Here is a 52,310-nt window from a genome sequence, read left to right as displayed (position 1 = left end):
GCACCCGGGCCCAGCTGGCCCTGATCCGAGCCAGGCTCACCCTCGGCGAGCACGCCCAGCTCGAACCGGAACTGGAGCGGCTGGCCCTCGCGCGCCCGCTCGACGAGCAGGTGCACGCGCAGTTGATGCTCGCGCTGTACCGCACCGGCAGGCAGGCCGACGCGCTCGGCGTTTACCGCAGGCTGCGCGCGGCCTTGGCCGACAACCTCGGCATCGACCCCAACCAGCGGCTGCGTGACCTCGAGATCGCGATCCTGCGCCAGGACCCGGCCCTCGAGGAGTCCGCGCTCGCCGTCCGGCTGCTGGCCGGTTAGCCCTCGCGCGCGGCCCGATAGCCCGGCCCCAAGGTCTTGAATGACTCATTCAGGACCTCCGAAGACCTGGGCTTGCCCCGTTTGGGCAGACAGGGTCGATGAGTGAGATCAGGCTACCTGAGGTTCGGTAGCCGGGTGAGTGGTTGTTTCGTAGGCGCTGGGGCTGAGGTAGCCGAGGCTGGAGTGCCGGCGGCGGGTGTTGTACCAGCCTTCGATGTAGCTGAAGATCGCCTGGTGAGCGCGGGTTCTGGTCGGCCAAGGTTGCCGGTCGAGCAGTTCGGTTTTGATGGTCGCGAAGAACGACTCGGCCACCGCGTTGTCCCAGCACTGGCCTGTGCGACCGACCGAGAGCCGGACGCCGGCGTCGGTGGCGGTGCGGGCGAACTGGGCGGAGGTGTACTGGCAGCCGCGGTCGGAGTGGAAGATCACCCCGGGAGCGGGGCGGCGCTGGGTGAGCGCATCACGCAGGGCCTGGTCGATGAGGTCGGTGCGCAGGTGGTCGGCGGTGGCCCAGCCGATGACCTTGCGGGAGGCGAGGTCGATCACGGTGGCCAGGTAGAGCCAGCCTTCCCAGGTGGGGATGTAGGTGATGTCGCCGCACCACCGCGTGTTGATGTTCTCGGGGTGGCAGGTGAAGTCGCGGGTGATCAGGTCCGGGCGGGCCGGGGCGGCGGGGTCGGCGATGGTGGTGGTGCGCCATCGTTTCGGTGTCCGTCCGGCCAGGCCTGCTTGGCGCATCAGCCGGGCGACGCGTTTGCGGGCATGGCGGTGGCCTTGGGCCTGCAGTTCGGCGTGCACCCGCGGTGAACCGTAGGTGCCGCGGGACTCCTCGTGCACTTGCGCGATGTGGTCGGTCAGGGCGGTGTCGGTCAGTTCGCGGGCGGACGGGCCTGCGCGGTGGGTGTAGTAGGCGGCACGGGAGACCTTGAGCAGCGCGCAGGCACGCTTGACAGTGCCCTTGCCGCTGGCGTTCTCCGCCTCGATGAACGGGTAAACGTTCACCGGGTCTCCTTCGCGAAGAAAGCTGTCGCTCGTTTGAGGATTTCCACGTCTTCCCGCAGCCGTGTGTTCTCTTTCCGGAGGGCGGCGAGTTCGGTCTTGTCGTCGCTGGTCAGCCCGTCGGTGCGGGTCCCGGCGTCGCGTTCGGCCTGGACGATCCACTTGCGGACCACTGAGTCGGTCAGCTCGAAGTCCCGGACCACCTCCGGGACGGTTCGCTCGCCGCGCTGCACCAGCTCAACGATCTGCGCTTTGAACTCAGGTGTGAACACCCGCCGGGGTCGTTGACGGGCGCGGGGTTTCTTCTTGGCCACGGGTTCCATGATGAGGGACATCCGTTCTCAGGGGCTTGCGTCCCTGATGAGAGGTGTCCGCCAAACCGGGTCAAGCCCAGGACCTCCGAAGACCTGAATGAGTCATTCAGGACGTTCGCCCTCGCCGCCGCGCCGTCAACGAACCTCGGACGCGCGGCTCTAGCTGCCTCGGAGGCAGCGGCTGCTCTCCCGGACCACCAGCTCGGCCTCGACCGTCCCGCGCATCGGGGCCGGGACGCCGTCGATGCGGGCCTCGAGCACCGCCAGGGTCTGGCGGCCCGCCGCGATGAAGTCCTGGCGGACCGTGGACAGCGGGGGTGCGAAGTAGGCCGCCTCGGGGACGTCGTCGAAGCCGACCACGTGCGCGTCGCGGGGGACCCGCATCCCCGCTTCGGCGAAGGCCGCGAACAGGCCGAGTGCCATGTGGTCGTTGGCCGAGAACACCGCGCCGACGCCCGGTTCGACGGCCAGGGACTGCCCGGCCCGGTAGCCGGAGCGGGCGGACCAGTCGCCGCGGACCACCGGGGGGATCTCCGCGCCGTGGCGTTCGAGGGTTTCGCGCCAGCCGCGCTCGCGGGCGCGGGCGATCGTCCCCTCTTCGGGGCCGCCCAGGTGCCAGACCGTCGGGTGACCGAGCGCCAGGAGGTGCTCGGTGGCGCGGCGCGCGCCTTCGTACTGGCCGGTGGACGCGGCCGGGATGAGCGGGATGCCGGGGACCGGTGCCATCTCGGCGACGAGCCGGGCGTCGAGCACGATGATCCCCGCCACGCCCTGCAGCCTCAGTCCCGCCACGGCCGCCATCACCGCCGCGCCACTGTGGCCGGTCACGCTGAAGACGCTGACCTCGTACCCCTGCTCGCGGGCGGCCGCGCGGAGACCGTGCAGCACCGGCCCCGTCACGGTGGCCGCGGTGGCGATCACCCCCAGGGTGCCCCGCGGGTGGAGGACCGGCGCGCGGAGCGGGCCGTCGGGACCTGCGTCGTCCACGGACATGGGGTGATGTTAGCGATCACACCGGTGGACGTGAACTTTGTTCGCCTTCCATAAATAACGAACAGGTAACGGCAAGGTCGCGGCTTGAACCACCCCCCGGCGGCAGCCGTTCCCCCCAATGCCGGAACCAAGTGACACCGGGCGCGATCCCCCGATCCCGCGTGCCGATGCCGCTCCCCGGGTTCCGCGCGTTTCCCGACCGGGCACGCAGCTGTCTTCGGCGTGCCCGGAAAACCGAACGAGGTGAACATGGCCCGGAATACCACCCGCTCCCCCGCCACGGGCAGACATCGCATCACCCGCCGCACGAAGATCGCGACCGGCGGCCTCGCCCTCGCGATCGCGGTCGGGGGCATCGTCGTCGCGACCACGGCCGGGCGTACCGGCGAAGCGAGCGCCGACCCCGCCGACAAGTCCTTCTTCGTCGACATCACGAAGGTCCCCGCCGGCTCCAACGTGAACAAGGCGTTGCAGCAGAAGGGCGCGCGCGGCACGTTCACCGTGGACTGCGGCCGCAACGAAAACCAGCACTTCAACCCCGACAACTTCATCGCGCAGCCGGGGATCAAGAACGGCGCCCAGCACCTGCACGACTACGTCGGCAACCTGTCGGCGAACGCCGACTCGAACAACAAGAGCCTCGTCAAGTCCGGCACCACCTGCAAGAACGGCGACAAGTCCGCCTACTTCTGGCCCGTCGTCCGCATCGACACCGGCGACGCCGAGAAGAACCCGCCGGGCAAGGACCCGAAGAGCGACCGCGCGCAAAGCGCGAAGGACAAGGCCAGCGCCCAGGTCGACTGCCCGGACGTCGCGAGCAAGCTCCCCGACGTCCCGGACCAGGCGATGGACGAGGTGAACCGCAACCTCGACCTGCTCGACACGCAGATCGACGAGGCGAACAAGCGGATCGCGAACGGCGACCTGAAGACGCCGCAGGACATCCAGAACGCCGTCGTCGGCCCGCTCAAGGACAAGCGGGTCGCCACCATCGACCGGATCGCCATCGCCATCGGCCGCCGCGCCGCGAAGCCGACCAACCTGGGCGGGCTCGCCCCGTGCGTGCTCAAGCAGAACGGCAAGGGCGGGCTCGACAACGGCGGCGGCAACAGCAACGGCCAGCCCGCTGAGCTGCCCGGCGTGAACGACAAGAACGAAGTCGGCGACAACGACGGCGAGATCCAGCGCGTCCAGTCGGCGACGATCACGTTCACCAGCGGCGGCGCGGGCAAGGTCGTCGCGATGCCGCAGTTCCTCCGCATCCTCTACGGCGACGCCAAGCAGAGCACCAACGGCCCGGCCAACGCCCGGGCGAGCTGGACCTGCACCGGGTTCGAGGACCGGCTGACCGACAAGTACCCGATCTGCCCGGCGAACAGCAAGGTGGAGCGCATCCACGCCTTCCCGAACTGCTGGGACGGCAAGAACATCGACAGCACCAACCACCGCACGCACATCGTGTTCTCCGACCAGCAGGGCCGCTGCCCCCAGGGCTTCAAGAACGTGCCGCAGCTGGTGATCAAGCTGGTCTACAACATCCCGCGGGACATCCAGCTCAAGGGCCAGTACAAAGTGGACGCCTTCGCGCAGGAGAAGCACAACCCCCGCTCGGACCACGACGACTTCGCCAACGTCATGGGCCAGCGCCTGATGAACCAGGCCGTCAACTGCATCAACACCGGCAAGCGCTGTAACCAGTGACCGGCTGAAAGCTCGTGATGGCCACCTTGAGGAACTTGAAGTTCCTCAAGGTGGCCTTCACGAACATCAGGACTGCCGGAACCAGGTGACCGTGTCCGTGTGCAGGTGGCCGTTCTGGACGGCGGTCGCTTGGACGACGTTCGGGCCCGGGTTCAGGGCGACGGCGGACCAGACGGCGATGTGGTCACCCGGAAGCCGGGTGCCGAGCGGGACGCCGTTGACGCAAAGGCTCACCGGCGCGGTGCCGGCGTAGACCTTGACGTCGGTCGTGGCGGTGGTCCGGACCGTGTCGCGGGCGGAGGTGATGTGCAGCACCGGACGGGACGACCAGTTCGCCTGGTACCAGTAGAAGGCGTCCTTTGCGGTCAGCCGGTCGCCGGTCACCAGGCCCTTGTCGTTGATCCCCGGGCGGTCGCCCTCGTTCCGCCCGTCCGAAGCGAAGTCGAACATCACCCACACGAAGCTGCCCCAGAGGTACGGACGCGCCTCGATCGCGCGCCACGAGGTCTCGGCGACCTCCGCCTGGTACTCCTCGGGGTGCCAGTGCCCGCCGGGTACCGGCGGGGCCGGGTGCTGTTCGTGCTGCCGGACGCTCGCGCCCGCCCCGTATTCCGAGACGGCGATCCGCCGACCAGGGTCGGCCCGGTGCAGGTCGTCGGCCCACGTCCCCAGGTTCGCGGCGCCCGGGACGTACCAGCCGTAGTAGCGGTTGTAGCCGGTCAGGTCCGCGTGCCCGGCCAGGGCGTCGGTGTCGGACAGGCAGCAGTGGGCGTACGTCGTGAGGCGGTCCGGATCGTCGGCGCGGAACACGGCCCGGGCCGCGGCGAGCACGGCGTTGGCGGCCGGGCTGGAGACGTACTGCTCGTTGCCCAGGCCCCACATCGCCACCGACGGGTGGTTCGCGTTCTGGCGGACCAGCTCGTGCGCCTGCGTCTCGGCGTTCGCGGTGAAGGCCGGCGAATCGGTGACGAACCCGACCAGCGGCACCTCGGTCCACACCACCAGGCCGAGCCGGTCGGCGAGGTCGTACTCGCGCGGCGAGTGCTGGTAGTGGGCCATCCGGACGGCGTTCGCGCCCAGCTCGGCGATCAGCGCGTAGTCGGCGTCGATGTCGGCCGCCGGCACCGCGGTGCCGCGGTCCGGACGGCTGGGCAGCTGGGTGTTCACCCCGTGCAGCGGGTACGGGACGCCATTGAGCAGGAACCCGCGGACGGGGTCGGCGGCGAAGGTGCGCAGTCCCAGCGGGACGGTCACCGCGTCCCCGCCCACCTCCGCCGTGACCGAGTACAGGGAGGGGTCCCGCACGCCGTTCCACCGGTGCGGGTCGCGCACGCGCAGCGCGGAGGTCACCGGCACGGTCGAGCCTGCCCCGACGGTGACCGCGCCCGCCGAGACCGCCACGACGCGGCGCGCGGCGTCCCGGACGACGGTCCGGACCGGGATCCGCCGCGGCACGGCCGTGTCGTTGGTGACCCTGGTGGTCGCCTCGAGGTCGGCGGCCGCCGGCGTCAGCGCCCGCTGCCGCACCGAGACACCCGGGCCGCCGTAGTCGAGCGCGTCCACGTGCACCGGGTCGGTGACGACGAGTTTCACGTCACGGTAGAGGCCCCCGAACAGGGTGAAGTCGCCGTCGAGCGGGGCGACGCCGGCGTTCTTCCGGTTGTCGACCGCCACCGCGACGGACACCGTCCGCCCGGCGGGCGCGAGCGCGGTGACGTCGAAGCGGAACCCGGAATAGCCGCCCTCGTGCCGCCCGGCGCGCCGGCCGTCGACGTAGACGTCGGTGACCAGGTTCGCGCCGTCGAACTGGAGGAAGACCCGCCGGTCCCCGGCCGGGACGGCCAGCCGGGTCCGGTACCACCCGACGTCGCGCCGGTAGTTCCCGCCGCCGTCGGCGCCGTCCGCCGCGTTCCACGTGTGCGGCACCGTGACCGGCGCCCAGGAAGTGTCGTCGAAACCGGGGGCCGCGGCGCCGGTGACGTCGCCGAGGTGGAACCGCCAGCCACCGCCGAGCACCGTCTCGGTGCGGGGGTGACCCGGGGCCGCCGCCGCCACCACCGGGACACACCAGCAGCACAGCAGCGCGGTGACCACCGCGAGGACGAACCGGCGCACGCGACCCTCCACTCAGGAGCTGGTGACGGAATAGCTGTTCGTCGTGAAGTTCAGGCCACCCGGCGACGAGGTGATCTCGAAGCCGAACTGGACCTCGCCGAGCGTGACGTCCCCGAACCAGCCGCGCGCCTTGATCCAGTTCAGCACGGCCAGCACGTCGACCGTCCCGGCGTTCGTGTTCGACGTGCGGACGAACGAGAACACCGCGTTCGAGCCGTTCGATCCCTTGTAGACGTCCCAGGTGTGACCGCCGACGGTCGCGGTGACCTGCTTGCTGCCCAGCGGCCCGACCGCGCCCTGCTTGTCCATCCAGAGCATGGTTTCGTAGGCGTTGTTGTCCGCCCAGATGTCATACGCGGTCTCGTAGGCGCCGCTGCCGGGGCGGGTGACGTTGAAACTGCTCGAAACCTTCCCGAGCGCGCTGAGCTTCTTGCCGACGTTCTTCGCCGAGTGCGGGTAGGTCTTCACCCCGCCGGTGTTCGGCTGGTCCGACCAGACCCCGAAATTGCTGTACGAGTTCGCCCAGATGGTCTGCGGGCCGGCCCCGCTGCCCCAGACGTCGTTGCGGATCGTGTAGCCGCCGTTGGACCAGGTCGCCCATTTGTCCGAAGACGACCAGGTCGCCGCCGAAGCGACACCTGCCGAGGTGGCGACCGAAGCGGCCACGGCCAAGGAAACCACCAGGGAACGCACGACTTTGTGCATGGTCACGTCCTGTCGTCGGTGAGGGATTCACCAAGACTATGACCGCACCGTCAGCGCGTGGTCAAGCATTACCGAGCCCGTTCGAGAAGTTCGAAAATCACTTTCCGTCGAATTCATTGAACGACACGGAAAGGGGCTTTCCCCGCGAACGAGGAAAGCCCCTTTACGCCGGCCGGCACGCTCAGGAAGCCGCGCGGCGTTTCGTCCAGATGTCGTAGGCCACCGCCGCGAGCAGGACGACGCCCTTCACCAGCATGACCCGCTCGCTCGGCGCGCCGATCAGGGACATGCCGTTGTTGATCACGGCCATGATCAGGCCACCGGTGATCGCGCCGACCACCTTGCCGACGCCGCCCTGGACGGCCGCGCCGCCGATGAACGCCGCCGCGATCGCGTCCAGCTCGAAGTTGACACCGGCCGTCGGGCCCGCCTGGTTGAGCCGGCCGGCGAAGATGATGCCCGCCAGCGCGGCCAGCACGCCCATGTTGACGAAGATCCAGAACGTCACCTGCTTGACCTTGACGCCCGAGAGCGTCGCGGCCTGCAGGTTGCCGCCCACGGCGTAGATGTGCCGGCCGAACACCGACTTCCCGGCCACCAGCGAGTAGCCGAGCACCAGCACCGCGAGCAGGATGAGCACCCACGGCAGGTTCTTGAACCGCGCCAGCTGCACGACCAGCGCGAGCACCAGCACCGCGATCCCGGCGATCTTGAGCACGAAGACCGGGAAGGGATCGACTTCCTGGCCGTAGCCCAGCCGACCGGCCCGCTTGCGCCACTGCGTGAACACGATCCCGGCCACCGCGGCGACGCCGGCGAGCACCGACACCAGGTCGGCGCCGCCGAGCGGGCCGAGGGCGATGTTGCCCAGGTAGCCGTCGGTGAAGCCGTTCGACAGCGTCCGGATCGCGTCCGGGAACGGGCCGATGCCCTGGTTGCCCAGTACCGACAGGGTCAGTGCCCGGAACGCCAGCATGCCGGCGAGCGTCACGATGAACGCCGGGATGCCGAAGTAGGCGACCCAGTAGCCCTGCCACGCGCCGATCGCCGCGCCGACGACGAGGGTGATCAGCACCGCCACGAACCACGGCACGTGCGAGTTCACCATCAGCACCGCCGACACCGCGCCGGTCATCGCGACGACCGACCCGGCGGACAGGTCGATGTGCCCGGAGATGATCACCAGGATCATCCCGATCGCGAGGATCAGCACGTAGCTGTTCTGCACGATGATGTTGGAGATGTTCTGCGGCTCCAGCAGCGCGCCACCGGTGAGCACCTCGAACAGCACCACGATCAGCGCGAACGCGACGTAGATGCCGCTCTGGCGCGGGTTGATCGAGATCCTCCGCTTGGAGCGCTCAACCGGGGGCACGGCGGGCCGCGCTTCGGTCGTGGTCATTCCCGTTCCTTAGTCATGTACTGCATCAGCAGTTCCTGAGTGGCTTCTTCGCGCTCGGCCACGCCGGTGATCCGGCCCGCCGACAGCGCGTAGATCCGGTCGCAGAGCCCGAGCAGCTCCGGCAGCTCGGAGGAGATGACCAGCACGGCCTTCCCCTGCGCGGCCAGTTCGTTGATGATCGTGTAGATCTCGAACTTCGCGCCGACGTCGATGCCGCGGGTCGGCTCGTCGAGGATCAGCACGTCCGGGTCGGTGAAGATCCACTTGGCCAGCACGACCTTCTGCTGGTTGCCGCCGGAGAGCTTCCCGGTCACGCTCTGCACGCTCGGCGCCTTGATCCGCAGGTCGCGGTGGTACCGGTTGGCGGTGTCGTGCTCGGCGTGCTCGTTGACCCAGCCGCGCTTGGCCAGCTTGCCCAGCCCGGCCGCGGACACGTTGCGCTGGATGTCCTCGATCAGGTTGAGCCCGTAGCGCTTCCGGTCCTCGGTGGCGTAGGCGATGCCGTGGCGGACGGCCTCCCGCACCGACCGGACGTCGATCTCCTGGCCGTGCTTGAAGATCCGGCCGGAGATGTCCTTGCCCCACGACCGGCCGAACACGCTCATCGCGAGCTCGGTGCGGCCCGCGCCCATCAGCCCGGCCAGGCCGACGATCTCCCCGCGCCGCAGCGAAAGCGACGCGTGGTCGACGACGACCCGCCCGGCCTGGGTCGGGCTGTGCACGGTCCAGTCCTCGATCCGCAGCACCTCTTCGCCGATCTCCGGCTCCCGGGGCGGGAACCGGTGCTCGAGGTCACGGCCGACCATGCCGGTGATGATGCGCTCTTCAGTCAGCTCCGCCGCGTCGAGCGTTTCGATCGTCTTGCCGTCACGCAGGATCGTGACGGTGTCGGCGATCGCCGTCACCTCGCCGAGCTTGTGCGAGATGATCACGCACGTGACGCCCTCGTCCCGCAGCCCGCGCAGCAGCTCGAGCAGGTGGGCCGAGTCGTCGTCGTTGAGCGCCGCGGTGGGCTCGTCGAGGATCAGCAGCTTGACCTCTTTGGACAGCGCCTTGGCGATCTCGACGAGCTGCTGCTTGCCGACACCGAGTTCCTGCACCGCCCGCGTGGCGTTTTCGGCGAGGCCGACGCGCTTGAGCAGCGCGCCGGCCTCGTGATTGGTGCGATTCCAGTCGATCCAGCCGCGCTTGCCCTGTTCGTTGCCGAGGAAGATGTTCTCCGCGATCGACAACTGTCCGCACAGCGCGAGTTCCTGGTGGATGATCACGATCCCGCGCCGTTCGCTGTCGCGCACCGACCCGAACTCGCACCGCTGCCCGTCGAAGGTGATCTCGCCGTCGTACGACCCGTGGGGGTAGACGCCCGAGAGCACCTTCATCAGGGTGGACTTCCCGGCGCCGTTCTCCCCGCAGATCGCGTGGATTTCCCCGCGGCGCACGGAAAGAGTGACGTCCGACAGCGCCTTGACCCCGGGGAAGGTCTTGGTGATCCCGCGCATGCCGAGCAGTTCGGTCATTTCAGCTGACCTGCCGTGTAGTAGCCCGAGTCGACGAGTTCCTTCTGGTAGTTCGTCTTGTCCACGGTGACCGGCTGCAGCAGGTACGACGGGACGACCTTCTTGCCGTTGTCGTAGTCCTTCGTGTTGTTGACCTCGGGCTTGCCACCCTTGAGCACCGCGTCGGCCATCTTGACGGTGGTGTCGGCGAGGATGCGGGTGTCCTTGAAGATCGTCGAGTACTGCTCACCGGCGATGATGGACTTGACCGAGGCGACCTCGGCGTCCTGCCCGGTGACGATCGGGTACGCCTGGCCGCCGGTGCCGTAGCCGTTGCTCTTCAGCGCCGACAGGATGCCGATGGACAGGCCGTCGTACGGCGAGAGCACGCCCTGGACCTTCGCGCCACCGGTGTAGGTCTTGGTGAGCAGGTCCTCCATGCGGCGCTGCGCGGTGGCCGGGTCCCAGCGGAGGATGGCCGCGCGGGCGAAGTCGGTCTGGCCGCTCTTGACGACCAGCTTGCCGCTGTCCATCAGGGGCTTGAGGACGGACATCGCGCCGTTGAAGAAGAAGGTGGCGTTGTTGTCGTCCGGCGAACCGGCGAACAGCTCGATGTTGAACGGCCCCGCGCCCGTGCCCAGGCCCTTGACCAGCGAGTTCGCCTGCTCGACGCCGACCTTGAAGTTGTCGAAGGTGGCGTAGTAGTCGACGTTCGGTGAATTGCGGATCAGCCGGTCGTAGGCGATGACCGGGATCTTCTTGTCGGCCGCCTCCTGCAGCTGGGTGGTGATGGCGGTGCCGTCGATCGAGGCGACGACCAGGAGCTTGGCGCCCTTGGTGATCTGGTTCTCGATCTGGTTCACCTGGGTGGGGATGTCGTTCTCGGCGTACTGCAGGTCGACCTTGTAGCCGAGCTTCTCCAGCGCCGACTTGATGTTGTCGCCGTCGTGGATCCAGCGCTCCGACGACTTGGTCGGCATGGTGACGCCGACCAGGCCGCCCGCCGCGCCGGCGGCACCGGGCGCCGCCGTCTGGTCCGCGGTCTTCTGGCTCGAGCCGCACGCCGACAGCGTGAGCACGAGCCCCGCGGCGGCGACGGCCGCGATTCCTCTGCTGAACTTCATTGTTCCTTCTTCCTTTCTGAACAACCCGGCACTTTCACGTGAAAGTGCCGAGTCAGAAACCTTGGGCGAGCCGGTGATAAGCCTGGTTCCAGCGGATGCGATCGGCGAAGCCGTGCGGGGTCGTGTCCTGGTCGATGACCAGGAGCTCGACACCGAGCAGGTTCGCGAAATCGCGGAGGGTTTCCGTGCCGACGGCCTGGGTGAGCACGGTGTGGTGCGGGCCGCCCGCGGTGATCCACGACTCCGCGGACGTCGAGAGCGACGGCGCCGGCTCCCAGACCGCCCGCGCGACGGGCAGTTTCGGCAGCGGCTCGTCCGGCGCGACGACCTCGATCTCGTTGGCCACCAGCCGGAACCGGTCGCCGAGGTCGACCAGGCCGAGGACGACGCCGGGCCCGGGCGTGGCGTCGAACACCAGCCGGACCGGGTCCTCGCGGCCGCCGATGCCGAGCGCGTGGATCTCGCACGAGGGCTTCGCCGACGCGATGCTCGGGCAGACCTCCAGCATGTGCGCGCCGAGGATCTTCGGCGTGCCCGGCCCGAAGTGGTAGGTGTAGTCCTCCATGAACGACGTGCCGAGGCTCTTGCCGACGCCCATCGCCTTGACCGCGGCGAGCAGCGCCGAGGTCTTCCAGTCACCTTCGCCGCCGAAGCCGTAGCCGTCAGCCATCAGCCGCTGCACGGCGAGGCCGGGCAGCTGCCGCAGCCCGCCCAGGTCCTCGAAGTTCGTGGTGAACGCGCCGAAGCCGCCGTCGGTGAGGAACTTCCGCAGCCCGGCCTCGATCTTGGCCGCGTAGCGCAGCGACTCGTGCCGCGCTCCCCCGGCCGCCAGCTCCGGGACCACCGCGTACGCATCGGCGTAGGCCGCGACCAGGTCGTCCACATCAGACACACTATCGACCCGTTCGACCAGGTCGTTCACCCCGTAGGTGTTGACCGAGACGCCGAACCGCAGCTCGGCCTCGACCTTGTCGCCTTCGGTCACGGCGACGTCGCGCATGTTGTCGCCGAACCGGGCCAGCCGCAGGTTCCGCAGGTGGTCGGCACCGATCGCGGCCCGCGCCCACGCGTCGATCCGCGCGACGACGGCCGGGTCGGAGACGTGGCCGGCCACGGTCTTGCGTGGCACGCCGAGCCGGGTCTGGATGAACCCGAACTCACGGTCGCCGTGCGCGGCCTGGTTGAGGTTCATGAAGTCCATGTCGATGGTCGACCACGGCAGGGCTTCGTTGAGCTGGGTGTGCAGGTGCAGCAGCGGCTTGCGCAGGGCGTCCAGGCCGGTGATCCACATCTTCGCGGGCGAGAAGGTGTGCATCCACGCGATCACGCCGACGCAGTCGGCGTCGGTGTTCGCTTCCTGCAGCACCCGGCGGATGGCCGAGGCCTCGGTCAGCACCGGCTTGCCGACGATCTCGGCGGGCAGCCCGCCGGAGGCGGCCAGCAGCTGCTGGATGTGCAGGGACTGGCCGGCCACCTGCTCCAGGGTCTCCTCGCCGTAGAGTCCCTGGCTGCCGGTGAGGAACCAGACTTGGGGTTTCGACGCGCGGGTCATCGTTCTCCTCGAGAGAGTTCAGTGCTGGCCGTAGACGTTCTGGTACCGGGCGTAGAGCCGGTCGACGTCCTCGGGCGGCAGGGGTTCGGGCGTACCGAGCTCGAAGGCCTTGTGCACGGTGCGGGCGACGTCCTCGACCATCACCGCGGCCTTGACCGCGTCACGCGCGGTGCGGCCGACGGTGAACGGGCCGTGGTTGCGCATCAGTACCGCCGGCGACCGGCTGGAGCGAAGCGTTTCGACGATGCCGCGGCCGATGGAGTCGTCGCCGATCAGGGCGAACGGCCCGACCGGGATCTCCCCGCCGAACTCGTCGGCGATCATCGTGAGCACGCACGGGATCGGCTCGCCACGGGCCGCCCACGCCGTGGCGTAGGTCGAGTGCGTGTGGACGACCCCGCCGATCTCCGGCATGTGCCGGTAGACGTAGGCGTGCGCGGCGGTGTCGGACGACGGCGCGAGGTCGCCTTCGACGAGCTCGCCGTGCAGGTCGGTGACGACCATCGTGTCGGCGGACAGGTTGTCGTAGGACACGCCCGAGGGCTTGATGACCAGCAGGTCACGGCCGGGGACGCGCGCCGAGACGTTGCCCGCGGTCCAGATGACCAGCGCGTTGCGGGTCAGCTCGCCGTGCAGCTTCGCCACGGTCTCCCGCAGCTCGGCGACGGTGTCGAGGACTTCACCGGTCAGCGACATCAGGACTGTCCTTTCGCGACGACCTGGGAGACGGCCTGGGAAACGGCACGGCGGCGGGCGGCGAGACGGTGCATGACATCGTTGCCGCCACGGCCGAAGTAGTCGTGCAGTTCCGTGTATTCGGCGTACAGCTCGTCGTAGGCGGCGACGTGCGCGGCCACCGGCCGGTACACCGCGCGCTCGACCGAGCCCATCGCGGCGGCGGCCACGCGGATGTCGGCGTGGGCCCCGGCGGCGACGGCCGCGTGGATGGCCGACCCGAGCGCCGGTCCCTGCGCCGAGCCGATCACCGACAGCGGGAGGTTGGTGACGTCGGCGTAGATCTGCATCAGCAGCGCGTTCTTCGTCAGCCCGCCCGCGATGATCAGCTCGGTGACCGGGACGCCGGCGGCGTTGAACGTCTCGATGATCTTGCGGGTGCCGAAGGCGGTGGCCTCCAGCAGCGCGCGGTAGACGTCCTCGGCGCGGGTGGCGAGCGTCTGCCCGACGACCACGCCGGAGAGCTCGTGGTCGACCAGCACCGACCGGTTGCCGCTGTGCCAGTCCAGGGCGATCAGGCCGTGTTCGCCGATCTCCTGCTGGGCGGCGAGCCGGGTGAGGTGCTCGTGCACGCCGTCGGGGCTCGCGTACGACGCCGGGACGCCGTGCTCGACGAACCAGCCGAAGATGTCGCCGACGCCGCTCTGCCCGGCTTCGTACCCCCACAGCCCGGCGACGATGCCGCCTTCGACGACGCCGCACATGCCGGGGACCTCGCGCAGCTCGGCGCCGTTCATCACGTGGCACGTGGAGGTGCCCATGATCGCCACCATCTGCCCGGGCTCGACGGCCTGGGCGGCGGGCGCGGTGACGTGCGCGTCGACGTTGCCGACGGCGACCGCGATGCCCTCGGGCAGCCCGGTCCAGGCCGCGGCTTCCGCGGTCAGCGAACCGGCGCGGGACCCCAGCTGGCCCAGCGGGTGCTCGAGCTTGTCGGCGACGAAGGACTCGAAGCCGGGGGCGAGCTCGCGGAGGAAGTCACGGCTCGGGTACTGGCCGTCCTGCAGGATCCCCTTGTAGCCGGCCGTGCAGGCGTTGCGGACGTAGGTCCCGGTGAGCTGCCAGACGATCCAGTCGGCGGCCTCGACCCAGTGCCGCATCGCGGCGTAGACCTCCGGCGCCTCTTCGAACAGCTCGAGCGCCTTGGCGAACTCCCATTCCGACGAGATCAGCCCGCCGTAGCGCGGGAGCCACTTCTCGCCGCGGGTGCGGGCCAGCTCGTTGATGCGCACGGCCTGCGGCTGGGCCGAGTGGTGCTTCCACAGCTTCACGTACGCGTGCGGGTTGCCTTCGAACTCGGGCAGTTCGCACAGCGGCGTCCCGTCCGCGGTCGTCGGCACCATCGTGCACGCGGTGAAGTCGGTGGCGATGCCGACGACGTCGCCCGCGTCGACGCCGGCGTCCCGCAGCGCCGCCGGTACGGCGTTGCGGAGCACTCCGACGTAGTCCGCGGGCACCTGCAGCGCCCATTCCGGCGGCAGTGCGCGGCCGGTGCCGGGCAGCGTCTCGTCGAGCACCCCGTGCGGGTACTCGAAAACGCCGGAGCCGAGTTCGGCCCCGTCAGCCACGCGCACGACCACCGCGCGGCCCGACAGCGTGCCGAAGTCGACGCCGACGGTGAGTGGTTCTCCCACGGTGTCCTCCCTCCTGGTTGGTACCGGGACGCGGCGCGGGCGGCGGTAAACGCGCCGCGTCCCGGGGTTCTAGCGGCCGGTGAGGACCAGCGTCGTCACGGAGTTGGCCGGCAACGTCAGCTTCGACGTCGCGGCCAGGCCGGTGATCTCCCTGGTCTGCGGCACGATGGTGGCCGGCGCGGCGAGGCTGTTGCGTCCCGCCGGATCGCCGGTGAGTGTGGTGAGCGTGCCGGTGCCGTCGACGGCGGTGACGCCGGTGAGCGCCAGCCGTGCGGTCTGCACCTGCCCGGTCGGGTTGACGAGTTTGACCGTGAAGGTCTTCCTTCCGCTCTTCGTGGTCACGTTGACCACCTGCCGTAGGGGGCTGCCCTGGTTGAGGCGGCTGGTCACGATCTGCTTGCCGAGGGTGCTGGAGAACATCTGCTGCACCCAGTACGACGGCGAGCCGTAGCTGCTCCCGGCGTCGAGCCCGATCAGGTTGACCGGCCAGTTGGCCTGGTTCTCGTGCACCAGCACCGGCGCGTACATCGAGCCGATGACGACGTCGCTGTTGCGTTCGAGCCCGGTCAGGAACGCAGCCTCGCCGATGGCGGCGGCCAGGGTGCCGGTGGGCCGGCCGTCCTGGGCGCCGTACTCGCCGACGAGAATGTCCGGGCCGGACCGGTCGGCGGTGTCGTACCGGGTCGAGTTGTCGGTGAACCACTGCGGCGACTGGTAGTAGTGGTCGTCCGCGGCGTCCGGGCGCACCCCGGTCGACGTGCTCGACGCGGCCCCGCCCTGCAGGCCGCCGGTGGTGGCGATGACGGTCAGCTGCGGGTACTTCGCCTTGATGGCGTTGTTCATGTCGGTGAAGCGCCAGGCGTAGCTGCCCGAGCCGTCGAACCAGTCCTCGTTGCCGACCTCGACGTAGTGCAGGTCGAACGGCGCCGCATGCCCGTCGGCGATCCGCTTGGCGCCCCACGTCGTCGAGCTGTCGCCGATGGCGTACTCGATCTCGTCGAGGGCTTCCTGGACGTACTGCGGGTAGTCGGCCTGGTCGACGTGCTGGCCGTTGAGGGTGTAACCGGCGAACAGCGCGAGCAACGGCTGGGCGCCGATGTCCTCGGACAGCTTCAGGTAGTCGAGGATGCCGAAGCCGTCGGTGGACCAGTAGCCCCACGCGGTGTTCTGGTGGCCGGGCCGCTGTTCAAGCGCGCCGATGGTCTTCTTCCACTCGAAGCGCGTGTCGAGGGTATTGCCCTCGAGGTAGTTGCCGCCGGGGACGCGGAACAGGCCGAGCTTCATCGCCGCGAGCTTCTGCCCGAGGTCGGCGCGGACGCCGTTGGCGCGGTTCTTGAAGGTCGGCGGGAACAGCGACACCTGCTGGAACCAGGCGTCCCCGCTCAGTGCCTTCTTGCCCTTGTTGACCAGCGACACGACGATCCGGTTGTCGGTGGACGCGGTGATCGTCGACGGCGTCGTGAAGCTGAACGTCTGCTGCGCCCAGTTCGCGCCGACCGGCTGGACGTCCTTGCTCGCCAGCACCGTGCCGTCCGGCTTCTCCATGCTGACCCGGACGCCGCCGGTCCACGTGCCCTTGGCGAAGAAGCTGCCGGTGTACTTGGTCGACGGCTTCGCGGCGACGCCGTAGAAGCCGACGTTCGCGGCGGCCACCCGGCCCGCGGCCGGGACCACGTCGGCGTGCAGCTTCAGCGACCGGTCGAGCGCGGTGTTCAGCGGAGTGGCGGTGTCGACCGAGTAGGCACCGGTCGCGCCCGCCGAGGTGAGCAGCGACCAGTACGGCACCGGCGTGTTGCCCGCGCCGCTGCCGGGCTGGTAGCCCTCCTTGAACGTGCGGTTGCGGACGAGCTCGGCGTAGAGCCCGCCTTCGACGGAGTGGCTGATGTCCTCGAGGATCGAGCCGTAGGTCGTCGGCCGGGTGTTCGCGCGGACGACGTTGGCGTCCACAGCGAGCTGGTTGGCCCCGGCGAGGGTGCCGATCTGGGCCGCGGTGAGCGGGAAGCGGCGCAGTTCGACCTCGTCCACCGCGCCGGTGAACCCGGACCCGACGGTGAACGGCGCCGCCGCGGTACCCGAAGCCGGGCAAGCGGAGACGTCCAGGGTCGTGCCGGTCGGCGTCCCGCAGGTGCTGGTGACCGCGGACGCGTCGCCGTCGGCGTAGACGGTGAGCCGCTGCGAAGCGCGGTCCAGGACCAGGGCGGCGTGGTGCCAGTTCCCGTCGGCCAGGCCGCCGCCGGTGGTGGTCACCTGGATCGTGCCGACGCGGGCGGTGAGCTTGCCGCCGGTCACGCCGAGGGCGTAGCCGTTGCCGTGGTCCACCAAGGTGCCGGCCGCGGTGGTGCGGAACCAGCCGGCCAGCGACAGCGAGCCGGTGCCGGTGTCGAACGCGGGCGAGGTGCCCATGTCCACAGTGGACTTGCCGTCGAGCTGCACGGCCTTGCCCGCCGCCCCCGCGGTCCACGTGGCACCGCGCAGCGTGCCGTCGGCAGCGTTCGCCGAGGCGTCGCGGGCGACCGTGCCGGCGCCCTCGTCGAAGTGCCACGAGCCGCTCGCGGCCAGCGCGGCGACCGCGGACGCGGTCAGCGGCGCCGGGTAGGCGCGGACGTCGTCGACACCGCCGGCGAACCAGTCGGCGGGGTTGCCCGCCCACTTGCCGCGGCCGATCACCAAGTGCCCGGACGCGGTCCACGGCGTGGTGAACGGGACGGTCTGCTGCAGGGTCCCGTTGACGTACAAGGAAAGCGTCCCCGCGGCCCGGTTGTACACGCCGACCACGTGCTGCCACTGGTCGGCCTGTGCGGGCAACGTCGACACCGCGGAGGATGACGCGGTGTCGCCGTCGCCTGCGCGGCGCGTGAAGGCGAAGCGGCCGTCGGCGGCGCGCTGGAGGTAGAAGCCGCTGATCGTCGAACCGTCGATGCTGACGGCGGTCCGGAAGCCGGTGGCCGCGGTCGGCTTGACCCAGGCCGACACCGAGAAGCTCTGCGCGGTGTCCACGACCGGGGCCGGGACGTCGACCGCGGCGTCGGTGCCGTTCAGGACGGCACCGTGCGGACCGACGACGCCGTCACCCCAGGTCGCGCCGCCGGTGAGGGTGGCGGTGCGCGCGTCGAGGGAGTCGTCCGCCGTGGTGGTGCCGGTGCCCTCGTCGAGGCCCCAGTGCCCGGCGATGGCCAGGCGGGCCGCGCCGGCCGCGGTCACGGCGCCCGAGTAGGCGCGGACGTCGTCGATCGTGCCGTCGACGAAGTCCACCGGGTTGCCGCCGTACTTGCCGCGGCCGACAACCAGGTGGCCGGTGCCCGCCCAGGCGGCAGGCGCCGCGACGGTGGCCTGGCGGGTGCCGTCGACGTAGAGCGACAGCGTCGACGCCGCCGAGTCGTACACGCCGGTCAGCTGGTACCACTGGCCGGCGACGGGGTCGAAGTTCGCCGACGCGACGACGCCGTCGGTCGGGGCGTCCCCGGCCAGGCGGGTGAAGGCGAACCGGCGGGAGTCGTCGCGGAACTGCAGGAAGAAGTTGCTCACCTGGGTGCCGTCGACGCTGACGAACGTCTGGAAGCCGGACGTCTTGCCGAGCTTGACCCAGCTGCTCACGGAGAAGCTCTTGGTGGTGTCGAGCACGGGCGCGCCCGCGTCGGCGAAGCCGTTCACACCGTCGGTCGTCAACGCTCCGCCGCGGATGCCCGGACCCCAGCCCGCGCCGCCGTTCAGCGTCGCCGGGTGGCTGCCCGCGGTGTCGGCGGCCGTCGTCCCGCTGCCGTCGTCGAAGGCCCAGTGCCCGGCCAGCGCCGGATCGGTGTCGGCGAAGGCGGCCGGCACCACGGCGACCGGGACGGCGGAGCACAGCGCCAAGGCGGCGAGCACGGCCATGGGCCGCCGCAATCTGCGGAGCATTACTCTCCCTCGAGTGTGAGCGCCCACATGATCCACCGGGGCGGCGGAGCGGGGTTCAGCGGGTTCGGCGGGTGACGAGACGTTGCAGGACGATGAAGACGAACAGCAGGGCCCCGGTGATGATCGAGGTCCACCACGAGTTGAGGGTGCCGTCGAAGGTGATCAGCGTCTGGATGATGCCCAGCACCATGATCCCGAGCACGGTGCCCAGCACGTAGCCGGAGCCGCCGGTGAGGATGGTGCCGCCGATGACCACCGCGGCGATCGCGGTCAGTTCCAGGCCGACGCCGTTGAGCGGGTCGCCGGAGGACTTGTAGAGCACCAGCAGCAGGCCGCCGAGTGCCGAGCAGATTCCGCTGATCGTGTACACCGCGATCTTGGTGCGGCCGGTCTTGAGCCCCATCAGCATCGCCGACTGCGCGTTGCCGCCGATCGAGTACACCGTGCGGCCGAACCGCGTGAAGGCCAGGACGTAGGCCGCGGCCGCGACCACCAGCAGCGCCACGACCACGCTGATCGAGATGTGCAGCTCGCCGCCGAGCGGGATCTGCGTCTGGGCCAGGGTGGCGATCGTCGCGTTGTCGATCGAGTAGGCCTCCGTGGTGATCGTGTAGCAGAGGCCGCGCGCGAAGAACATCCCGATCAGCGTCGCGATGAACGGCTGGATCTCGAAGAAGTGGATCAGCGCGCCCATCCCGGCCCCGAGCAGGGCCCCGATGACCAGCACCACCGCGACCGCGGCGTAGGCCGGCCAGCCGTGCTTCTGCAGCAGGTCACCGGAGACCACTGTGGACAGTGCGACCACCGAGCCGACGGACAGGTCGATGCCGCCGGTGAGGATCACGAACGTCATCCCGACCGCGACCACGAGCAGGAAGGCGTTGTTGATGAACAGGTCGAGGATGACCTGCCCGGAGCCGAACGCGTCGTAGCTCGACGCGCCGAAGATGTACGCCCCGACGAGCAGCGCCATCGTCGCGAGGATCGGCAGGTGCCGCTGCTGCGGCCGGTAGCCCTTGACGCGGGCGAGGGTGGTCATGCGGTGACCTCGACCTTCTCCGGAGCGGTGGTGGGCGCCGGGGTGACCGGATGGGCTCCGTGGCGCCGCCGGAACTTGCGGCGGAACGCGGGCGACTGCAGCAGGCACACCGCGAGCACGACCAGGGCCTTGAACAGCATGATCGCCTCGGGCGGGATGCCGAGGGCGTAGACGGTGGTGGTGAGCGTCTGGATGAGCAGCGCGCCGATCACCGAGCCGCCGAGGGAGAACCGGCCGCCGGTCAGCTGCGTGCCGCCGACGACGACGGCGAGGATCGCGTCGAGCTCGATGAACAGGCCGGCGTGGTTGCCGTCGGCGCTGTGCACGTTCGCGCTGATCATCAGCCCGGCGATGCCCGCGCAGAGGGCGCAGAAGACGTAGACGAGCCAGGTCAGCCGCGCCGAGCGGAGGCCGGCCAGCCGGCTGGCCTCGGGGTTGCCGCCGACGGCCTCGACCAGCAGGCCGAGCGCGGACCGGCGGACGAGCACCGACGCCAGCACGAACACCGCCAGCGCGATGAGGATCGCGCCGGGCAGCGTGAGCAGGAACCCGCTGCCGATCCACTCGAAGGAGTGGGAGTTGACGGTGATGATCTGCCCGTCGGTGATCAGCTGGGCGATACCCCGGCCGGCGACCATGAGGATCAGCGTGGCGATGATCGGCTGGATGCCCAGTGCCGCGACGAGCCAGCCGTTCCACACCCCGAGCAGCAGGGACAGGCCGAGCGCCAGCCCGAACGCGATCAGCGTGGTGCCGACGCCGTCCGGGTTGTCGCTGACCCAGAGGCAGGCGAGCGCGCCGCTGATCGCCACGACCGCGCCGACCGAGAGGTCGATGCCGCGCGTCGCGATGACGAGCGTCATGCCGATCGCGATGAGGATCAGCGGGGCGCCGTTCTTGAGGATGTCGACGAGGTTCCCGTAGAGGTGCCCGTCGCGCAGCTCGATCTTGAAGAACGACGGGCTCGCGATCAGGTCGCCCAGCAGCAGCACCAGCAGAGCCACCACGGGCCAGAAGAGCCGTTGTTTCGTCAAGCCTTTCACGCCTGCACCCCCTCGGCCATCGTGGCCATGATGTCGTCCGCGGTGAGCGCCTGGTTGTCCCGGACCGCCACGACCTTCCGGTCGCGCAGCACCACGACGCGGTGGCTCAGCCGCAGGACTTCTTCCAGCTCGGCGGAGATGTACACGACGGCCATGCCGTCGCCCGAGAGCTGGGTGACCAGCCGCTGGATCTCCGTCTTGGCGCCGATGTCGATGCCGCGCGTGGGCTCGTCGAGGATCAGCAGCCGCGGTTCGGTGATGAGCCAGCGGCCCAGCAGCACCTTCTGCTGGTTGCCGCCGGACAGGTTGCCCACCAGCGCTTCGGGGTTGGCGGGCCGGATGTCGAGTGCTTTGATGTACTTCTCGGCGATTTCGTCCTGGCGGCGGCGCGAAAGCGGCCGCGCCCAGCCGCGGGAGGCCTGTAGCGCGAGGACGATGTTCTCGCGGACGGTGAGCTCTTCGACGAGCCCCTCGGCCTTGCGGTTCTCCGAGAGGAACGCGATCTTGTGGTCCAGACCGGCCCGCGGGGTGCGCAGCGAAGTGGTCTCGCCGTCGACCTGGACCGTTCCGCTGTCGGCGTGGTCGGCGCCGAAGAGCAGCCGGGCGAGCTCGGTGCGGCCGGAGCCGAGGAGGCCGGCCAGCCCGACCACCTCGCCGGCGTGGATGGCGAGGTCGAAGGGCGCGACGCCGCCCTTGCGGGCGAGGCCTTCGGCGGCCAGCAGCACCGGCGCGCCGGCGACCTCGGCCCGGCTGGGGCCGGAGTCCTCCAGGTCCTCGAGGACCTGGAGCTCCTTGCCGATCATCTTGGTGACCAGCTCGACCGGCGTGATGTCCGCGGTGCGGTACTCGCCGATCAGCTTTCCGTTGCGCAGCACGGTCATCCGGTCGGCGATGGCGAAGACCTGGTCGATGAAGTGGGACACGAACAGGATCGCCATGCCCTGGTCGCGCAGCGACCGGACGACCTTGAGCAGCTGCTCGACCTCGCCGGCGTCCAAACTGGACGTCGGTTCGTCGAGGACGAGGACCCGCGCGTCGACGTCGAGCGCGCGGGCGATCGCGACCAGCTGCTGCACCGCGATGGAGCAGGTGGACAGCTCGGCCGTGACGTCCACGTGGACGTCCAGCCGGGCCAGCAGCTCCTCGGCCCGCCGCCGCATCGGGCCCCACTGGATGCGGCCGAAGCGGCGGGGTTCCCGGCCGAGGCAGACGTTTTCCGCCACCGACAGGTTCGGGCAGAGGTTGACTTCCTGGTAGACCGTGCTGATGCCGGCCTGCTGGGCCGAACCCGGTCCGTTGAAGGCGACCTCGTCGCCGTCGAGTCCGATCGTGCCCGCGTCCACCCCGTACACCCCGGTGAGCACCTTGATGAGGGTGGACTTGCCGGCGCCGTTCTCGCCCATCAGGGCGTGGACTTCGCCGGGGTACATCCGGAAGTCGACCCCGTCCAGGGCGAGGACGCCGGGGAACTCCTTGCGGATACCGCTCATCCGCACCATGGGTTGCGGTTCAGGCATTTGGTGTGCTCCGGGGTGGGCGCGGGGGTCGTGAGTGCGTAACAGTGTTCTGACACTGTTACGCACTCACGACCCGCAGGCGGTTGTCAGTACTGACGCTGCGGCAGCGCGGCCTTGGCCGACGCCTGGTCGAACTCGGTCTCCTGGGTCTCGATGCGCGCGGGCACCGACTCACCGGCGGCGACCTTCTTCACCAGGTCCATCAGCTGCGGGCCGAGCAGCGGGTTGCATTCGACGATGTGGTTGATCTTGCCGTCGGACAGCGCCTGCATCCCGTCCTTCACGGCGTCCACCGAGATGATCTTGATGTCCTTGCCCGGGACCTTGCCCGCGGCCTCGATGGCCTCGATGGCGCCGAGGGCCATGTCGTCGTTGTGCGCGTAGAGCACGTCGATCTTGGGCTGGGACTTCAGGAAGGCCTCCATGACCTCCTTGCCCTTGGCGCGGGTGAACTCACCGGTCTGCGACGCGACGATCTTGTACTTCGGGTCCGCGGCGATGACGTCGCCGAAGCCCTTCTTGCGGTCGTTCGCCGGGGCCGAACCGGTGGTGCCCTGCAGTTCGACGATGTTCACCTGGCCGGTGGCGCTGCCGTACTCCTTGGTCAGCCACTCCCCCGCCTTCTTGCCCTCGGCGACGAAGTCCGAGCCCAGGAAGGTCTTGTAGAGCGACTTGTCCGGCGAGTCGATCGCGCGGTCGGTCAGGATGACCGGGATGTTGGCCGTCTTGGCTTCCTTGAGGACGGTGTCCCAGCCGGACTCGACGACCGGCGAGAAGGCGATGACCTTGACCTTCTGCTGGATGTACGAGCGGATCGCGGAGATCTGGTTCTCCTGCTTCTGCTGCGCGTCCGAGAACTTCAGCTCGATCCCGGCAGCCTTCGCCGAGTCCTGGATCGACTTGGTGTTCGCCGTCCGCCAGCCGCTCTCGGCGCCCACCTGGGCGAACCCGAGCGTGGTCGCGCCGCCCGAACTGCCGGACGAACCGCCAGTCCCGCAGGCGGTGAGCAGCACGAGTCCGGCCGCCGCGGCCGCCGCGGCGGCCCATCGCTTCTTCAGCACGTTCACTCCTCGATCGACGATGATCTGTGGGAAAACCTGGGTGTCGGGAAACTGCGTTGGGGAAAAACTGGGTATTCGGGAACCGCTTGTCCGTAACCGGTGGCGCGGAGCGCTTGTTAGCGCTAACAAGCGCTGGGTGGCCACCGGTCCGCACCGGGCCGCCGCGCTACCTCGGTCCGGTACTCTCGCGCACGATCAACTCGGGGACGACCAGGGCGCGCGCGTGCCGGTCGCCTCCGTCCATCCGTCCGGCCAGCAGGCCGAACGTACGCCGTCCGACTTCGATGAAGTCCTGGCGCACCGTCGTCAGCGGCGGCGTGAAGTACGCCGCCTCGGGGACGTCGTCGAAGCCCGCCACGCGCACGTCCCGCGGCACCGAGATACCCGCTTCGGCGAACGCCCGCAGCAGGCCCAGTGCCATCTGGTCGTTGCCGGCGAAGACGGCGTCCAGATCGCGTTCCTTGGCGAGGGATCGCCCCGCCTCGTAACCCGAGCGCGAACTCCAGTCGCCTTGGATCACCCGCGGGACGCCGACACCGTGGCGTTCCAGGGTTTCCCGCCAGCCGAGCTCGCGGTCACGGGCCTCCAGCCAGTCCTCCGGCCCGGCGATGTGCCACACGGTGCGGTGGCCCAGCGCCAGGAGGTGTTCGGTGGCCCGGCGGGCGCCGTCGCGCTGGTCGACGGAGATCACCGGGACCGGCGCGGTCTCGCCACCGCCGACCGCGACGACCGGGAAGTCCGCGGGCGCGGCTTCCAGCGCCCGGCCGGCGCTGACGTGCGGGGCGATGACGATGACGCCCTCGACCGCCTGGCGGCGCAGGTTCTCCACCGCGTCGGCGATCGACGACCGGCCCGGACGGCTGACGCTGGAGATCGTGATCGCGTACCCGGCTTCCCGGGCGGCGTTCTCGATGCCGTACAGCGTGCTGGCCGGACCGTACAGATTGGACTCGAGCGCCACGACCCCGAGCGTGCCGGTCCGCCCGGTGACCAGCGCGCGGGCCGCGGAGTTGGGGCGGTAGCCCAGTTCCTCGATCGCGGCGAGCACCCGGGCCCGGGTCTCGGGGCGCACCGGGCCGGTCCCGTTGATCACCCGGGACACGGTCATGTGGGACACGCCCGCGACGCCCGCGACGTCGGTCAGGCTCGGCTGCCGCGTGCCGGCCGCGGTCACCTTCACGGGTCCGCCGGAGCGGGGTCGTTCGGCCACCGGCGTCCCCTTCCTGTCCGCTCCGACATGGTCTGCGTCACCTGTTCCGGTGGCGACGCGGAGTTAGTGTTAGCGATAACACCTGTGGGGTCAAGACCGGGCCGCGTAACGGTCTAGTCACGTGGCCTTCACACGACCCGACGACGAATTCGACGGCGCGACCTGCGCGGAGGGTCGTTTGAAATTCACCGGCAGCCCGATGACCACGGTGTTCAAGCGCATGTTCACCCCTCCGCGGAGCGGATGACCTGCGTAGTCCGTTCACTCGGACGGCGGATCCGCCACGGCTCGGATCACCACCCCGCGTGTCGTCCCGCGGGGTACGGGGTCAGAGCGCCAGGGTGGCCGCGACGGGCAGGTGGTCGCTGCCGGTCGCGGGCAGTGTCCAGGCCGCCACCGGCCGCACTCCGGAGACGAAGATCTGGTCGATCCGGGCCAGCGGCAGCGAGGCGGGCCAGCTGAAGCCGAAGCCGTCGCCGGCGTCGTCCTGGGCCGCACGCAGGCGCGCGGTGATCGAGGCCAGCGCGCGGTCGTCGGCGGTGCCGTTGAAGTCGCCGACCAGCACGGTGCGCGGCGCGGGTTCGGCGTCCAGGGCGTCGACGAGGAGGCCGGCCGCGGCGTCGCGGCCGTTCGCGGTGAACCCCGCGTCGATCCGCACCCGCACCGACGGCAGGTGCGCCACGAAGACCGCCACCGGCCCCGCCGGAGTGTCCACTGTGGTCCGCAGCGCGCGGGTCCACGGCATGATCGCCACCGGCCGGGTGTCGTGCAGCGGGAACGTGCTCCAGACGCCGACGGTGCCCTGCACGGAGTGGTGCGGGTAGCCGGCGGCGAGCGCGTCCTCGTACTTCGGGACCTCGGACTTCTTCAGCTCCTCGAGCGCGATCACCTGCGCGCCCGAGGCGGCCAGGGCCCGCGCGGTGCCCACCGGGTCCGGGTTCTCGTCGTTCACGTTGTGCGACACGATCGTGAAGTCGCCGCCGGCCGCCCGCTTGTCGAAGAGCCTGCCGCCGAAGAACCCGCCCCAGACCAGGGCCGGCAGCAGGAGGGAGACGAGCGCGAGCGCCGAACGCCGCATCAGGGCCGCGGCGAGCAGCGGGAGCAGGAGCAGGCCGGTCCAGGGCAGGAACGTCTCCAGCAGGCTGCCGAGGTTGCCCGCCCAGTTGGGCACCAGGGGGTGCGCGAGCAGCAGCAACGCCGTCAGCACGGCGAACGCGGCGACGACTCGGCCGCGGCGCCAGGTCCCGGCCCGGCGGTCCGGGAGGGGCGGGACGACGAGCGGCTCGGTGATCGCGGTCACCGGGTGGCCGCCGGCAGTTCGCGCCGGATCGCGGCGATGAGGCGCTCACTGTTCTCCAGCGCGGCCCGCAGGCCGGCCGCCGGGGTCCCGCCCGGGTTCTGCTGCAGGACCACGCCCAGGATGAGCGCGCCGTCACGCGCTTTCGCCGCCCACATCAGGGCGCCGCCGCCGGCGGTCGACGAGCCGGTCTTGAGGCCGATCACGCCGTTGCGGCCGAGCAGGGTGTTCGTGTTGACGATCGTCCCGGGCACGCCGTCGACCCGCAGGTTCGCGGTGCCGGTGACCGCCCGGATCACCGGGTTCTTCATCACCTCGCGGGCCAGCCGGAGCTGGTCGGCGGCGGTGCTCGTGGTCGAGTCCTCGACGCCGCTGGCCCCGGTGTAGGTGGTGCCGGCCATGCCGAGCGCCGCGGCCTCGTGGTTCATCTTCCCGGTGAACGCTTCCTGGCTCCCGGCGTCCCAGCGGGCCAGCAGCCGGGCGATGTTGTTGCCGGACGGGACGAGCATCAGGGCCAGCAGGTCCCGTTCGCCGATCCGGCTGCCCGCGCGGACCGGCACGCTCGACTCCCCGGTCGAGGAGGCTTCGGCTTCGGCCTGCCCGTCGACGGTGATCTCCGGGCCGGCGTCGTCCGGGCCCAGCGGGTGGTCCTTCAGGACGACGTAGGCGGTCATCACCTTCGTGACGCTGGCGATCGGCACCGGCCGCTGCACACCGTGGTCGCCGAGCGAGCCCAGCCCCTGGACCTCGGCGCTCGCCTGGCCCCCGGGCCACGGCACGGACAGCCGGACGTCCGGGCGGGCGGCGATCGCCCGGCCGGCGACCTCGGGCGGGAACGCGACCCAGCAGGCCGCCGCGAGCGCCACCGCCACCGCGGCGGCGAGCCCGCCGGCGACCGGCGGGATTCGGGTACGGGCCATGGTTCTCCTCCGGGTGCGAGTGCGCGCTCGCCAGAAGCGCGCACTCGTCACCTTGTCCGGAGAAGATCGCCGGTTCGCCCGCGTTGTTCGACAGGTTTGACCCGGAACTGTCTCAAGTCTGTACCAAAGGCGCGGCCGTCACGCCGAACGCTGGATGCAGTCGAGGCCCAGGCCGAGCGGCGTGGCGAGGTACTGGCAGATGTGCGACGAATGCGCCTTGTCGGTCTCCGCGCAGGCAATCGGCACCCCGAGCAGGTCCACCGAACAGTAGGCGTAGAACTGCGTCGAGCTGCCCGGGACCGGGTCGGCCGACGCCGGAGCCGCCGCGGCGACCACCGCGGAAACCGTGAGCGCCACACCCGCCGCCAAGGAAGCGATCCGGATCTTCATCGTGCTCTCCTTCCGCTGACTTTCCCTGTGTGTCAGGGGTTTGTGTCAGGGAAGTTCCCCGTGCTGATCATGTTCACGCCGCGCGTCACCGGAAAGTGTCACGCCCGCAACCCGTCAGGGCAAGATCGAGTCGACGTACCCGCCGTCCACCCGCACCGCCGCGCCCGTCGTCGCCGAGGCGAACGGGGAGCTCAGGTACACCACCAGGTGCGCGATCTCCTCGGGCTCGATCAGCCGCTGCAGCAACGACTGCGGGCGGTACCGCTTCATGAACTCGCGCTGGGCTTCGTCCCACGGCAGGTTCGTGCCCACCAGTTCGCGGACGAAGTCCTCGACGCCGCCAGTGTGGGTCGGCCCGGCGATCACCGCGTTGACCGTGACGCCGGTGCCGGCCGCGTGCTTGGCGAACCCGCGCGACACGCCGAGCAACGCCGTCTTCGACACTCCATAGTGGATCATTTCGGCCGGGATGACGATCGCGGAGTCGCTGGCGATGTACTGGATCCGGCCCCAGCCGCGCTCGGTCATCCCGGGCAGGTAGGCGCGGGTGAGGCGCACCGCGGCCAGGACGTTGACCTCGAAGTAGTGCCGCCAGTCCGCGTCGGTGATGTCGAGGGGCTCCTGGACACCGAAGATGCCGAGGTTGTTGACGAGGATGTCGGCGTCCGGCACCTCTTCGACGACCTGGGCCGCCCCGGCCTCTTCCGAGACGTCGCCCGGTGCCGGGACGAAGTCCGCGTCCGGCAGGTCCTCGCGGAGCCGGGCGATGGCCTTGAGGACGCCGGTTTCGCTCCGGCCGTTGACCGCGACCCGCGCGCCCGCGGCCGCGAGCCCGGTGGCGATCGCCGCGCCGATGCCCTGGGTGGATCCGGTGACCAGGGCCGTCTTCCCGCTCAGGTCGACCCGCATCGTGAAAACCCTCTCGCTCCGGTGTCTCCCTCCGGCCGATTCAAGCACAGCTCACCGGAGCCCACCGGCTGGAAATCCGGTTGCCCGCGCGGTCATCCCGGCGACACCATCTGCGCATGACCCCGCACCGCACGCCGTTCCTGCCGACCGCCGCCGCGACCATCGCGCCGGTCCGGCAGCAGCCGTGCCGTCCGCGGAGGCCACGCCTGTCCGCGCCGTGACCGCCGCGCTGGTCTCCGGCCTGCTGGCCGGCTACGGCATCGCGATCCCGGTCGGTGCCGTCGGGACGTACCTCGTCGCGCTCACCGCCCGCACCTCGCTCCGGGCCGGTCTCGCCGCGGCCTTCGGCGTCGCGACCGCCGACGGGGTGTACGCGCTGGTCGCCGTGCTCGGCGGCGCCGCGATCGCGGGGGTCGTCGCCCCGTTCGCCGGGCCGCTGCGGCTGGTCTCGGCGGCGGTCCTGATCGTCCTCGCGGCTCACGGCGCCCTGCGCGCGGTGCGCTCCCACCGCACCACCACCGTGCGGCCGGTGACACCGCTCGCGCCCGGGCGCGCCTACCTCAGCCTGCTCGGGATCACGCTGGTCAACCCGGCCACGGTCGTCTACTTCACCGCGCTCGTCGTCGGCGACCGCGCGGGCACCGCCGGGTCGGTGCCCGGGCAAACCGTGTTCGTGCTCGCCGCGTTCGCCGCCTCGGCGAGCTGGCAAGCCCTGCTCGCCGGCGGCGGGGCCCTGCTCGGGCGGGTCCTCACCGGGCGGCGGGGCCGGCTGGTGACGGCACTCGCGGCGAGCGCGGTGATCACCGCGCTCGCCGTCCGGCTTGTCCTCACCTGAGCCGGAAAACCCCTGTCCTGTACCGGTTACCGGGCGGGCGGCGTGCCGCAGGTCAGCGTCGGCACCGCCCAGTCCGCGTGGTCCTGCCCGTTGCCGTCGCCGCCGTCGGTCACCAGCAGGTCGAGGACCTGCGCGCCGGTGACGTCGACGTCGATCGGGACGGCCGCCTGACCGCCCCTGACCACCGGCGTCGTGACCTTCGTGGTGCCGTCCACCGCGACGGCGAAGCTGACGCTCCCGCCGTTGCCCATTTCGCCGTCGACGCCCACCGAAGCCGTCAGCCGGGTGCACGCGCCCGCCAGGTAGAGCTGGACGTCGCTCGCCGCGTGGACGCCGAGGCCCTTGGCGTAGGCCACCCCGCCGATGGTCATCGGCTTTCCGTCACCGGCGCTCGCTTCGCCGTTGCTCGTGTCGCGTTCGACCGGGCCCCAGCCGTTCGTCGCGGTCAGGAACGGCAGCGAGCTGACGGCGACCTGCCCGGCGGGCGGCGCCGGGGGCACCGCGCCGATGATGCGTTCCCCGGTCACCGAACCCGGCCGGCCCAGTTGCCGGTAGGCCACCGCCACCTTCAGCGCGGCGGTGTCCACTGTGGAGGGAGGGGTGACGGCCCACGAGAACGTCGCCGAGCCGCCGCCGTCGATCCGCGGGACCGAAGCCGGTGACGGCGCGCCGACCGTCCACCCGGCCGGGGCGGTGAGCACGGGCTTGACGTCGAACGCCGGCGGCGCGCCCGCCGCGACCCGGACCGTCGCCGAGGCGGTGAACTGCTGCCCGCCCGAGGCCGTATCCGGCGCGGTGAGCGAGACGGCCGCGGACGGCGCCGGCGGCATCGCGTACCGCGCCGGGTCGTAACCGGGCGAAGCGTTCTGCCGGACCGTCAGCGGCGAGCGGTAGCTGCCGTAGTTCGTCCACTCGATCTTGCCGAGCCCGCCCGTGCTGCCGTCGAGGTTCCACACCGCGACGGCGATCGTGTTGTGGCCGTTCGGGTTCAGGATGCCGTTGGGGATCGGGAAGCTGTGCTGCGGCCCCAGGTAGTTGACGTACTGGCCGAGCTGCCAGCCGTTGACGAAGAGCAGCGCGCGGTACTGCCGCGCCGGGTCGTCGGTGATCGTCAGGCCGAGCGAGGTGTCCTGGCCGCGCGGCAAATCCAGATCCGCTGTCGTCCGGTACCACGAGACGCCGGGAGTGGTGTCCTTCGCCGGCAGCGTCGCCGGCGTCCAGCGATGGTCCGGGAAGCCGGGCAGCGACCAGCCCGCGCGCTCGCCGTACAGCCCGCCGGTGTTGAGCGGGCCGCGAACCGGGTCGAGCCCGGTCTCGCCGCCGCGGACACCCTGCAGCCGCCAGGTCACCGACGTCAGCGGAGTGCCGGTGAGCCGGGCGGCGGTGAGGCCGCGAGCGGCCTTGTTGCCGTTGGCGGCACCGTAGTCCTCTTCGTGGCCCATGTTCACCGTCAGCACGGAAATCTCGTTGTCCCCCGGCTTCAGCGCGCCGGCCGGGAAGCCGAAGGTGTGCTGCGGGCTGGTCGAACTGCCGAGGAAGACGCCGTTGAGCCACGCCGAGAACGCACCGGCCGGTCCCCCGCTCTGGCTGGACAGGGTGATCCCGGTCTGCTTCCCGTCACCGGTGAAGTGGCCGCGGTACCAGGTGTTGCCGGTGTGGAAGCCGTAGTCGTCGGCGAAGAGCACCGGTTTCGTGCCGAGCGCCGTCGAGCTGTTGCTGGTTTCCTTGTCCGCCACCGGCCACGCCGAGTCGTCGAAGGCCGGCTGGCTCTCCGGCGACTCCTGCTGGTGCTTCCAGCCGGTCAGCGGGGGCAGCGTCACGGCTTTCGCGGTCGGGGCGGTGCCGGTGACACTGCCACTGGAAGTCGGCTTCGTCGGTACCCAGGAACCGTTCCACAGCACCAGCTTCGCCGTGCTGAAGACCTCGAACGCGCCGTCGGCGCCGGTGTCGCCGGTCAGCGAGAGGATGCCGTACTGGTCGGCAGCGGTGCGCACGAGGTGGGTGCCGCGGACCAGGACCGGGCCGGCCGCGGTGTCCTGGCGCCAGAACGTCGCCGCCGTGGCCTTGTCGGCGAGCAGCAGGAGCAGTGGCCGCGCGCCAGGAGCGGTGACGAGCACGCGGGTCAGGCCGTCGTGGGTGTAGTTCAGCCGCAGGTCGCCGCGGGCGGCGTCCCACGTGCTGGTCGCGGCCCCGTCGAGGACCCGCACCGACGGCTGCTTCGCGAACCGCAGGACGGTTTCGCCGGGGCCGCCCTTGTCGCCGTAGAGAACGGCGACGTCGCGGTCGCCGATGGCCGCGGTCGTCAGGATCTCCGAGGTCGAGTACTGCATCCGCGTGGCGCCGAGGTCGTAGCCGGCGACGAGGATCTTCGACTGGCGGCCGTTGAGCGTGATGCCGGTGCCGGGCTGCTGCGGCACGATCGGGTAGTAGTCGGTGCTGCCGGACAGCAGGTCGACGGCGTCCACGACGACGTAGGGGCCGGACGCCTGCGCGTTCTTCTGCCCGGTGACGACGATCTTCAGCGTGTGCGCGCCGGCCGGCAGGTCGCGCACCTCGTAGCCGGTGGCCTGGTTCTGCTTGCTGCCCGCGTAGAGGTCGACCGTGCTGACCTTCGCGTCGTCGAGGTAGACGTCGGCGATGCCGTGGCTCGGGTCCTTCGAGGTCACCCACCGGATCCCGGTGCCGGTGAACGGGATGCTGACGCTGTCGCCGGTCACGTTCGAGAACGACTCGGTGTGCTGGTAGTCGCCGCCGGTGTAGTTGACCTCGGGCCCGACGTGGCTCCAGGTGCCGGTGTAGGCCACCTCGCCGGCGCGGTCGTCGTAGGTGTAGCCGGCGTGCGCGGCCAGGTCGAGCGCGACGCCGGTGGTGTTCGTGGCGGTCGACGTCGAGTCGCTGTGCCGCAGGGTGTGGAACTGGGTGCGGGTGTCGGGGTTGATCCGGGCGGTGTCGGTGAGGGCCGGGTCGGTCAGCGGCGCGGAGCCGAGGCCGTCGGTCTTGGTCAGCGGGGCGACGGACTGGGTGAAGTAGCCGATCAGCTTGTCCTCGGCGTACTTCGGGTCGAACTGGCGGGCCTCGGTGATCGCCGCGCCGTAGTCGTAGGAGGTGTAGTTCTGCGGGATCGCGCTCCAGCCCCAGGAGGTGCCGCCGTGCAGCATGTAGAAGCTCTGGCCGGTGGCGCCGACCGCGATGTTCTGCTTGTAGAACACGTTCGCGAACTGGTCGTTGATCAGCTGCGCGCACTTTTCGTAGCCCGGGCCGCCCCACGGGTCGAAGGCGCCGCCCTGGAACTCGGCGGTGATCAGCGGCTTGCCGGGGACGTGGTCGTAGCTGATGTCCGGCACGCCGTTCCACTTCGCCGGGTTCGAGCAGTCGAAGCCCTGCGGGTAGGAGTCGGCGGCGTCGACGTCGAGCGCGGCATCGCCGGCGTTGAAGGTGCCGTTGTTGTTGCCCACCAACGGGACGGTGATGCCGTCGGCGCGGGCCTTGTCCTCCAGGTGCTTCATGTAAGCGCGGCCGTCGGCGTTGCCGTTGTAGTACTCGTTCTCGACCTGGTAGGCGAGCACGCTGCCGGTGCCGTCGGTCAGCTGGTGACGCGCGATGATGCGGTCGATCTGCGTCTGCCACTCGTCGGAGTACTTCAGGTAGACCGGGTCGGCGCTGCGGGTGTGGCCCGGCGTGGTGGACAGCCAGGTCGGGAACCCGCCGCCGTCGACCTCGGCGTTGATGTACGGGCCGGGCCGCGCGATGACGTAGAGCCCGGCCTGCTGCGCCATGTCGAGGAGCTTGTCGAGGTCCCGGATGCCGGTGAAGTCGTAGACGCCCTGCCGCGGCGAGTGGTAGCCCCAGTCGAAGTACAGCGACGTCGCGTTGAAGCCGGCCGCCTTCATCTTCTGGAAGATGTCGAGCCACAGGTCGGGGCTGGGCAGCCGGTAGGAGTGGAACTCGCCCGACCACAGGTAGGTCCGGTTCCCGTCGACCAGGAACGAGTAGCCGTCGTAGGTGACGGTGTGCGCGGGCCGGGGTTTCGGGGCCGGTGCCGCGGCGGCGGCCTGCGGGACGACCACGCCGGCCAAGCCGAAGAGAAGGGCGAAGAGGGCGGCGGCCAAAGCCCGGGGACGAGCACGGCGGGCGGAGCGCATGCGGGGACCTCCTGGAGCAGCGCCGGACCAGAATCGAACAGAATCCTTTGCCGACTACACAGGAGTGGTCAAGAAACAACACCGGGATGGATCAGTGCCGAGGTCGTGTTAGCGCTAACATTGTCCGGAACCGGACAGCGCGATGGCCGGCCGCGCTCAGCGCGGGGTGGTGCTCTCCCGGATGACGAGCTCGGCCGGCACGAGGTGCCGGGCGTGGGCGTCCCCGCCGCCCATCCGCGCTTCGAGGAGCCCGAAGGTGCGGCGGCCGACCTCGATGAAGTCCTGGCGCACGGTCGTCAGCGGCGGGGTGAAGTACTCGGCCTCGGGCACGTCGTCGAAACCGGCGACGTGGACGTCCTCCGGCACCCGGATCCCGGCCTCGGTGAACGCCCGCAGCAGGCCCAGCGCCATCTGGTCGTTGGCCGAGAAGACCGCCTTGAGCCCGCGCTTGCCGACGAGCGCGCGGCCCGCCTCGTAGCCCGAACGCGGGCTCCAGTCGCCGCGCACGACAGCGGGCACCCGCAGGCCACGCCGTTCCAGCGTCTCGCGCCAGCCACGTTCCCGGTCGCGCGCCTCCAGCCAGTCCTCCGGCCCGGCGAGGTGCCAGACCGTCCGGTGACCGAGCCCCAGCAGGTGCTCGGTGGCGAGGCGGGCACCGTCGTACTGGTCGACCGAGATGACCGGCACCGGCGCCTTCTCGCCGCCGCCGACCGCCACCAGCGGGATGTCCGAAGGGGCCGCCGCGAGGGCGCGCCCGGCGGTGACGTGCGGGGCGATCACGACGATGCCCTCGACCGCCTGGCGCCGCAGGCTTTCCACCGCGTCACCGATCGACGTCCGCCCCGGCCGCGTCACACTGCAGATCGCCACGCCGTACCCGGCTTCCCGCGCCGCGTTTTCGATGCCGTACAGGGTGCTCGCCGGCCCGTACAGATTGGACTCCAGCGCGACCACGCCGAGGGTGCCGGACCGGCCGGTGACCAGCGCCCGCGCGGCGGTGTTGGGCCGGTACCCCAGTTCCTGCACGGCGGCGAGGACCCGCTCGCGGGTTTCCGGGCGCACCGGGCCGCTTTCGTTGACCACGCGCGAGACGGTCATGTGCGAGACGCCGGCCAGGCCGGCGACGTCGGCCAGGCTCGGCTGCCGCGGCCCCGGAGCCGACGTTCTCGTCTGCTCCCCCGGCTTCGCCCGGTCCACCACGCTGGCCCCCTCCACGTCGTACCGTGTCACCACGCACGAAACCGTACCGCCGAATCGCCACCAGCCGGTCGTCCCGCGCCGCGTCAGCCCCGGCCGGTAGTGGTGACACCCCGCGGAACGCCGGACGCCTTGGCCCGCGGCCGGCGCTCCTTTGTGGTCTCGGGGCCGGCCGCACGCGCGGTCTTGGGCGGCGCCGACGTCGCCGTCGTGGCCACGCTCGTCAGCGGGGGCGGCCCGGTCACGAGCGGAGCCCGGTCCGGTTCCGCCGGCCGCACGGCCGCGGCGACGAGCAGGATCGCCACCACGACCCCGGCGCACGACAAGGCCAGCAGCATCGCGTTTCGCCTGTGCATACCCGGTTGTTGCCCGCAGGCGCCGGTCGCGTTCGGCCGGTCAGCCGGGGGCGAGGCGGACGCAGCAGAAACCCGGGTGTGGGTCCAGCCGGGCCCGCAGGCCGTCCTCGCCCGTCCCGGCGAGCATGCCTTCGACCAGGCCGAGGTTCATCTCGCACACCAGGCGCGGGTGCGTCCGGGCCAGCCGGTGGAACGGGCAGTTGCCGAGCAGGACCTCGCCGCCCTCGGCGCGCGGCTCGAAGCCGTGTTCTTCGAGCGCGCCGAGGATGTCCGGGGCGCCGGCGGCGAGTTCCGCGCCCCGTTCGCGGGCCCGCCGCCCGAGGATCTCGCGAGCCGAGTCACCGGTTTCGCCGGCCTCCTCGACGGCGGTCGCGAGGAGCTGACCAGCCAGTTCGTACTGGCGCTCGGGCAGCGAAACGCTCACCTGCCGGTCGGACCGGCGGTACAGCTTCGCCGGGCGGCCCGCGCCCGGCCCGCTGCGGCCGGTGCGGCGTTCGTGGCCGACCGCCAGCAGCCGCTCGTCCACCAGGCGGTCGAGGTGGAACGCGACGGTCGCGCGGGGCACGCTGAGGGCGGCGGCCACGTCGTCGCGGCTCACCGGTTCGGGCCGGCGGACGACGTACTCGTACAGCCGGCGCCGGGTCGGCTCGTCGAGCGCGGCCACCGCGGCGAGCGCACCCGCCTGGGGTTCGTGCATCACCGCATTCTAAAACACATACCTGTTGACGAAAACCCCGGCGGGCTTCTAACGTCAATAGGACTTAATTTTAGAAGGAGGCATCCCCGTGACCGTCGATCCCGTGCGTGAACCGGTACCGCTGCGGCACCTCGGTGTCGTCCACGACCGCGAGGCCGTCGACCTGCAGGCGGCCGAGCGCGCGGTCGCCGACCTGCTGCAGGCGCTCGGCAAGGACCCGGCGTCGGAGCACCTGGGCGACACGCCGCGGCGGGTGGCCCAGGCGTACGCGGAGATGCTGCAGCCCCGCGACTTCCGGCTGACCACGTTCCCGAACGACGAGGGCTACGACGAGCTCGTGCTGGCGAAGAGCATCCCGGTGCAGTCGCTGTGCGAGCACCACCTGCTGCCCTTCCGCGGCGTCGCGCACGTGGGCTACCTGCCCGGCGAGCGGATCCTCGGGCTGTCGAAGCTCGCCCGCGTCGTCGAAATGTTCGCGCGCGACCTGCAGGTGCAGGAACGGCTGACCAAGCAGGTCGCGGACTGGCTGCAGGAGCACCTGGAGCCCCAGGGCGTCGGCGTGGTGATCGAAGCCGAGCACCTGTGCATGTCACTGCGCGGCGTGCGGGCGACCGGCGCGCTCACCGTCACGTCGTCGCTGCACGGCCTGCTCCGCGAAGAACCCAAGACGCGGCAGGAGTTCTTCGCACTGACCGGGGTGAGCGCGGGCAGGAGCTAGCCCGTTCCCAGCTCGGCCCCAGCGCCTGCCCGGCGATCGATCGCGGCCGGTCGTGAACGACTCGTTCACCTCGTCCGGTGACAGGAACGAGTCGTTCACCACGTCTCCCGCCCGGCTGCCACGACCGTCCACTCGCGACCGGGCTAGTCCTCGCGCCGGTGCCGGCCACGTCGCGCGCCGGCGACGGTGCGTACCCGCGTCGCCAGGTCGCCTCGGCTCGCCCGGCGGGCGTACTCCAGCAGTGCTTCGGCCTGGTCCCGCGGCAGCCACCCCTGGTCGGCTCCGGTCTCCAGCCGGAGCAGGTGCGTCACCAGCTCGCGGGACTCCTCGTCGTGCTCGCCCGCGCGCTCCGCGAACCGGCGGGCCGCTTCCGCTTCGCCGTCGCACCAGGCCGTCATCGCCAGGAGCGTCGCCGTGGCCGTCAGGATGTCGCCGCGGTGGACGCCTCCCTCGGCCGCCAGGTGCTCCGCCAGCTGGAAGCTGCGTGTGCCGACCCCACCCGCTCCTTCCCGGCGCACCGCTTCCGCGAGTGCCCGGATCTGCCGCGTGACATAGTCCCCGCCCGACAACCCCGCCATGCCGTCCCCTCCGCCGCGCACGCAAGTCCGTGCGTCACCCGATAGGTGTACTCCACGGGCGCCCAGATACGTCGAACGCCCCACCCGTTTCGCCCGAACAGGCGCGAAATCAGCCCTAATGGCCCGGTTCGGCGCGTCGCTGGGACATGTACACCGCGGCCGAGGTGCGCCGCTCGACCCCGAGCTTGTGCAGCACCGACGACACGTAGTTCTTCACGGTCTTCTCCGCCAGGAAGAGCCGCTCGGCGATCTGCCGGTTCGTCAGGCCCTCCGCGACGAGGTCCAGCACGCGCCGCTCCTGCGGGCTGAGCTGCTCGTACCGCGGGTCCGGGGCCGCGACGTCCGCGCCGCGCAGCTTGTTCATCACCGACGCGGTGAGCGTGACGTCCAGCAGCGAGCCGCCGGCGGCGACCGTGCGGACGGCCTCCACCAGGGACCGGCCGGAGACCTGCTTGAGCATGTACCCGGCCGCGCCCGCCATGATCGCGCCGAACAGCGCGTCGTCGTCCGAATAGGACGTCAGCATCAGGCACGCCGGCGGCGGCTCCACAGTGGACCGGATTTCGCGGCACACCTCGACGCCCTGGCCATCGGGCAGCCGGACGTCGAGGATCGCCACGTCGGGGCGGGCCTGCGGGATCCGGACCAGCGCCTCGGCCGCCGTTCCCGCCTCCCCGACCACGTCGATGTCCGCCTCGCTCTCGAAGACCGTCTTCAGCCCGGTCCGGACCAGCTCGTGGTCGTCCAGCAGGAACACCGCGATCGTCATCGTCCACTCCCCTGCCCGCCGGCCCGCGCCGGCAGCTCGGCGGTCCATTCCAGCCGCGCCCCGCGACCCTCGGCGGCCGCCAGCACACAGTTCCCGCCCCACCGGGCAGCCCGCGCGGCCAGGTTGGCGAGCCCGCTGATCCGGCCGGCCTCCCGCGGTGGGCCGGCGCCGTCGTCGCGCACCACCAGGCTCAGCCGCCTGCCGAGCCCGTCCACGGTGACCTCGACCGACGACGAGCCCGCCCGGGCGTGGCGCGCGACGTTCGTCAGCGCCTCGCGCAGGGACGCGATCAGGTCGGAGCGGACGGCGTCCGGCACCGCGGCGTCCAGCGGCCCGTCGAAGCCGACGCGCGGTTCGAAGCCGAGCGCGTCCCGGGCGTCCACCGCCACCCGCAGCAGCTCCGCGCGGAGGCTGCCGTGGGCCTGCGCGGGCGCCTGCAGCGAGAAGATGCTGTTGCGGATCTCCCGGATCGTGCCGTCGAGGTCCTGGGCGAACCCGGCGACGCGCGCGGCGACACCCTCGTCGGCGATCAGCCTGCTGACCCCCTCCAGCCCGAGCCCGGTCGCGAACAGCCGCTGGATCACCAGGTCGTGCAGGTCGCGGGCGATCCGGTCGCGGTCGGAGAAGACCGCCAGCTGCTGCCGCGCCTCCTGCGCCCGCGAGAACTCGACGGCGAGCGCCGCGTGCCCGGCGAACGTCTCGGCCAGCTGGACGTCGGAGCCGGTGAACGGCGACCGGTCGCGGAACTTCGCGACCACCAGCACGCCGAGGGTCTCGTCGCCGACGATCAGCGGCACCGAGATCGCCGAGTCCAGGTCCTTGATCATCGCCGGCATCGCCCCGGCCCGGTCGCGCTGCTGCTCCTGGACGCGCTCGCCGTAGTCGCGCACGACGACCGGGCGGCGGGTGGTGAACGCCATCCCGGTGGCGGTGCCCTCGGTCGGCACGGTCAGCCCGGTGAGGCGGTCGGCGTCCTCACCCGGGGGCTCGACGACGTCGAACACCAGCTGTCCCGGGCCGTCGGGCCGCGCGATCGCGCCCGCGGTCCCGCCGGCGACGACGCGGGCGCGTTCGGCGACCAGCCGGAGCGTGCCGTGCAGGTCCTCCGCCGCGAGCAGGGCCCTGGTGACGTCGTAGGACGCCTCGAGCCAGCGTTCGCGGCGGCGCATCTGGTCGACGAGCAGGGCCTTTTCCACGGCTATCCCGGTCGCCGCGGTCAGCGCGCCCAGCACCTCCCGCTCGCGGCGGCCGAACTCGCCGCCGTCGCCGGGCTCGACCGCGAGGGTCCCGAACGTCCGCGCGCCCGAGCGGATCGGCAGCTCGACCGCTCCGGCGCCGGGGTCGCCGCTGCCGTACCGGGCGACACCGCCTTCGGGCAGTTCCAGCCGCCCGCGCCGGGCCCCCACCAGCTCGCACGTCGCCGTGACCGCGCGGTGCAGCAGGACCGGCAGCTCGACCTCGTGAGCGATGCCGCCCACCGCCGCGAGGATCGCCGGCATGCTGATTTCGTCCGCCACGTCTCGTCGACCCCGCTGGTTCGCCGGTGCCCCCGGGCCTGCCCCGGGGCGTCAAGAGTGCCACAGGCGACTGCCCATGTCGGCCCAATCCGGTTCGTCCATCCGGTGGGTCGAGGAACGGAACGGGTTTGTTACTCGGCGTGGCAGGTGACGCGGTGACCGCTGATGGTCTCGGCCGGGATGCGCAGGAAACGGCGGCCGGGCCGGGGCCGGCAGGGGCAGGTGAGCTCGCCGAGGTCGGCGGCGACGGACTCGGTGGCGCGCCCCAGCAGGCTGACGTACCACCCGGCGCCGAAGTCGGCGGCGAACTCGTCGGCTTCGAAGGCGACGACGGCGTCGCGCGCGCCCGCGTAGAGAGGGCTGTCGGCCGGTACGGCGAAGACCACGGCGTCGTCGACGACGGTGAAGCGCACCGGACGCACGGCGGGCATCGCCCGGTGGGTGAAAATCACCCGTCCGAGGGTCGCCGAGCGAAGCAGGGCGAGGCACTGCTGCCGGTCCAGCAGCAGCCCGAAGCCCACGTCTTCCACCATCGTGCGTACCCGTGTTTCTCCTGTGAATACCCGGCCACCAGCGTGATCGGTTCATCCGGTCCGTCGATAGGGCCGTTAGTCCCGGCCACCGCGAGGGCGGCGGCGCACGCACACCGCGGCGCCGGGCACCAGGGTCGGAAGACCCGGGACGCGGCGGCCGGCCGGCCGGTGTGACGGCCACGCGGGGTGACCTAGCGTCGTGACTGTCCGTCGTCGGGATCGCGTGGGAAGGGGTGAGGCCGATGCCGCCGCACTCAGCCCAGGACGGCCGCGCTCCCGCCTCGACGTTCACGGTCGACCCGGCGCTCGTCCGGTCGGCGGTGCGCGGGAACCGCGCCGCGGTGAGCGGGCTGCTGCGCACGCTGCGCCCGGTGGTGTTCCGCTACTGCCTCGGCCGGCTCCGCACGTGGCCGGACGGTTCGTCCGATGCCGAAGACTGCGCGCAGGACGTGCTGCTGGCGATCGTGCGCGCGCTGCCCGGCTACCGCCACGACGCCGAGGCCTTCCTGCCGTTCGTCTTCGGCATCGCCGCGCACAAGGTGTCCGACTTCCACCGGCAGCGGGCCCGCGACCGCACCAGCCCGGTCGCCGAACCGCCCGCGGACCGGTGGGTGGGCACGGACCCGACAGGCGAGGAGGTCGAGCGCTCCGCCGCGCTCGACTGGTCGGCTGGGCTGCTCGACACGCTTCCGCCGCGCCAGCGCGAAATCCTGGTGCTGCGCATCATCCTCGGCCTTTCGGCCGAAGAGACGGCCACTGCGGTCGGCCTCAGCAGCGCCGGCGCGGTCCGCGTCGCCCAGCACCGCGCGCTCACCACTTTGCGGCGGGGCCTGCTCGCGCACAAACGCGCTTCCTGAGCCCGGGATTGATGACATGAATGACTCATTCATGTCGCTTCGCTCGCCCGCGGGCATTCCCCGCGCCTCACTGAGGGATACGGTCGCGGGTTCGGATCGGTTCAAAGTTTTTCCGACGAACTTCGCCACGCCCCAGGCCGCCGGAAAAAGCCCTGGTCACAGCCTTTCGATCACCGGACTGCGGGGAAGCCGCGGCGGGGCACGGACGGCCGGGACGCCGGGGCGCGCCGGGCCACCGCGGCCGTGCGCAATTCTTCGGCAATTCCCACCGCCCTTTCCTCCCCGCATCCGGCTACGGAGACGGAATCCCGTCCTGACAGTTCGTGATGGGGTGAAATACCTTCTTGCCCGGTGTCAAGCCCCGGTGTAGGTTCCATCACGGAACGATAACCAGCCGGTTGACGGCGCGGCCGCGGGCAGGTGGCCGCGCGCCCACTGATGTCGGGTCAGTGGACCAGCCGGGAATCGATCCGTGCCCTCATCAATGCCGACGTAATCCCTGCTAGGACCGAACCTGTTGGGGACGAGCCTGGGCTCGTCCCGTTCAGTGTCGTGCCTTCCCGCCAGCCCGACACCCGGAGGAATCCCCCATGTCCCGCACCCAAGGGCGCCATCGCCTGTCCCGTCGCACGAAGATCGCGACCGGCGGCCTCGCCCTCGCCATCGCGGTCGGTGGCATCGTCGTCGCGACGACCACCGGCAACACCGGTGAAGCGAGCGCCGACGAGGCGAACCCCGCGTTCTTCGTCGACATCCTCAAGGTGCAGCCGAACCAGTTCGACCCGCGGCCGGTCACCGGCGCGTCGACGGGCACCTTCACCGTGGACTGCGGCCGCAACGAGAACCAGCACTTCAACCCCGACAACTTCATCGCCCAGCCCGGCGTCCGCAACGGCGCCCAGCACCTGCACGACTACGTCGGCAACCTCTCCACCAACGCCGACTCCAACAACAAGAGCCTCCTCAAGGCCGGCACCACCTGCCGCAACGGCGACAAGTCCGCCTACTTCTGGCCCGTCGTCCGCATCGACACCGGCGAGGCGGAGAAGAACGAGCCCGCCAAGAAGCCCGACGGCGACCGGGCCCAGGCCGACCAGGAGTCGAAGACCGTCCAGGTGTCCTGCCCGGACGTCGCCAGCAAGCTCGCCGACATCCCCGACCAGGCGATGGCGGAGGTCGACAGCAACCTCGACCAGCTCGACGCGCAGGCCGACGAGGCCAACAAGCGCATCGCGGCGACGCAGGGCCAGGGCGGCCCGGACTTCGTCCGCAACGCGATCCTGAACCCGCTCAAGGACCGGCGCGCCGCGATCATCGACCGGATCGCCATCGCGATCGGCCGGTTCGCGCCGAAGCCGGGTGACCTGGGCGGTCTCGCGCCGTGCGCGACGAAGCCGGGCAAGGACACGGGAACGCCCACGCCGCCGCCGAGCACCACTGCCGGCGGCGCGCTGCCCGGCCAGGACGAGAACAACGAGCTGCCCGGCAACGACGGCAAGATCCTGCGCCCGCAGCGGGTGCAGCTCACCTTCCGCGGCAGCCCGGTCGGCAAGGTCGTGGCGATGCCGCGCTTCCTGCGCGTGCTCTACGGCGACGCGAAGGTGTCGACCAACGGGCCGGCCAACGCCCGGGCGAGCTGGACGTGCACCGGGTTCGAGAACCGCGTCACCGACAAGTACCCGATCTGCCCGCAGAACAGCAAGGTCAAGCGCATCCACACGTTCCCGAGCTGCTGGGACGGGAAGAACACCGACAGCGCCAACCACCGCACGCACATCGTGTTCCCGGACCAGTCCGGCCGGTGCGCCAAGGGGTTCAAGGCCGTGCCGCAGCTGCAGATCTCGCTGACCTACGACATCCCGCGGGACATCCAGCTCAAGAAGCAGTACAAAGTGGACGCTTTCCCGCAGGAGAAGCACAACCCGCTGTCCGACCACGACGACTTCGCCAACGTGATGTCGCAGCGGATCATGAACGGACTGGTCAACTGCGTCAACCGCGGACGGACCTGCCGGTCGTGACCCCGGTTCCGGCGGCGCGCCCGGGGATGGCGCGCCGCCGGCCGCGGGAGTTGGATGACAGGCATGGTCACCGGTGACGAGGTCCGCGCGTTCGCGGCCGGCCTCCCCCGCGCTTACGAGGCGTACGTGCGGGACCAGATCAAGTTCCGGATCGGGCAGATCGTCTTCCTCGCGCTGTCGCCTGACGAAACACTGATGGGCTTCGCCTATCCGCGCGAGCAGCGTGCGGCGCTGGTGGCCGGGGACCCGGAGAAGTTCCTCCTGCCGGCGCCGTCGGACATGCGCTACAGGTGGGTCCGCTGCCGGCTGGCGGCGATCGGCCCGGAGGAGATGCGCGAGCTCGTCGTGGACGCCTGGCGGATATGCGTCCCGAAGAAGGTCTGGACCGCGTACCTGGAGACCCACCCGCTCAGCGAGTGACCGCGTCGCGTTCGGCCGCCGCGAGCACGTCTTCCGTCACCCCGGAGAGCCCGGCCACCGCGCCGAGCGCCAGCACACCCATCAGCACGAACACCGCGTGCAGGCCGGCCGCCTGCGCGATCGCGCCGCCGGCCAGGGCGCCGAGGGACTTGGTGCCCCAGGCCACGAGCCGGTGACTGCTGTTGAGCCTGCCGAGCAACCGGTCGGGGGTGAGCCGCTGGCGCAATGACACCATCACCACGTTCGACACCAGGAGTCCGGCGCCGCCGGCGAAGAACACCACCCCGACCGCGTAGGGGTCGGCGGTCACCGCGAGCACGCCGACCGTGAGCCCGCCGGCGAGCCACGACACCCACAGCGCGCGGACGCGGCCGAGCCGCCGTTCGACCGGCTCGGCGAGAAACGACCCGGCCAGGCTGCCCGCGGCGACGCTCGCCATCAGCAGCCCGAACGCCGGTGCGGACAGGCCCATCGCCGATCCGGGGCCGACCGCGTGGAGGACGAGGACGGCGAACGTGGCGCCGGTGGCGAAGTTGAACGCGCCGACCATGACGGTGAACGTCCGCAGGACCTTGTGGTGCCAGAGGAACCGCAGTCCTTCGGCGATGTCGGCGCGCAGCGTGGTGCGCCCGTCGCGGGGAACCCGGTACGGGCCGCGCACCAGCAGCAGGACCGCGACGGCCGCTGCCCACAGCACCACCGGCGTGCCGAACGCGGCCCCGGCACCGGCCGCGGCCAGCAACCCCGCCAGCGGCGGCCCGGCGAACTCGTTGGCGGTCTGCTCGACGGCGTACATCCGGCCGTTGGCGCGCGCCAGCCGGGTCCGGCCGACGACCTGCGGGACGATCGATTGGGCCGCGGTGTCGTAGACGGTCTCGGCGGAGCCGGCCCCGAGCGCGACGACGTACAGCGCCCAGATCGATCCCCCGCCCAGCACGGTCAGGAGCAGCACCCCGGCGAGCAGCCCGCCGCGGAGGACGTTCGCGGTGAGCATCGCGCGCCGCCGGTCGAGCCGGTCGACGAGCGCGCCGGCGGGCAGCGCGAAGAGCAGCCACGGCAGGCTGAAGGCGAAGGCCAGGCCCGCGATCAGCACCGGCGAGCGCGTGTAGCCCACGGCGATCAGCGGCAGGGCGACCTTCAGGACGCCGTCGGCGAGGCTGGACAGGCCGGCGGCGGACCACAGCCGCCAGTAGGTACCTCCGAGTCCGCTCACTGATCGAGGGTCGCACATCGATGGACTTTTCTCCATCGATGGAACGATCGACTACGCTCCGTTCATGACCGAACCCCGCCGTCGCCGGCCCGCGACCCCCGAGGAGGCGAAGGCGCTCGGCCACCCCCTGCGGCTGCGCATCATGCGGCTGTGCCTGGTCGAGGAGCTGACGAACAAGCAGCTGGCCGACCGCCTCGGCCGCGACCCCGGCACGGTCCTGCACCACGTGCGGCAGCTGGTGGCCGCGGGCCTCCTGGAGCCGGCCCCGGTCCGCACCGGCCCGAGCGGCGCGCTGGAGAAGCCGTACCGCTCGAACAACGAAACGTGGTGGCTGGACGGCCCCCTGGCGAGCGCGGACGCCGAGACGCGGTTCGCGCCCATCGAGATCTTCCAGGAGGAGCTGCGCGAAGCGGGCCCGGACTCGGTGGCGGTGTACGAGAAGTTCCTGCTGCACCTGTCCCCCGAGGAGGTCGAGGAACTCGACCGCCGGATCCTGGCGGTGCTGGACGAGTACGTGGCGACCGACTCCGAACGCACCGGCCGCCCGGCGATCGGCGGGATCTTCGTGCTGCACCACGTCAAACGCGACGGCTGACGTCCTTCAGTCCTGACGATCGGCCCCGTGGCTGCCGGCGGTGCCCACACCGGACGAATAACCGAACTCATGCAGCGTCGCCGTGCCGTCGAGGACTTCCACGCCGATCATGCGGCCGGTGAAGCCGGTCGCGACCTCCGTGGACAGATACCGTCCGTCGAACGAGCCGAGGACCTCCGCCCGCCCGTCCTGCCGGAGCACGGACAGCTCGAGGAGGTCCGGCTCCTGGGACGCACCCGGAAGCGCGCGGATCCGCAAGGACACCCGGGGACCCGACGCGACCTTCGTGACGGCGTGGACCGCCGGGCCGATGACCAGTGTCGCCGTCACCGAGGCGCCGTCGGCGACGAGGCCGTACCAGTGCCGGTCGTCGAGGCGGACCACGAACTTCGCCGTACCGCCGGAGACGTCCAGTGCCGCCGAGGCGGTCCACTGCTCGTCGAGGGCCCGGGTCAGCAGGGCCGGTGGTGCCGCTCGGCCGGCGTCCGCCGTGAGGCGCAGCTCGGCCGGTCCGGCCCAGCGGGTGAACGTCTCCGGGCCGGCGCCGGGTGCCACCCAGCGCGGGTGCAGTTCGGCGGTCGCGAAGCCGTCCGTGAAGCTGTTGTCCGCCGGCTCGATCGTGAACCGGTCCTCGGCCACGACCGGCCAGCCGTCCACCCAATCGACGCCGGCCAGGAAGGTCTCGCGGCCGTTGACGTGGAACTGCGGTGTCTTGCCGCGCGGCCGGACCCCCAGGTACACCATCGCCCAGCTGCCGTCGGCGCACTCGACCAGGTCGGCGTGCCCGGTGTTCTGCACCGGGTGGGTGGTGCTGCGGTGCGTCAGGATCGGGTTCGCGGGCGCGGGCTCGTAGGGGCCCTCCAGGCTGCGGGCGCGCGCGATCGTGACGGCGTGGCCGCGCTCGGTGCCCCCTTCCGCCAGCATCAGGTACCACCAGCCGTCGACGTGGTACAGGTGCGGGCCTTCCGGGGCGGCGAGGCCGGTGCCGTTCCACAACAGCCGCGGCTCGGCGAGCATTGCGCCCGTGCCCGGGTCGATCGGCACGCTCGCGATGCCGGTCAGCGTGGGCAGGAACGACGCCCACGTGAGGTGGCAGACCCCGGCGTCGTCCCAGCAGAGGTCCGGGTCGATCCCGGCCGTGCCGGCCACGTACACCGGGTCGGACCACGGACCGGCCGGATCCTCGGCGGTCACGATCAGGTGCCCGCGCGGCTCGAGGACGTTGGTCGTCACGAGGTGGAACCGGCCGTCGTGGTGCCGCAGGGTCGGAGCGAAGACGCCACCGCTCGCCACGCCCTCGCCCGGCGGCAGCTGGCCGGGCCGGGTGAGCGCGTGCCCCACGAGCTCCCAGGAGACGAGGTCGGTGCTGCGGCGGATCGGGACGCCGGGCACGTACTCGAAGCTCGAGTTCGCCAGGTAGTAGGTGCCGCCGGCCCGGCAGACGGACGGGTCGGGGTGGAATCCCGGGATGATCGGGACCGTCATCGGTGTCCCCTTCGCGGTGGAGAAACAGGGAGAGTCCGAGATCGATCCTGCCGCAGTGCGGCGGACGCGAACGGGCCCCTGTCCGGGGAAGGTGGACAGGGGCCCGTTCGCGTCAGGCGGTCACCGCGTCAGTGGTTCACCTTGAACCACGGCTGCGCCCAGCCGACGTAGGTCTGGCCCCAGGTGCTCTTGATCGCCGCGATCGTCGTCTTGCCGTAGCTGCCCGGGCCGTTGATGTCGTTCGACAGGAACTCGCCGCCGCCGATCGAGATCATCGTGTGGCCGGACCCGCCGTTGGAGAAGAACGCCAGGCCACCGGCCGGGACCTGGTAGTCGCCCGGGTGCTTCAGCGAGGCGGGGATCTGCGTCCAGTGGATGTAGGCGGTGTCCGAGCCGGACGCGGTGAAGCCGTAGTTCTGCGCGTTGATGCGGTCGCACCAGCGGTAGTAGGCCGGGTCGTTGCCGGTGTGCACGCGGGTCTTGGCGTAGGCGACCGCCTCCGCGCAGGTCCGGTGGTCCCCGAGGCCCGAGGTGGAGCAGGTCTGCGTCGTGCCGTCGCAGTCGGGGGCCACGCGGCCGTCCGAGCCGGTGTAGACGTAGGCGTCGCTGATGTAGCCGTTGCCCACCTTGTCCCAGATGTCGCTGGTGCCGTACTTGCCGTCGACCGTCGACCCGTTGGTCTGGCAGGAGATGGTCACCGCGGTGCCGTCGGCGATGCTGCCGACCGAACCCGCGGAGGTGCTCGGGGTCGACCGCACGGTCAGCGCCGCGCCCGAGTCGGTGTGCACCGTCCCGGTCGCCGCGAATGCCGGGCTCGCCCCGACGACCGCGATCGCCACGGCGATACCGGCCACGCCGGCCACGCGCTTCACGATGCCCATTTTCATGCTTCCGTCCTCCAGTTTTCCGGTGTGCCAGCAGACTGGCGGGCACCGGTACAAGGCGCGTACAAACGCCGGCCGGGCTTCTGGAGAAACGGCAAAAAGACGAAAGGGCGATTCAGGCCAGATACTCGGCCGCGGCGCGCAGGCTGACGTACGAGCCGCCGAACGTGTCGATCCGCGGGCCGTCGCCGTCGCCGGGGCCCGGCACCCCGGTCTCCACGCGAATGAAGTCCACAGTGGACAGTGCGGCGAGCAGGGCGCGCACCCGCGGGTGCCGGTGCGCCTCCCGCGTGACCACGACGACGCTGCGGAAGTCCCGGGCCGCTTCGAGCACCGCTTCGGCGTCGTCGGGGGTCACGGTGAGCGCTCGCGTGCCCGGCACCAGCTCGGCGAGGTGCGGGCCGAGGCCCCACGGCATCGGCCCGGCCGCGATGGTCGGCTCGGTCCGGACGTCGACGACCAGTGGCGGGCCATCCAGCCGCACTTCACCCCGGATCCGGAGCGCCTTGCGGGCCGCCTCCAGGCCGAGCCGCCGGTCGACCGGGCCCGGCTGCGCCGGCGCGGGGCCGGTGCCCAGCGCCGCCGTCCGCGAAGCCGCCTCCTCGAGCCGCTCCAGGGGCAGCTCCCCCGCTTCGACCGCCGCGACGATCGCCGCCGCGGTCGCGTCGAGGGCGTCCGCTTCGAACGCCGCGCCGCCCAGGCACAGCGCGTCCGCGCCCGCTTCGAGGGCCCGGACGGCGGACCGGCCGAGGCCGTCGTGCCGCCCGTACGCGCCGGACACCGCGCCCATCTCGAGGGCGTCGGTGATCACCGCGCCGGTGAAGCCGAGCTCGCCGCGCAGGACGTCGGTGAGCGCCGTCCGGTTGAGCGTGGCCGGCTCGTCGCCCCAGGCCGCCACGACCAGGTGGCCCGACATGATCGAGCGCACGCCGGCCCGGATCGCCGCGGCGAACGGGACCAGCTCGATCTCCCGCAGTTCCGCCGGAGTGCGGGGCAGCACCGGCAGGGCGACGTGCGAGTCTTCGGTCGCCGCGCCGTGGCCGGGGAAGTGCTTGGCGCACGCCGCGACGCCGTACTTCTGCAGGCCCGTCACGTAAGCCGCGACGTGCTGCGACGCCTTCGCCGGGTCGGATCCGAACGCGCGGACGCCGATGATCGGGTCCTCGGCCGCCAGCGTCAGGTCCGCGCACGGTGCGAGGTTGACGGTGACACCGCAGGCCGCCAGGCGCTCGCCGAGCGCGGCGGCGACGGCGGTGGTCAGCTCCGGGTCGCCGGCCGCGCCGAGGGCGAGCGGGCCCGGCACGAACGACCCGGTGTTCACGTCGAGGCGGGTGACGTCACCGCCTTCCTCGTCGATCCCGACCACGACGCCGTCCCGCTCACCGCGCAGCTGCGCGGTGAGCGCGGCGACCTGCTCGTCGTCGACGACGTTGCGGCCGAAGAGGATCACCCCGCCCATTCCCCCGGCGATCCGGCGTCGGAGCCAGTCCGGCGCGGTCGTCCCGGCGAACCCGGGCAGGAGGACGGCTTCGGCGAGTTTCTCCGGAGACGGCACCGGCTATCCCTTCACCGCGCCGGCGACCACGCCGGACACGAGCTTGCGCTGCACGAGCAGGAAGAACATCAACGCCGGCAGGGCGTAGACGACCGACGCGGCCATCACCCCGCCCCAGTCGGTCGCGAACGCCGTGCGGAACGACGCGAGCCACACCGGCAGCGTTTCCTTCGACTTCTCGGTCATGAACACCAGGGCGAACAGGTACTCGTTCCACGCCGTGATGAAGCTGAACACCGACGTGGTGACCAGTCCGGGCGCGAGCAGCGGCAGCGTCACCCGGCGGAACGCGCCGGTCTGGCTGCAGCCGTCGATCATCGCGGCCTCCTCCAGCTCGTACGGGATCCCGTTGACGAAGCCGTAGAGCATCCAGACCGTGAAGGGCAGCGTGGTCGCGAAGTAGACCAGCAGCAGCGACGGCAGCGTGTTGAGCAGCCCGGCGTCCCGCATCAGCAGGAACAGCGGGAGGAACAGCGCCGACGTCGGCGCCAGCTGCGACACCATGACCAGCAGCAGGAACCCCCGGCGGCCGGTGAAGCGCAGCCGCGACAGCGGGATCGCCGCCAGTGTCCCGGCGACCAGGGCGCAGAGCACCGCGCCGACCGTGACGATCAGGCTGTTGAGCAGGTACGTCGGGAAGTTGTCCCGGGCCAGCGCCGTGGCGAAGTTGCCGAACGAGAACGACGTCGGGATCAGGTCGTACTTGGGCGAGAGGATCTGGCCCGGCGTCCTCAGCGACGTGACGAACATCCAGTACGTCGGGAAGAAGATCAGCAACGCCAGGACCACGCCGACGACCGAGAGCGCGATCCGCTGCGGCAGCGGCTTCCTCACTTGAGATCACCTTCCGGGGTCCGGACGAGCAGCTGGATGTACCGGCCCGTGATGAGCGCGAGCAGGATCAGCATCAGCGTCGCGATGGCGCCCGCCGCGCCGAAGTGGTTGCCCGCGATGCCCTTGAGGTAGAGCACGACGGCCAGGGTGGTGCTCTCGCCGTCGGGGCCGCCCTCGCGGATCGCCCAGATCTGCGCGAAGGCGTTGAAGTCCCACAGCACCGACAGGAACGTCACCATGGTGGTGATCGCCCGGATGCTGGGCCAGGTGACCGCGCGGAACGTCTGCCACGGCCCGGCGCCGTCCATGCCGGCCGCCTCGTACTGCTCCTGCGGGACGCCGACGAGGCCCGCGTAGAGCGAGAACGTCACGAACGGCACGGCCTGCCACACGATGAGCAGCCCGATCACGGTGAGCGTGCTGGTGCCGCTGGAGAACCACGAGAACCCGATGAAGCCGGAGAACCCGAGCCGGTCGAGGGTCTTGTTGAGGATGCCGTACTGCTCGTCGAAGATCCACTGGAACACCGTGGTCGTGGCGATCACCGGCGTTGCCCAGGCCAGGATGAGCGTCACCTGCAGGATGGTCCGCACGACCGGGCCGAGGTGGCGCATGAGCACCGCGAGCAGGAGACCGCCGAGGATGGTGGCGGCCACGAGGGCGGCGGTGAACACCAGCGTCCGGACGGTGATCGCCCAGAACTGCGGGTCGGCCAGGGTGTTCGTGTAGTTGTCGAGCCCGACCCAGACGGCCTTGCCGGAAATCAGCTCGCCGATGTCGAGCTTGCGGAGGCTGATGCCGATCACCTGGACCAGCGGCCAGGCGAGCAGGACGAGAATCGCGGCCAGTGCGGGCAGGAGCAGCACGTACGGGAGGATCCGGTCGCCGAGCCGGCCCCGCCTGCGCTTCCCGGCCCGGGCGGCGCGCGGCGATGCCGGCGGGATCTCCCCCGCCGGCATCGTCACATTCGCGGTCGCTGTCATCCGCCGATGAGCTTGTTCAGAGCCGCGTCGGCGTCGGCGGTCGCCTGGTCGATCGTCTTCTTGCCGGTCAGGTACGCGGTCAGCATGTCCTTGACCGGGTTCTGCCCGGACTCGACGTCGCCCCACTTCGGGCTGGCCGGCACGGCCTTGCCGTTGGCCGAGGCCTTCGCCATGACGCTGCCCAGCGCGTCCTTGTCCAGGCCGGACAGGTCGGTCGACGAGCCGGGCACGACGCCGGCGGCGGCGAACTGGCTCTGGTACTTCGCGCTGGAGATCAGCTTGATGTACTCCTTGGCCGCGGCAACGTTCTTGCTGTTGGCCGGGATCGCCAGGTTGGAGCCGCCGAGGAACACCGGGGCGCTCTGGCCGGCGGTCTTGCTCGGGATGGCGAACGCGCCGGTCTTGGCGGTCAGGCTCGGGTCGGTCTTCGCCGCGGTCGGGAGCTCCCACGGCAGGCCGATCATCATGGCCACCTTGCCCGCGCCGTAGATGGTCGCCTGCTGCGGCTTGGCCTCGTCGGCGTCCTTCGGCGCCTTGGTGCCGGAGGCGTCGACGAGCTTCTTGTAGAACTCCAGGCCGGCCTTGGCTTCCGGCGTCTCGAGCGTGGCCTTGTAGTTCTTGCCGTCGGCCTTGGCGACGTCACCGCCGTTGTCCCAGATGAACGACAGCAGCGCGTACCAGTTCTGCCCCGGCATGTAGAGCGCCTGGAACTCGGGGTCGGAGCCGAACTTCGTCTTCAGCTTGCCGATCGCGTCGAGCCACTCGTCGTTCGACGCCGGCGTCTTGGTGATGCCGGCCTGGTCGAACATGTCCTTGCGATAGATGACTTCGCGGTTGGCCGCGTAGAACGGGACGCCGTAGACCTTGCCGTTGTAGGTGCCGGAGTCGGCGAGCCCCTTCAGCCACTGCGAACCGTTGAAGCTGTCCTTGTCGGCGGTCAGGTCGGTCAGCACGCCGTCCTGCGCGGCGAACGACGCGGTCTGCGTGTTGCCGATCTCGATGACGTCCGGCGGGTTGCCACTGGCCAGCGCGGTGGTCAGCTTCTGCTGGATGCCGTCCCACTGCTGGATTTCGTACTTGACCTTGACCCCGGGGTGCGCGGCCTCGAACTCCTTGTGGAGCGCGTCGGTCAGGGTGGTCGGCGCGGACCCGGTCATCAGCCAGACCGTGACGGTGCCGCTGAGCGGTGCATTGCCGCTCGACGAGGCCGCGGTGCCCGAACCGCTGGAGCCCGCGCAGCCTGCTGTCGCGAGGGTGAGTGCGGCGGCGCCCGCCGCCAGCTTGAGCCAGCGTTTCACTCGATGCCGTCCTTTCCATGCCCGGCCACCGAAGCCGAGCGCCCCAAATGGTGTAGACCAATGTTGGGGTTAGAGTGGTACGTACCACCGGCCCTGTCAAGGCGGTTGCCGGAACGTTGTAAACGCACCGGGCACTCTGACCGCGCGTAGCCGGGCGGTCACCGGAGATGGCTTGGCAGCCGACAGAAGTCGTCCCAATAGGAGGGTGTCCGGAACGTTTTTCACCGGCCGGCGGGGCAAAATCGGTGCGCGCCCGTTCCTTGACACAGCGAAAACCGCCCCGGGAAAGACTTCCCAGGGCGGCGTCGCGGCGCGGTCCTTGCTCAGGCGGGTGTTTTCACCGGCGGCCCGGCGTACCGGCGCGCCCGGTGCGCGGCCATCCGCACGGGCGCGTTGACCACGCCGAACCCGCGGTACTCCCCGATCCGCTGCACCACCTCGAAGAACACCCGTTCGCCG

Annotated in this window: 45 protein-coding genes (1 of these 45 running past the window's edge); 8 read left to right on the top strand and 37 right to left on the bottom strand. The window is 70.9% G+C overall.

Translation table 11 applies throughout. The features are described 5' to 3' along the window. Positions 1-314 (top strand): BTAD domain-containing putative transcriptional regulator (locus tag A3CE_RS57625; protein ID WP_020647391.1); only part of this gene is annotated, 314 nt, incomplete at its 5' end. 108 nt (positions 315-422) lie between these two features. On the opposite strand, the gene A3CE_RS0148575 is transcribed toward A3CE_RS57625, so the two are convergent. The 3 genes from A3CE_RS0148575 to A3CE_RS0148565 all read right to left on the bottom strand — a co-directional run bounded on the left by A3CE_RS0148575 (position 423) and on the right by A3CE_RS0148565 (position 2,620). Further along, complete coding sequence (locus A3CE_RS0148575; RefSeq protein WP_020638208.1) at positions 423-1,316, bottom strand: IS3 family transposase; 894 nt, start codon at positions 1,314-1,316, stop codon at positions 423-425. Continuing rightward, positions 1,313-1,627 carry a transposase gene (locus tag A3CE_RS0148570; RefSeq protein WP_169523903.1) on the bottom strand — a complete coding sequence of 105 codons (315 nt, stop codon included), beginning with the start codon at positions 1,625-1,627 and terminating at the stop codon, positions 1,313-1,315. Before A3CE_RS0148570 ends, A3CE_RS0148575 begins: the two co-directional genes overlap by 4 nt. Before the next feature lie 159 nt (positions 1,628-1,786). Next, positions 1,787-2,620: a substrate-binding domain-containing protein gene (locus A3CE_RS0148565; RefSeq protein ID WP_020647390.1), complete on the bottom strand. Its 834-nt coding sequence runs from the start codon at positions 2,618-2,620 to the stop codon at positions 1,787-1,789. A gap of 249 nt (positions 2,621-2,869) precedes the next feature. Between A3CE_RS0148565 and A3CE_RS0148560 the strand changes: the two genes are divergently transcribed. Continuing rightward, the gene (locus tag A3CE_RS0148560; RefSeq protein ID WP_020647389.1) at positions 2,870-4,321 is read left to right on the top strand and encodes a DUF1996 domain-containing protein; all 1,452 of its coding nucleotides are present in this window, start codon (positions 2,870-2,872) and stop codon (positions 4,319-4,321) included. 66 nt (positions 4,322-4,387) lie between these two features. On the opposite strand, the gene A3CE_RS0148555 is transcribed toward A3CE_RS0148560, so the two are convergent. The 18 genes from A3CE_RS0148555 to A3CE_RS0148470 form a co-directional block, all read right to left on the bottom strand. After that, the gene (locus A3CE_RS0148555; protein ID WP_211231883.1) at positions 4,388-6,436 is read right to left on the bottom strand and encodes a glycoside hydrolase family 2 protein; all 2,049 of its coding nucleotides are present in this window, start codon (positions 6,434-6,436) and stop codon (positions 4,388-4,390) included. 12 nt (positions 6,437-6,448) lie between these two features. After that, positions 6,449-7,141, bottom strand: coding sequence for a glycoside hydrolase family 12 protein (locus A3CE_RS0148550; RefSeq protein ID WP_026469593.1), 693 nt, complete (start codon positions 7,139-7,141; stop codon positions 6,449-6,451). Positions 7,142-7,322: 181 nt separating this feature from the next. Then, positions 7,323-8,543 carry a multiple monosaccharide ABC transporter permease gene (gene mmsB / locus A3CE_RS0148545; RefSeq protein WP_020647386.1) on the bottom strand — a complete coding sequence of 407 codons (1,221 nt, stop codon included), beginning with the start codon at positions 8,541-8,543 and terminating at the stop codon, positions 7,323-7,325. Next, positions 8,540-10,060, bottom strand: a complete 1,521-nt coding sequence (gene mmsA, locus A3CE_RS0148540) for a multiple monosaccharide ABC transporter ATP-binding protein (RefSeq protein WP_020647385.1) — start codon at positions 10,058-10,060, stop codon at positions 8,540-8,542. The genes mmsB and mmsA overlap by 4 nt, the downstream gene beginning before the upstream one ends. Continuing rightward, positions 10,057-11,163 carry a multiple monosaccharide ABC transporter substrate-binding protein gene (gene chvE / locus A3CE_RS0148535; RefSeq protein ID WP_020647384.1) on the bottom strand — a complete coding sequence of 369 codons (1,107 nt, stop codon included), beginning with the start codon at positions 11,161-11,163 and terminating at the stop codon, positions 10,057-10,059. Before chvE ends, mmsA begins: the two co-directional genes overlap by 4 nt. Before the next feature lie 52 nt (positions 11,164-11,215). Continuing rightward, positions 11,216-12,715, bottom strand: coding sequence for an L-arabinose isomerase (gene araA / locus A3CE_RS0148530; protein ID WP_020647383.1), 1,500 nt, complete (start codon positions 12,713-12,715; stop codon positions 11,216-11,218). An 18-nt stretch (positions 12,716-12,733) separates the two neighbouring features. Next, positions 12,734-13,411 (bottom strand): L-ribulose-5-phosphate 4-epimerase, encoded by a 678-nt coding sequence (locus A3CE_RS0148525; RefSeq protein ID WP_020647382.1) that lies wholly within the window; start codon positions 13,409-13,411, stop codon positions 12,734-12,736. Continuing rightward, positions 13,411-15,084, bottom strand: coding sequence for a ribulokinase (gene araB, locus A3CE_RS0148520; RefSeq protein WP_020647381.1), 1,674 nt, complete (start codon positions 15,082-15,084; stop codon positions 13,411-13,413). The genes A3CE_RS0148525 and araB overlap by 1 nt, the downstream gene beginning before the upstream one ends. Before the next feature lie 69 nt (positions 15,085-15,153). Then, positions 15,154-18,978 (bottom strand): LamG-like jellyroll fold domain-containing protein, encoded by a 3,825-nt coding sequence (locus A3CE_RS0148515; RefSeq protein WP_026469592.1) that lies wholly within the window; start codon positions 18,976-18,978, stop codon positions 15,154-15,156. A gap of 55 nt (positions 18,979-19,033) precedes the next feature. Next, complete coding sequence (yjfF, locus tag A3CE_RS0148510) at positions 19,034-20,017, bottom strand: galactofuranose ABC transporter, permease protein YjfF (protein WP_020647379.1); 984 nt, start codon at positions 20,015-20,017, stop codon at positions 19,034-19,036. After that, positions 20,014-21,051, bottom strand: a complete 1,038-nt coding sequence (locus tag A3CE_RS0148505) for an ABC transporter permease (RefSeq protein WP_026469591.1) — start codon at positions 21,049-21,051, stop codon at positions 20,014-20,016. Before A3CE_RS0148505 ends, yjfF begins: the two co-directional genes overlap by 4 nt. Before the next feature lie 5 nt (positions 21,052-21,056). Further along, positions 21,057-22,559 carry a sugar ABC transporter ATP-binding protein gene (locus A3CE_RS0148500; RefSeq protein WP_020647377.1) on the bottom strand — a complete coding sequence of 501 codons (1,503 nt, stop codon included), beginning with the start codon at positions 22,557-22,559 and terminating at the stop codon, positions 21,057-21,059. Between the two features lie 104 nt (positions 22,560-22,663). Beyond that, entirely contained in the window at positions 22,664-23,644 is a 981-nt protein-coding gene (locus A3CE_RS0148495; protein ID WP_020647376.1) for an ABC transporter substrate-binding protein, read from the bottom strand. Between the two features lie 160 nt (positions 23,645-23,804). Further along, positions 23,805-24,848 (bottom strand): LacI family DNA-binding transcriptional regulator, encoded by a 1,044-nt coding sequence (locus A3CE_RS0148490; protein WP_020647375.1) that lies wholly within the window; start codon positions 24,846-24,848, stop codon positions 23,805-23,807. A 328-nt stretch (positions 24,849-25,176) separates the two neighbouring features. Continuing rightward, positions 25,177-26,139 (bottom strand): endonuclease/exonuclease/phosphatase family protein, encoded by a 963-nt coding sequence (locus A3CE_RS0148485; protein ID WP_376741643.1) that lies wholly within the window; start codon positions 26,137-26,139, stop codon positions 25,177-25,179. 5 nt (positions 26,140-26,144) lie between these two features. Then, on the bottom strand, positions 26,145-27,065 hold the full coding sequence (locus tag A3CE_RS0148480) for a D-alanyl-D-alanine carboxypeptidase family protein (protein ID WP_020647373.1): 921 nt from the start codon (positions 27,063-27,065) through the stop codon (positions 26,145-26,147). A gap of 138 nt (positions 27,066-27,203) precedes the next feature. Further along, positions 27,204-27,455, bottom strand: a complete 252-nt coding sequence (locus A3CE_RS0148475) for a hypothetical protein (protein WP_020647372.1) — start codon at positions 27,453-27,455, stop codon at positions 27,204-27,206. 114 nt (positions 27,456-27,569) lie between these two features. After that, positions 27,570-28,364: an SDR family NAD(P)-dependent oxidoreductase gene (locus A3CE_RS0148470; RefSeq protein WP_020647371.1), complete on the bottom strand. Its 795-nt coding sequence runs from the start codon at positions 28,362-28,364 to the stop codon at positions 27,570-27,572. A gap of 217 nt (positions 28,365-28,581) precedes the next feature. On the opposite strand from A3CE_RS0148470, the gene A3CE_RS0148465 reads away from it, so the two are divergent. After that, positions 28,582-29,199 carry a LysE/ArgO family amino acid transporter gene (locus A3CE_RS0148465; protein WP_020647370.1) on the top strand — a complete coding sequence of 206 codons (618 nt, stop codon included), beginning with the start codon at positions 28,582-28,584 and terminating at the stop codon, positions 29,197-29,199. A gap of 26 nt (positions 29,200-29,225) precedes the next feature. Here A3CE_RS0148465 and A3CE_RS0148460 read toward each other — a convergent pair whose 3' ends face one another. The 4 genes from A3CE_RS0148460 to A3CE_RS0148445 form a co-directional block, all read right to left on the bottom strand. Beyond that, positions 29,226-33,341 (bottom strand): beta-galactosidase, encoded by a 4,116-nt coding sequence (locus A3CE_RS0148460; protein WP_026469589.1) that lies wholly within the window; start codon positions 33,339-33,341, stop codon positions 29,226-29,228. 156 nt (positions 33,342-33,497) lie between these two features. Further along, positions 33,498-34,541: a LacI family DNA-binding transcriptional regulator gene (locus A3CE_RS0148455; protein WP_026469588.1), complete on the bottom strand. Its 1,044-nt coding sequence runs from the start codon at positions 34,539-34,541 to the stop codon at positions 33,498-33,500. Between the two features lie 83 nt (positions 34,542-34,624). Continuing rightward, a complete protein-coding gene (locus A3CE_RS0148450; RefSeq protein WP_125592150.1) occupies positions 34,625-34,894 on the bottom strand; it encodes a hypothetical protein in 270 nt (89 codons plus the stop codon). A gap of 40 nt (positions 34,895-34,934) precedes the next feature. Further along, complete coding sequence (locus tag A3CE_RS0148445) at positions 34,935-35,591, bottom strand: helix-turn-helix transcriptional regulator (RefSeq protein WP_020647366.1); 657 nt, start codon at positions 35,589-35,591, stop codon at positions 34,935-34,937. A gap of 88 nt (positions 35,592-35,679) precedes the next feature. On the opposite strand from A3CE_RS0148445, the gene folE reads away from it, so the two are divergent. Continuing rightward, positions 35,680-36,309: a GTP cyclohydrolase I FolE gene (folE, locus tag A3CE_RS0148440; protein WP_020647365.1), complete on the top strand. Its 630-nt coding sequence runs from the start codon at positions 35,680-35,682 to the stop codon at positions 36,307-36,309. Between the two features lie 143 nt (positions 36,310-36,452). On the opposite strand, the gene A3CE_RS0148435 is transcribed toward folE, so the two are convergent. The 4 genes from A3CE_RS0148435 to A3CE_RS0148420 form a co-directional block, all read right to left on the bottom strand. Further along, entirely contained in the window at positions 36,453-36,887 is a 435-nt protein-coding gene (locus tag A3CE_RS0148435; protein WP_020647364.1) for a hypothetical protein, read from the bottom strand. Between the two features lie 115 nt (positions 36,888-37,002). After that, the gene (locus A3CE_RS0148430; RefSeq protein ID WP_020647363.1) at positions 37,003-37,656 is read right to left on the bottom strand and encodes a response regulator; all 654 of its coding nucleotides are present in this window, start codon (positions 37,654-37,656) and stop codon (positions 37,003-37,005) included. Beyond that, positions 37,653-39,155 (bottom strand): sensor histidine kinase, encoded by a 1,503-nt coding sequence (locus A3CE_RS0148425; RefSeq protein ID WP_043793302.1) that lies wholly within the window; start codon positions 39,153-39,155, stop codon positions 37,653-37,655. Before A3CE_RS0148425 ends, A3CE_RS0148430 begins: the two co-directional genes overlap by 4 nt. Before the next feature lie 149 nt (positions 39,156-39,304). Next, on the bottom strand, positions 39,305-39,706 hold the full coding sequence (locus A3CE_RS0148420; RefSeq protein ID WP_020647361.1) for a pyridoxamine 5'-phosphate oxidase family protein: 402 nt from the start codon (positions 39,704-39,706) through the stop codon (positions 39,305-39,307). A gap of 242 nt (positions 39,707-39,948) precedes the next feature. On the opposite strand from A3CE_RS0148420, the gene A3CE_RS0148415 reads away from it, so the two are divergent. The 3 genes from A3CE_RS0148415 to A3CE_RS0148405 all read left to right on the top strand — a co-directional run bounded on the left by A3CE_RS0148415 (position 39,949) and on the right by A3CE_RS0148405 (position 43,004). Continuing rightward, entirely contained in the window at positions 39,949-40,563 is a 615-nt protein-coding gene (locus tag A3CE_RS0148415; RefSeq protein ID WP_020647360.1) for a sigma-70 family RNA polymerase sigma factor, read from the top strand. Between the two features lie 590 nt (positions 40,564-41,153). Next, positions 41,154-42,584 (top strand): DUF1996 domain-containing protein, encoded by a 1,431-nt coding sequence (locus A3CE_RS0148410; protein WP_020647359.1) that lies wholly within the window; start codon positions 41,154-41,156, stop codon positions 42,582-42,584. A 63-nt stretch (positions 42,585-42,647) separates the two neighbouring features. Next, positions 42,648-43,004 carry an MmcQ/YjbR family DNA-binding protein gene (locus tag A3CE_RS0148405; protein WP_020647358.1) on the top strand — a complete coding sequence of 119 codons (357 nt, stop codon included), beginning with the start codon at positions 42,648-42,650 and terminating at the stop codon, positions 43,002-43,004. Here A3CE_RS0148405 and A3CE_RS0148400 read toward each other — a convergent pair. Further along, positions 42,994-44,217 carry an MFS transporter gene (locus A3CE_RS0148400; protein WP_020647357.1) on the bottom strand — a complete coding sequence of 408 codons (1,224 nt, stop codon included), beginning with the start codon at positions 44,215-44,217 and terminating at the stop codon, positions 42,994-42,996. The genes A3CE_RS0148405 and A3CE_RS0148400 overlap by 11 nt on opposite strands. A gap of 64 nt (positions 44,218-44,281) precedes the next feature. On the opposite strand from A3CE_RS0148400, the gene A3CE_RS0148395 reads away from it, so the two are divergent. Next, positions 44,282-44,812, top strand: coding sequence for a winged helix-turn-helix domain-containing protein (locus A3CE_RS0148395; RefSeq protein WP_020647356.1), 531 nt, complete (start codon positions 44,282-44,284; stop codon positions 44,810-44,812). 6 nt (positions 44,813-44,818) lie between these two features. Here the strand turns inward: A3CE_RS0148395 and A3CE_RS0148390 are convergent, their stop codons facing one another. From A3CE_RS0148390 to A3CE_RS0148360, 7 genes are all read right to left on the bottom strand, one after another. Further along, positions 44,819-46,297, bottom strand: coding sequence for a glycoside hydrolase family 43 protein (locus tag A3CE_RS0148390; RefSeq protein WP_020647355.1), 1,479 nt, complete (start codon positions 46,295-46,297; stop codon positions 44,819-44,821). A 128-nt stretch (positions 46,298-46,425) separates the two neighbouring features. Next, the gene (locus A3CE_RS0148385; RefSeq protein WP_026469584.1) at positions 46,426-47,184 is read right to left on the bottom strand and encodes an SH3 domain-containing protein; all 759 of its coding nucleotides are present in this window, start codon (positions 47,182-47,184) and stop codon (positions 46,426-46,428) included. Between the two features lie 112 nt (positions 47,185-47,296). Continuing rightward, positions 47,297-48,736, bottom strand: coding sequence for a glycoside hydrolase family 3 protein (locus A3CE_RS0148380; protein ID WP_020647353.1), 1,440 nt, complete (start codon positions 48,734-48,736; stop codon positions 47,297-47,299). 3 nt (positions 48,737-48,739) lie between these two features. Next, positions 48,740-49,570: a carbohydrate ABC transporter permease gene (locus A3CE_RS0148375; RefSeq protein WP_020647352.1), complete on the bottom strand. Its 831-nt coding sequence runs from the start codon at positions 49,568-49,570 to the stop codon at positions 48,740-48,742. After that, on the bottom strand, positions 49,567-50,553 hold the full coding sequence (locus A3CE_RS0148370; RefSeq protein ID WP_026469583.1) for a carbohydrate ABC transporter permease: 987 nt from the start codon (positions 50,551-50,553) through the stop codon (positions 49,567-49,569). The genes A3CE_RS0148375 and A3CE_RS0148370 overlap by 4 nt, the downstream gene beginning before the upstream one ends. Beyond that, positions 50,550-51,851: an extracellular solute-binding protein gene (locus A3CE_RS0148365; protein ID WP_020647350.1), complete on the bottom strand. Its 1,302-nt coding sequence runs from the start codon at positions 51,849-51,851 to the stop codon at positions 50,550-50,552. The genes A3CE_RS0148370 and A3CE_RS0148365 overlap by 4 nt, the downstream gene beginning before the upstream one ends. Positions 51,852-52,174: 323 nt before the next feature. Beyond that, a protein-coding gene (locus tag A3CE_RS0148360) for a sugar phosphate isomerase/epimerase and 4-hydroxyphenylpyruvate domain-containing protein (protein ID WP_020647349.1) crosses the window boundary here: on the bottom strand, positions 52,175-52,310 show its 3' portion. It continues 1,667 nt past the right edge of the window; the window shows 136 of its 1,803 coding nt (coding positions 1,668-1,803); the start codon falls outside the window, past its right edge — the gene reads right to left on this strand; its stop codon occupies positions 52,175-52,177.

Source organism: Amycolatopsis balhimycina FH 1894, from assembly GCF_000384295.1.
GTDB classification, from domain to species: domain Bacteria; phylum Actinomycetota; class Actinomycetes; order Mycobacteriales; family Pseudonocardiaceae; genus Amycolatopsis; species Amycolatopsis balhimycina.
The sequence above is the reverse complement of the archived record's forward strand: the minus strand, read 5'-3'. Positions and strand labels throughout refer to the sequence as shown.

Coding starts and splice junctions, on each gene's coding strand:
- A3CE_RS0148565 (WP_020647390.1), bottom strand. CDS start 2,620: ATGTCCGTGGACGACGCAGGTCCCGACGGCCCGCTCCGCGCGCCGGTC.
- A3CE_RS0148560 (WP_020647389.1), top strand. CDS start 2,870: ATGGCCCGGAATACCACCCGCTCCCCCGCCACGGGCAGACATCGCATC.
- A3CE_RS0148550 (WP_026469593.1), bottom strand. CDS start 7,141: ATGCACAAAGTCGTGCGTTCCCTGGTGGTTTCCTTGGCCGTGGCCGCT.
- mmsB (WP_020647386.1), bottom strand. CDS start 8,543: ATGACCACGACCGAAGCGCGGCCCGCCGTGCCCCCGGTTGAGCGCTCC.
- mmsA (WP_020647385.1), bottom strand. CDS start 10,060: ATGACCGAACTGCTCGGCATGCGCGGGATCACCAAGACCTTCCCCGGG.
- chvE (WP_020647384.1), bottom strand. CDS start 11,163: ATGAAGTTCAGCAGAGGAATCGCGGCCGTCGCCGCCGCGGGGCTCGTG.
- araA (WP_020647383.1), bottom strand. CDS start 12,715: ATGACCCGCGCGTCGAAACCCCAAGTCTGGTTCCTCACCGGCAGCCAG.
- A3CE_RS0148525 (WP_020647382.1), bottom strand. CDS start 13,411: ATGTCGCTGACCGGTGAAGTCCTCGACACCGTCGCCGAGCTGCGGGAG.
- A3CE_RS0148515 (WP_026469592.1), bottom strand. CDS start 18,978: ATGCTCCGCAGATTGCGGCGGCCCATGGCCGTGCTCGCCGCCTTGGCG.
- yjfF (WP_020647379.1), bottom strand. CDS start 20,017: ATGACCACCCTCGCCCGCGTCAAGGGCTACCGGCCGCAGCAGCGGCAC.
- A3CE_RS0148500 (WP_020647377.1), bottom strand. CDS start 22,559: ATGGTGCGGATGAGCGGTATCCGCAAGGAGTTCCCCGGCGTCCTCGCC.
- A3CE_RS0148480 (WP_020647373.1), bottom strand. CDS start 27,065: ATGGCCCGTACCCGAATCCCGCCGGTCGCCGGCGGGCTCGCCGCCGCG.
- A3CE_RS0148475 (WP_020647372.1), bottom strand. CDS start 27,455: ATGAAGATCCGGATCGCTTCCTTGGCGGCGGGTGTGGCGCTCACGGTT.
- A3CE_RS0148470 (WP_020647371.1), bottom strand. CDS start 28,364: ATGCGGGTCGACCTGAGCGGGAAGACGGCCCTGGTCACCGGATCCACC.
- A3CE_RS0148460 (WP_026469589.1), bottom strand. CDS start 33,341: ATGCGCTCCGCCCGCCGTGCTCGTCCCCGGGCTTTGGCCGCCGCCCTC.
- A3CE_RS0148450 (WP_125592150.1), bottom strand. CDS start 34,894: ATGCACAGGCGAAACGCGATGCTGCTGGCCTTGTCGTGCGCCGGGGTC.
- A3CE_RS0148445 (WP_020647366.1), bottom strand. CDS start 35,591: ATGCACGAACCCCAGGCGGGTGCGCTCGCCGCGGTGGCCGCGCTCGAC.
- A3CE_RS0148435 (WP_020647364.1), bottom strand. CDS start 36,887: ATGGCGGGGTTGTCGGGCGGGGACTATGTCACGCGGCAGATCCGGGCA.
- A3CE_RS0148430 (WP_020647363.1), bottom strand. CDS start 37,656: ATGACGATCGCGGTGTTCCTGCTGGACGACCACGAGCTGGTCCGGACC.
- A3CE_RS0148425 (WP_043793302.1), bottom strand. CDS start 39,155: ATGCCGGCGATCCTCGCGGCGGTGGGCGGCATCGCTCACGAGGTCGAG.
- A3CE_RS0148420 (WP_020647361.1), bottom strand. CDS start 39,706: ATGGTGGAAGACGTGGGCTTCGGGCTGCTGCTGGACCGGCAGCAGTGC.
- A3CE_RS0148415 (WP_020647360.1), top strand. CDS start 39,949: ATGCCGCCGCACTCAGCCCAGGACGGCCGCGCTCCCGCCTCGACGTTC.
- A3CE_RS0148410 (WP_020647359.1), top strand. CDS start 41,154: ATGTCCCGCACCCAAGGGCGCCATCGCCTGTCCCGTCGCACGAAGATC.
- A3CE_RS0148405 (WP_020647358.1), top strand. CDS start 42,648: ATGGTCACCGGTGACGAGGTCCGCGCGTTCGCGGCCGGCCTCCCCCGC.
- A3CE_RS0148395 (WP_020647356.1), top strand. CDS start 44,282: ATGACCGAACCCCGCCGTCGCCGGCCCGCGACCCCCGAGGAGGCGAAG.
- A3CE_RS0148390 (WP_020647355.1), bottom strand. CDS start 46,297: ATGACGGTCCCGATCATCCCGGGATTCCACCCCGACCCGTCCGTCTGC.
- A3CE_RS0148385 (WP_026469584.1), bottom strand. CDS start 47,184: ATGAAAATGGGCATCGTGAAGCGCGTGGCCGGCGTGGCCGGTATCGCC.
- A3CE_RS0148370 (WP_026469583.1), bottom strand. CDS start 50,553: ATGACAGCGACCGCGAATGTGACGATGCCGGCGGGGGAGATCCCGCCG.